This window comes from Rhodococcus sp. MS16 (genome assembly GCF_013277795.1).
GTDB lineage: Bacteria > Actinomycetota > Actinomycetes > Mycobacteriales > Mycobacteriaceae > Rhodococcus_F > Rhodococcus_F globerula.
Genome location: NZ_VBTM01000006.1, coordinates 1 through 57,671, shown reverse-complemented (window position 1 = coordinate 57,671; position 57,671 = coordinate 1). Strand labels below are relative to the sequence as shown.

Below are 57,671 nucleotides of genomic sequence, written 5' to 3'. Positions count from 1 at the left end.
TCGCCGGATTTCGAGACTTTGGCGGTGACCTTCATTTGTTGCCCTTCCTGTCGGTGGTCGTTCGAAGTCGGTGGTTGTCTGAAGCGAAAGCCCGGCGCAGGATTCTGCGCCGGGCTTCGGTGTTCATGGTGCGAGCGACTACTTCGCTGCGCGGTCCGAAGGCTCGAACAAGCGAACGATGTGGGCCGGGTTGATGTAGTAGACCCCGTTGGGGGAGTTGAGCACCAACGTGTCCTCGGAGAAGTCCTTGACGGTGCCGTTGAGCTTTGCGCCGTCGGACATGATGATCCGGATCGTGGCCTTGGAGTTCTTGAATTCAGAGAGTGCAAGCTTCATGTGATGATCCTGTTCAGTGGGGTGTGCTCTCCAACGTTATCGGGTTCCGGCACCCGTGCGAACCAAGTCGAGGTACCTGCTCCGATATGAGTTACACCAGTCACACCCTGCCCGGTTGTGATTCGCGTCAGCGGTGCCGGTAACATTCGGACGCGCCGAGATGTCATGCAACTCGGATGGGGCGGTAGCTCAGTCGGTTAGAGCCGTGGACTCATAATCCATTGGTCGCGGGTTCGAGCCCCGCCCGCCCCACAACTCTCTTCCACGATCGGCGATGGAATCAATACCCGCCGTGAGCGGACTATTCTCGGGCCATGCCGATCACGCCGGACACAAAGAACTGGACCTGGGTGCTCGAACGCCCGTGCACAGAGTGCGGGTTCGACTCGACCACCATCACCTTCGCTGATGTTCCCGATCTGGTTCGCAGGAATGCTGCGGCCTGGGGTGAGGTGCTGCAGCGCGAGGACGTGACGGTACGGCCGAACAGCGAAACCTGGTCGGCGTTGGAGTATTCCGCCCATGTGCGTGACGTGTTCAGGATTTTCAGAGCCCGGTTGGAGCAGATGCTCACATTCGACGATCCGCACTTCGAGAACTGGGACCAAGACGCAACAGCAATTGCCGAGCGCTACAACGAGCAGGATTCGGCGACAGTCGCTTCGGAATTGGCCGACGCTGCTGAAGCCGTCGCGAGCGCATTCGAATCAGTCGCGGAGAGGCAACTGGGGAGGCGTGGACTCCGCAGTGACGGATCGGCGTTCACCGTCGAATCATTGGCCATGTACTTCATTCATGATCCGATCCATCACTTGCACGACGTGTCGGGGTAGTCAGAGCCCACGCACCTCCTCGAGAGTTTTTCGGGCACCGACGGAGTGCAACGAGTCGAGTGTTGTTCGGAAGCTTGCGACAAATCGTCGGTTGTCGACCAGATCTCCGAAAACGGCCCGGTTGCCGATGAAGGCGAGTGGGTCGACCGCCTGCTTCCGAGCAAGGGGCACCAACGTGTCTGCTAATTGATCGACCACAGTGATCGGGTCGCCGTTCTCGTCGACGCCCTCGGCGTAGCGCGCCCAACTGGCCACGATTGCGGTGGACAGATTGATGGGTCCTCCAGTATCGAGTTGCTTGCGGATCACCGGCAAGAGCCACTTGGGAATTCGATCGGACGATTCGGCGCACAGACGCGCAATCGTGTCACGAACCTGTGGGTTCGAGAAGCGTTCGATGAGCGTCTTCTTGTACTGATCTAGGTCGACGCCGGGGACCGGATCCAGGGTCGGCGTTGCTTCGAGGTTCATGTAGTCGAGCAGGAACCCGGACAGGAGTTCGTCCTGGCATGCCTCGTGAACGAGTCGGTATCCGGCGAGATAGCCGAAGTAAGCGATGCCCTGATGGCTGGCATTGAGGAGACGCAGCTTCATGAGTTCGTACGGGCGCACGTCCGGCACCACATTCACGCCGGCATTTTCCAAAGGTGGCCGGCCCACCGTGAACTCGTCCTCGAGGAACCACGCGGTAAACGGTTCCGCCGCGACAGGCCATTGATCGTCGACGCCGAATGCCTGGGCAATCTCGGCGGTCACCTCGGCTGTCGTGACGGGCGTGATCCGGTCGACCATGGAGTTGGGGAACGCACCGTTCTGCTCGATCCACTCTGCAAGTTCCGGATCTTTCAGGGCGGCAAAGGCTCCGAAAGCTGTTCGTGCGACGGCGCCGTTTCCTTCGATGTTGTCGCAGCTCATTATCGTGAAGGGTGCGAGGCCGCGTTCTCGGCGAAGGGCGAGAGCATCGCAGACCAGTCCGAACGTCGTGCGGGGGAGAGCTCCTGGCCGAAGATCATGTACGACATCGGGATTGGATGCGTCGAACTCACCGGTGGTGTGCGAGATGTTGTAACCGCCCTCGGTGATGGTGAGGGACACGATCTTTGTCGACTCCGACGCCATCTTCTCGATGACGGCGCGTGGATCGTCCGGAGCAAACAGGTACTCGACAATTGACCCGATGACTCGGCCTTCGAGCGTTCCGTCAGCATGCTTGAGCGCCAGCGTGTACATACCGTCCTGAGCGCCGAGCGCATCCTTCATCCGCTTGTCCGACGGCATCACTCCGACGCCGCAGATTCCCCAGTCGAAGCCTTCTCCTTGGCGTAGGAGGGTGTCGATGTACATGGCCTGATGCGCGCGGTGAAAGCCGCCGACACCAAAATGCACTATGCCGGTGGTGACTTTGCTCCGGTCGTAGTTCGGCACTTCGAGTGAAGCATCGAAGTCGCGCAAGGTCTTCGTGTTGAGTTCCATGAAAGTTCTAGTCTCCTTCGGCGACGATGACAACGGCCTTGATGCTGCCGGGGACGCGATCGGCTTCCAGCGCCTCGCGCGAGCGTTCGAGTGAAAAGCGGGCTGTGACCATCGAATCCAGGTCGACGCGACCGGACGCGACCAGTGCCGCGGCGATCGGCCACGTGTTGGCGTATCGGAACACGCCGGTGAGGACGAGCTCGCGACCCTGAATGATGGGGACGGGCAGCGGGATTTCGTCTGCGCCCATTCCGACCAACACTATTGTCCCGGCCGGCCGAACAGCATGGATGCCGTCGATCACGGCGGCTGTGGCTCCCGAGGCGTCGATGAACGCGTCGACGCCGAGTGAACGTACATCGCTCTCGCGGGGATCCACCACGGTGGTGGCGCCGAATTTCAGTGCCACCTCGCGTCGGGCGGCGTCGATGTCCGAGACGATGACCTCGGTGGCGCCAAAAGCCTTGGCTACCTGTGTCGTCACGATTCCCACCGGTCCGGCGCCCGCGATGAGTACTCGGGACCCACCGGTGATACCCGCCTTCTGGACGGAAGCGATGCCCACAGAGAGTGGCTCGAACAGCGCTGCGGCTTCATAGGACACGGAATCGGCGATGGGATGTGCGAAGTCTGCGCCAATGGTCACGTAGTCCGTCAACGCACCGTCTATGGGAGGCGTCGCGAAGAACTCCATGTGAGGGCAGAGGTTGTATCGGCCGGATTTCGATTCCGAACTGGTCGGATCGGGCTTCTGTGGCTCGATGGAGACCCGTTGTCCGATGCGACTGGGATCAACGCCGTCCCCGACGGCTGCGATCCGACCTGACGCCTCGTGCCCGAGAACGAGGGGAGCCTCGACGACGTAGGGGCCGATGCGGCCTTCGCGAAAATAGTGGGCGTCCGATCCGCATACGCCAACCGCATGGACGCGGACGAGCACTTCGCCAGGCCTGGGCGACGGTCGCGGTCTTTCCTCCATCTGCATCTTTCCGACTGAAATAAGGACATTTGCCCGAATTGTCGCAGGTAGATCGATGGATTCACCGGAAACTGTTGTGTGGGTCACAACGTAGATGTTAGCTTAATGAGCATAAGAACATCTAGTGAGCATTTGCTCACGATCAAAAGAATCAACCAAAAGAATCAACGAGGAGAACGCGTGAACCAGTCGGCTCAGCCAACGGGACTCAAGACGTCGAAGACGCCGGCGTCCGAGGATGTCCGACTCGCGCTGCGCGCGGCAACGATGTATCACCTCGAAGGGGCTACTCAGGCGGAGATCGCGGCAAAACTCGGTGTCTCGAGGCCGACGGCGGGCCGCTTGCTGGCTCGGGCGCGGTCGCAAGGCTTGGTCAGGGTCGAGATCTTGGTTCCGCCGGAGTTGGAAGGTTCGGTGAACACGGAATTGGAGTCCGAGCTCGAGAAGCGTTTCGGCCTGGCGGAAGTTTTGGTTGTCCCCGAAGCGAATTCGGATTCAGACGATCCCGACTACGATGCGTTGGGCCGTCGCGCTGCTGACGTGCTGGTTCGGCGTCTGCAGCCGTCGAGCGTTCTCGGATTCACGTGGGGGCCGGAAACCGTTGCAGTAGCGGGTTCTTTGCCGGACCGGGCGGCAAAGTGCTCGGCTGTGGTACAACTTGACGGCTCCATGACGGTGACCGACTATCAAACCGGCGTTGACTTCACTATCGGCCGATGTGCACAACAGTTGCAGGCCAATCCGATTCGCCTCAATGCTCCGTTGTACGCCGATCCGGCGACTGTGGAGTCGATGCAAAACGATTCGGTCATATCAAAGGCGCTGCAAGCTGGAACCGATTCCGACATCATGGTTTTCGGTGTTGGCGCCGTATCCACGGCCACCACGTTGTTTGCCGGTAGCTTTGTCGACTCGACCATGCTGGACGAGTTGGAAAGTCGCGGCGCGGTCGGCGAAATCGGGGGCCGTTTCTACACGATCGACGGAACTCCAGTGGAGGGGCCACTACCCGAGCGCACGGTATCCGTATCGCTCGACGCAGTGAAATCCTGTGATCAGACCATTCTGATTTCGGGGGGAACACACAAACGCCAGGCCGTTCTGGGCGCATTGCGCGGAGGTTTGGCACACGTACTCGTCACCGATGTCGAGTGCGCCCAGTGGCTGCTCGAAAGCTAGCTCTCTCACGAGTTCTGCCGGCTGAGCGTGCAACTGACACGTGAGTGTGAAGGAAGGTAATCCGTGAAAACAGGAAGACGAGTGTGGGGCGCTGCTGCTGCGGCTCTCTGCCTCCTGGTGTCGGGATGTGCGGGTGCGGGCGCACTCGGTGGTTCCGGCGAACGAACCGTCACCATTGCGATGGTGTCGAACTCACAGATGCAGGACGCCATCAAATTGGCACCCGCTTTCGAAGCCGAGAACCCGGGGATCGACCTCAAGTTCGTCAGCCTCTCCGAGAATCAGGCGCGCGCCAAGATCACGGCATCGACGGCTACGGGCGGCGGTGAATTCGATGTAGTCATGATCAGCAACTACGAGACGCCGCAATGGGCTGCCAATGGTTGGCTCGTGAATTTGTCCGAGTATGCCAATGCCACACCGGGTTACGACGAAAACGACTTCATTCCGTCGATCAAGACGTCCCTGTCCTACGAGGACAGCATGTACGCCGTTCCGTTCTACGGTGAGTCGTCGTTCCTGATGTATCGCAAAGACTTGTTCGACCAGGCCGGCATCACGGTTCCCGAAGATCCGACGTGGCAGGAAGTTGCCGGTTGGGCAGAGCAGTTCGACAACCCAGACGCCAAGATGTCGGGCATCTGCCTTCGCGGAAAGCCTGGCTGGGGCGAGGTCCTCGCACCACTGAACACCGTGATCAACACCTTCGGAGGTCGCTGGTACGACGAAGACTGGAATGCTCAGCTGACCAGTCCGCAGGTGGAAGACGCCGTTCAGTTCTACGTGGACACCGTCACGGAACATGGTCAACCAGGTCCCGCGACCAGTGGATTCGGTGAGTGCGCAACACAATTCGCGCAGGGCAATACCGCAATGTGGTACGACGCGACGTCGGCGGTGTCGGTTCTCGAAGATCCCGCGTCGTCGAAGGTGTTCGGAAACATCGGCTACGCCAAGGCTCCGAAGGTCGAGAAATCCGATCCAGGATGGCTCTACACGTGGGCGCTCGGGATCCCGGAGTCGGCCCAGAACAAGGACGATGCGTGGAAGTTCATCTCGTGGATGACAAACAAGGATTACATCCAGCGAGTCGGCACGGAGCTCGGCTGGTCGAGGGTGCCGCCGGGAAGTCGTCTTTCGACGTACGAGATTCCGGAGTATCAGGAAGCGTCCAAGGCATTCGGTGAAATCACCCTCGAATCGATCAACAACGCAGATCCGAAAAACCCTACAGTGCAACCGGTTCCGTACACCGGAGTCCAGTTCCTCACCATTCCTGAGTTCCAGGATCTGGGCACTCGCGTCAGCCAGCAGATCAGCGCTGCCATCGCGGGTCAGAAGAGTGTGAAAGAAGCACTCGAACAATCGCAGCAGTATGCCGAGGTGGTCGGCAAGACCTATCAGGAGAACCGATGACTACGGTTGCTGAGCCCAGAACTGCGGTGGACGACGCGCCGCCGGTCCGAATCGACAAGAAGATCTCCCGCGCCGAGGGGTGGCGTCGTCGAGGTCCGTTGTTGCCGGCGTTGATCTTCGCGATCGTCGTCACCCAGATTCCGTTCCTGTTCACGCTGTACTACTCCACGCAGTCGTGGAACCTCGTGCGGCCGGGATCACGGCATTTCAATGGGTTGGACAACTACATCGAGGTGTTCAAGGACAGTCAGTTCCGTGAGGTGGCTGTCAACACGGTCATCATGATCGTGGGAACGGTCATCGTGTCCGTGATCCTCGGACTGGCGCTGGCACTGCTTCTCGACCGGGCGTTCCTCGGCCGCGGGATTGTGCGAACGCTGCTGATCACGCCGTTCCTCATCACCCCGGTCGCCGGCGCATTGCTGTGGAAGACAACGATGTTCGACCCGGTGTTCGGCATCGTGAACTTCGTCCTCCAGCCGTTCGGTGTCGGCCAGGTCGACTGGGTGAGCAAGTTCCCGCTCGCGGCAGTCATGATCAATCTGATCTGGCAGTGGACCCCGTTCATGATGTTGCTGATCCTGGCCGGGCTGCAGTCCATGCCCCGCGACATTCTCGAGGCCGCGCGAGTCGACGGCGCCAAGCCGTTTGCGATGTTCCGCGAATTGACCTTGCCGCATCTGCGCCGATTCATCGAACTCGGCGCCGTGCTCGGTGCGATCTACCTCGTGAACACCTTCGACGCGGTGTACATGATGACGGCGGGAGGGCCAGGAGTCGCCAGCTCGAACCTGCCGTTCTACATCTACCAGCGTGCGTTCCTCGGCTTCGACGTCGGTCAAGCTGCGGCGATGGGCGTCGTGACAGTGATCGCGACCATCATCGTGTCGACACTCGCGCTCCGATTGATCTTCAAGAGCTTCACCGGTAATGAGGAGGCTGCGTGATGACTACCGTAGATACGACAAGCGCGACGACCGACAAGCCCGTAGTGAAGAAAAAGAAAAGCAGCAAGTTCAGTCCCTGGTCGGTAGTGGCGTGGATTGCCGCTCTGGGCTTCTTCTTTCCGGTCTTCTGGATGGTTCTGACGGCGTTCAAGACCGAGGCCGATGCCTACACGGATCCGCCGAAGTTGTTCTTCACCCCGACACTCGAGCAGTTCCGTGCCGTTCTCGATTCGGGTCTGGGTACGACGCTGGCGAACTCGGCATTTGCCACGGGAATGTCCACCATTCTTGTTCTGCTACTGGGTGTTCCAGCGGCGTTTGCGCTCTCGCTTCGCCCGGTGAAGAAGACGCAAGATGTGCTGTTCTTCTTCATCAGTACCAAGATGCTTCCCGTCGTGGCAGCGATCGTGCCGCTGTACGTGATCGTCAACGACATCGGATTGCTCGACAACATCTGGGCTCTGGTCATCCTGTACACGTCGATGAATCTGCCGATTGCGGTGTGGATGATGCGCTCGTTCTTCCTCGAAGTACCCGGCGAGCTCCTCGAAGCAGCCAGCATGGACGGCGCCAGTTTGTGGACCTCGGTTCGCGAGGTGATCTTGCCCCTGATCTCGCCCGGAATCGCTGCCACTGCGCTGATCTGCGTGATCTTCTCGTGGAACGAGTTCTTCTTCGCAGTCAACCTGACAGCTGTTCAAGCGCAGACGATTCCGGTCTTCCTGGTCGGCTTCATCACGGGCGAGGGCCTGTACTGGGCTCGCCTCTCTGCAGCAGCAACCATGGCGGCGTTGCCCGTCATCCTGGCCGGTTGGTTCGCCCAGAACAAGCTGGTGCGCGGCCTGTCCTTCGGCGCCATCAAATGACCCGGCGCAATCCACTAGTTCGCCCCACACTTTCAGGAGTTCGTCATGGCTGAAATCTCTTACCGGAAAGCGTCTTGCATCTACGAAGGTGCCGGAACCCTCGCTGTCGATTCGCTCGACCTCGATATCAAGGACGGTGAGTTCATCGTCCTCGTCGGACCGTCAGGATCAGGAAAGTCAACTGCGCTGCGCATGTTGGCCGGGCTCGAGGACATCGACTCCGGTGCAATCACGATCAACGGCAAGGACATGACCGATGTCCCGTCGAAGGATCGCGACATTGCGATGGTCTTCCAGAACTACGCCCTGTATCCCAACAAGACCGTCGGCGAGAACATGGGTTTCGCGCTGAAGATGCGTGGAGTTCCTTTGGAGGAACGAAAGAAGAAGGTTGCCGAAGCTGCAAAGCTCCTCGATCTGACGGATTACCTGGACCGCAAGCCCGCCAAGCTGTCCGGTGGTCAGCGTCAGCGAGTTGCCATGGGACGTGCCATCGTTCGTGAACCTCAGGTGTTCTGCATGGACGAGCCGCTGTCCAACCTCGACGCAAAGCTGCGGGTCCAGACACGTACGCAAATCGCGGCATTGCAGCGTCGACTCGGAACCACCACCGTGTACGTCACTCACGATCAGGTGGAAGCGATGACGATGGGTGATCGAGTCGCAGTGCTCAAAGGTGGCAAGTTGCAACAGTTTGCGTCACCGACCGAACTCTACGATCGTCCCGCAAACGCGTTTGTCGCTGGTTTCATCGGATCGCCGGGAATGAACTTGGTGACGGCGCCGGTCACGTCCGGCGGCGTTCGATTCGGATCCGTCGACGTTCCCTTGGAGCGAGAGCAGATGACGGCAATTGCTGCCGCCGGACTGGATTCAGTCACCGTCGGAATCAGGCCGGAACAATTCCAGGTGGTTCCCGCGGGAACCGGCATCGCCGCTCAGATCGATCTGGTCGAAGAACTGGGCAACGAGTCGTACATCTACGCCCATGTGCCGGGAACGGATGCCGACCCGATTTCACTCGTCGCACGTACAGGTGGGCGATCTCAACTGCAGTACGGCCAGACGCTCGGGTTCGAGCGGGTAGACGGACCGGTGCACCTCTTCGACCCCACGACGGGTGAGCGCGTGGGTAACTGAGTCCCCATCCGAAATCGTGCCCTGCTCGGCGCTCGAACTCGATCGCGCCGAGCAGGGCATTACCATGATCGCCTCAAAGTTAAGGTCTACCGATGAGTGATACCCGAAATCGATCCGTCGTGGTGTGTGGTGAGGGACTGGTCGATCTGGTGCCGGTGGGGGAGAACTTCTCGCCCAAGCTCGGCGGCGGACCGTTCAACGTCGCACTCGCGTTGGGCAGACTCGGGTCGGCCGTCGGGTTTGTCTCCCGATTGTCGTCCGACGCGTTCGGTGATCGCATGATCGAGTCGCTGACCGCGTCGGGCGTGGACACCAGTGCCGTGGAACGGGGTCCGGAGCCGACCACACTTGCCGTCGTCAATCTGTCCGACGACGGTAGCGCCCGGTACAGCTTCTATCTGGAGGGGACAGCGGATCGGCTTTTCAGTGCGCCGGAACTTCCCGACGCCCGCGCCTTCTCGTTCGGAACCCTCTCGCTGGTCTTGGAACCCGGAGCGTCGGCGTACGAAGCGTTGCTGTTCGAGGCGCATCGACGCGGACGACTGACCATGGTGGACCCCAATATCCGCCCGGCCGTCATCAGCGACCCCGACGCGTACCGTCGACGGTTCCGCACCTGGTTGCCGTCCATCGACATTCTCAAAGTGAGCGACGACGACGCGGCGTGGCTGGGTTCGGTCGACGGACGTGAGTGGCTGGCCGACGGTGTCGGAGCAATCTTGTTGACGCGAGGCGGCGATGGATTGACAGTGTTGACACCGGGATTCGAGGTTTCTGTACCGGCGCCGACGGTTCGAGTCGCCGACACCATCGGAGCGGGGGACACGGTGCACGGCGCTCTGTTGGCTTACTTGGAGCGCCACGACGCACTCGATCCGGCAGCTGTTCGCAGCTTCACGGCACCTCAATGGCAGGCGGCGCTGGAGTTTGCGGCGCGTGCGGCTGCCGTCACGGTGTCACGACCCGGCGCGGACCCGCCGTGGTCGGCAGAGTTGTCCCACTGAGTTGTCCCACTGAGCGGGCCGATACCGAAATACCCGGCACGTGTTTTCCCTGCTTAATTGGACGTCTGACCTGCGGCACGAAAACTTTCGTTAGAACACGTTCCAATTTCCGCTATTTGTGGCTATGGTCACAGTGATAGATGCGGGTGTGCGAATGAAAGGGTGAACTGACGTGAAGACCAAGGGTGCAATCCTGTGGGGCCTGGGCGAGAAATGGTCCGTCGAGGAGATCGAGATCGGCGATCCGGTAGCCGGCGAAGTCCAGATCCGCATGGAAGCGGCCGGAATGTGCCACTCCGATCACCACATCGTCACCGGCGCCACGCCGATGCCGTCGTTCCCCGTGATGGGCGGCCACGAAGGTTCGGGCGTCATCACCAAACTCGGCCCCGAGGTCTCAGGTCTCGAGGTCGGCGACCACGTCGTGCTGTCCTTCATCCCGGCATGTGGAACCTGTCCCGCCTGTTCGGCCGGACATCAGAATCTCTGCGACCTCGGCATGGGACTCCTCAGCGGTCAGGCAATCAGTGACGGCACGTACCGAATTCAGGCTCGCGGCGAGAACGTGATCCCGATGTGCTTGCTGGGAACGTTTGCCCCGTACATGGTGGTGAACCAGTCCTCGGTGGTGAAGATCGACAAGGACATTCCGTTCGAGGTTGCCGCGCTTGTCGGTTGCGGCGTGCCCACCGGTTGGGGATCGGCGACGCACATTGCCGACGTCAAGCCAGGCGAGGACGTTGTCATCATGGGCGTCGGCGGCGTGGGAATCAGCGCGCTGCAGGGTGCCGTTGCATCCGGTGCGCGGTACGTCTTTGCCATCGACCCGGTGCCGTGGAAGCGTGAGCAGGCTCTGAAGTTCGGTGCCACCCACGCGTTCGAGAGTGCCGCTGCGGCAATTCAACCCATCATCGAGGCGACACACGGACGGATGGCGCAGAAGACCATCATCACCGTCGGTGAGATGAAGGGCGAATACGTCGAAGAGGCGATGATCCTTACGGCCAAGGCCGGACGTTGTGTTGTCACTGCGATGGGGCATCTGACGGACATGGACGTCAAGCTCAATCTGTTCCTGATGTCGATGCTGCAGAAGGACCTCCAGGGCAACATCTTCGGCGGCGGCAACGCCCGCCAGGACGTTCCGAACCTGCTCGCGATGTACAAGGCGGGCAAGCTCAACCTCGACGACATGGTCACCCGCACCTACACCCTCGAAGGTGTCAACGACGGCTACCAGGACATGCTGGACGGCAAGAATATCCGCGGCGTGATCCGTTACACCGAAGCGGACTGGTGATCTACAGCTGAATTCGTGGGCCAGTAGTCTGATCGGGTGCACAGTCTTGACGTCATCGATCAGTGGCCCGTCGACAATGCGGCAGCGGTCGTCCTCACGGGAGAACATTCCGGCGGGGGCGGCCGCATTTCTGCGTCGAACGGCGACCAGAACCGCGTGTTCCCATTGGCTTCGGTAACAAAACTCCTGTGCGCCTACGCAATTCTGGTTGCCGTGGAGGAAGGCGCCGTCGAGCTGGATCAACCAGCAGGCCCCGAAGGATCCACGGTGCGGCATCTGCTGGCTCACGCGTCCGGCCTGGCCTTCGGGGAGCGGACCGTCCAAGCTCCCGTGGCGTCGAAGCGGATCTATTCGAGTGCGGGATTCGAGGTGCTTGCCGAATTGGTCGAACACGAAACCTCGATTCCGTTTGCCGACTACCTGGCTGAGGCGGTGTTCGAACCGCTGAAGATGACGAGCGCGGCGCTGGTCGGCCCGGCAGGCCACGGAGCGCAGGCATCGGCGGCCGACCTGGCCGGCTTCGCTGCTGAACTACTAGCCCCGACGCTGATTTCGCCGCAGACGTACAAAATGGCGACCTCGGTGCAATTCCCCGGGCTCAACGGTATTTTGCCGGGATACGGCTCCAAGCGGCCTAATGATTGGGGATTGGGCTTCGAAATACGCGGACAAAAGAATCCGCATTGGACCGGACGCGAGAATTCCGCGTCGACTTTCGGCCATTTCGGTCAGTCCGGAACCTTCCTGTGGGTGGATCCCGATATCGACGCTGCCTGCGTTGTCCTGACCGATCGCGCCTTCGGTGATTGGGCAAAGCCGCTATGGACTGAATTGTCCGATCACGTTATAACGGACATTCGGTAACAATTTTCTCTTGTTCCACTAGCGCAACACGGGTAACACAGGCACACTATTCAATCGAGCCTGCTTCACACATTCGACAGAGGTCGTTGGGGAAGACGTCCCTCGTCGAAGCAGGAGGCTCGAGTGCAACCGAATCACCTCGCGGAACTGACGACTGGTGTGGTCTTCATCCACTCGTCACCCGCAGCGCTGTGCCCGCACGTGGATTGGGCTTTGTCCGCCGCGTTGGGCTGTCCTGCCAAACTGCGGTGGACATCGCAGTTGGCAGACAATGGACTGCTGCGTGCAACAACGGATTGGTCGGGGCCCGTCGGAACCGGTGCCCGACTGGTGGATTCACTACGGGCGTGGCCGAAGCTTCGATTCGAGGTCACCGAGAACCCCAGTGCCGGCGTGGACGGTGAGCGCTACAGCCACGTTCCCAGTCTCGGGCTGTGGCGCGGTTCCACCAGTGCCAACGGAGACGTTGTTGTCGGCGAACTGCGGCTTCGATCCATCATCGACGCGGGCGGCGACATCGTCGGAGAAATCGACCGGGCAATGGGGGCGCCCTGGGACGAAGAGTTGGAACCGTATCGATGCTCCGGCGAGGGCGCTGAAGTGATGTGGTTGCACCGCCGCGTCAGCTGATCCGCAAGCGTGAATGAAAAGGTGAGCCTCGCCGTTATCGGCGGGGCTCACCTTGCGTTCGACGCGTTCTTACAGCGGAATATTCTTGTGCTGCCCACGCACATTCGGAGCGGCGGCAAGGGCGGCCGTGACGATACTGCGAGTTTTCGCGGGATCGATTTCCCGATCCACCACACCCATCTCGACGGCCCGGTCGACGCCGCCTGCGATGGCTTCGTGTTCAGCGGCCAACCGGTCGTGGAGGGCTTCGCGTTCGTCGTCGGGAGCGGCGGCGAGGGCGCGCTTGTGCAGGATTCCGACCGCGGCCTTGGCGCCCATGACGGCGACCTCGGAATTCGGCCACGCAAATACAGCCGTGGCACCGAGGGCCCGTGAATTCATGGCAATGTAGGCGCCGCCGTAGATCTTTCGGGTGACAACGGTGACGCGGGGGACGCTGGCTTCGGCAAAGGCATGCAACAGCTTTGCGCCGCGGCGGACGACGCCTTCCCATTCCATCGACACGCCGGGGAGATATCCGGGGACGTCGACGACTACGACGAGTGGCACACCGAAGGCATTGCAGAGGCGAACGAATCGCGCGGCCTTCTCGGCGCTCTCGGAGTTGAGGCAGCCGCCGAGTCGCAGCGGATTGTTGGCAATGACACCAACAGTGCGACCGGCCATCCGGCCGAATCCTGTGACGATGCTGCGCGCGTAGTTACCTTGCAGCTCTTCGAAACTCGATTCACCTTCGACGTTGTCGAGCAGTTCGTGAACGATCGGACGCACGTCGTACGCGCGCTTCGCCGACGCCGGCATCATCGCCCGCAAATCGGAATCGCCGAGTTCGGCGGCGCGCTGATCGAACGTGCCTTGGTCGCAGAGCATGGAGACGAGTCGACGGGCCCGATGCAGGGCGTCGGACTCGTCATGCGCGGCGATGTGTGCGACGCCTGACTTCTTGCTGTGGGTGTCCGGTCCGCCGAGCGAGACCATGTCGACCTGTTCGCCGGTCACACTGCGTACGACGTCGGGTCCGGTGACGAACACTCGACCTTCGGGCGCCATGATGACGACGTCGGTCAAAGCCGGTCCGTACGCCGCGCCGCCTGCGGCAAATCCGAGGACAACCGAAATCTGTGGGATAAGGCCTGATGCGCGGACCATTGCCTCGAAGACAAGTCCGACAGCGTGCAGAGCTTCGACGCCTTCAGCGAGGCGAGCGCCACCGGAATGCCAGAGCCCCACGATGGGGGTCTGCTCGTCGATGGCGGTGTTGATGGCGTCGACCAGATGCTTGCATCCGTCGAGGCCCATGGCGCCACCCATGACGGTGGCGTCGGAACAGTAGGCGATGGTGCGGACGCCGTCGATTTTTCCGGATGCGGCGAGCACACCTGACTTGTCGCGCGGGTGAAGCGGAACCGTGGTTCCCGGATCGAACAGATTCTCCAGGCGCGCAAGGGGATCACGCGGATCTGTCGACGATTCGGACTTAGTCACGGGGGCCAGGATGGTCATCGCGTCCTCCTTCAATACGTGCCTTCGGCAGAAATGCCGATCGGTGTGCCCGCGGGTGATGTTGTCATTTCCGTTCCAACATCACCCGCGGACAAGGTCAACGACTGGCTATGCCCGGCCGAAAGCGAGCGCAACATTGTGCCCACCGAAACCGAACGAGTTGTTCAGTGCGAAATCGAAACTGCCGGTTCGGGCTTCGCCCTTGACGACGTCGAGATCGATCTCTGGATCCTGGTTGTCGAGATTGAGCGTCGGCGGAATGATCCCGTCGCGCACAGCCAGAACCGTCAGAACGGACTCGAGGGCGCCGACAGCGCCGATCGAGTGTCCCAGTGCGGATTTCGGTCCGTACACCGCCGCGTGGTTGCCCACGGCGGAGTTGATTGCCGTTGCCTCTGCGATGTCGCCGATCGGCGTCGCGGTGGCGTGAGCATTGATGTGCTTGATGTCGGCCTTCGAGAGACCGGCCATCTCGATTGCCCGCGTCATGGCTCGAGCCGCGCCCAGACCCTCGGGATGCGGTGCCACGATGTGGTAACCGTCGGATGTGATTCCCGCGCCCAACAAACGTGCGTGAATCGTGGCGCCACGCGCCTTTGCATGCTCCTCGGTTTCGAGGATCATCAGCGCGCCGGCTTCACCGAACACAAATCCGTCGCGGTCCTTGTCGAACGGACGCGAAGCCGCGGTCGGATTGTCGTTATTGGTGCTCATCGCACGCATCATGGCAAAACTTGCGATGGGAACGGCGTCGATGAAGCTCTCGACTCCGCCGGCCACCACCATGTCCACGTCACCCATGACCAGCATGCGGTGCGCGTGGGCGATCGCTTCGGAACCCGACGAACATGCGGAGACGGGAGTGATGACGCCACCACGGGCGCCGAGCTCGAGTCCCACCGTTGCCGCCGGCCCGTTCGGCATGACCATCTGCACCGAGAACGGAGACACCTTGCGGTATCCACCTCCGCGAAGCTTGTCGACTGCGTCGATCAGCGTGTCGCCGCCGCCGAGTCCGGTGCCGATGACAACCGCGAGGCGGTCCTGATCGACCTCGGGACTGCCGGCATTGCTCCACACAGTCCGGCCGAGGGTCAGCGCGAGTCGTTCGACCCAGCTCATCCGTCGGATTTCAACTCTCGACAGACCCTCGTCCGGTGAAACTTTGAGGTGCCCGCCGATGCGAATCGGAAGGTCGAATTCGTCGATGAACGGGTCGTCGAGGACTCCGATGCCGCTTTCGCCGGCGAGCAAAGCCTTCCACGTGCCATCCACATCACCAGCCACCGACGTCGTCGTCGCGAGGCTCGTGACAACGATGTCGGGAAATTTCCCCCTGCGGGTAGAAGCGGAAGTCACGGTCGGCTCACTCTGCGTTCTTGGCTTCGGCGCCTTCGGCTTCGAGCTTCTGGATGTACGCGACGATGTCGCCGACGGTGCGCAGGCCGGCCAGATCCTCGTCCGGAACCTTGACGCCGTACTTGTCTTCCGTCTGAACTGCGATCTCGACCATGGACAGGGAGTCGATATCGAGGTCGTCGACGAACGACTTGTCAGCGGTGACCTCGGAAGGCTCGATTCCGGTGACCTCCTCGACGATCTGGCCGAGTTCCGCGATGATTTCTTCCTGAGTGTGGGCCACTGGTGTGGCTCCCTTCTTGATCGATTGAGGTGGTGAACCAAGTCCAGCTTCTGGGCAGCTGAACTCAGGGTGAAGCGCCCGGGCTAGGTCAGTCCGGACAGAGCGGAGATATCCTCCGGGTTCTTGAGGGCCACCGTCGGAGTGCCACGCATTTCGCGCTTGGCAATACCGACGAGGGTTCCGGCCGGCGGGAGTTCGACGATCGCGGTGACTTCTGCGGTCCGCAACGAAGCGGAGCAGAGGTCCCAACGAACGGGTCGAGTTACCTGCGCGGCAAGTTTTGTGAGGGCGTCGGCACCAGAGGAGACCGGTGCGCCGTCCGAGTTGGACAGCAGCGTGCGCGTGGGATCAGACGGGGTGATCTTGGCGGCAGCAGCTGCAACGGCGTCCTGGGCCGGAGCCATGAATCGGGTGTGGAAGGCACCGGCGACGGGAAGTGCCCGCACGCGAGCCTTCTCGGGTGCGCTGGCCGCAAGCTCTTCGAGGGCGCTGAGTAAACCGGCTGCAACAATCTGACCCGCAGCATTTCGGTTAGCGGCTTCGAGTCCGAGTTCCTCGATGCGGGCCAGTACCTCGGCTTCGTCACCGCCGAGGACCGCGGACATGCCGGTGGGCTCGAGTGCGCATGCCTTGGCCATCTCCGCGCCGCGCAGTGCTGCGAGTGCGACAGCTTCGTCAGCAGTGATGACGCCCGCGATTGCCGCCGCGGCGAGTTCGCCCACCGAGTGACCGGCGGCAATGACGCCAGTTCCGAGGAGGCCCTGCGATTCGATTTCCTCGTAGGCAAGCAGTGCTGCTGCGACGACCAGGGGCTGAGTCACGGACGTGTCCGTGATTTCTTCCGCGGTCGCGGTGGTTCCGAGACGGACGAGGTCGAGACCTGCGGCTTTCGACCACATTTCCAGGCGGTCTTGCGCTCCGGGCAATGCCAGCCATGGGCTGAGCATGCCGGGTGTCTGAGAGCCCTGTCCCGGGGCAAGCAAGGAAATCACTTATTAAGAGAACACTGGCAGCAGTGAAGTTCGAGATGTCGGTGGCGATGAACTCTGGTGGTGTGTTTTGTAGGTTTCCCACAAATTCCCACGTCGCGTTTCCTCATCGGAATTGGACGCGAAAGGGTTACAAGGCAATTTGTCACACTGTGAACGGTGTGACGGGAGTGAACGTTGTGTCCGATTTGTTATCGATTTCGCTTAATCGGCCCACGGTAGCGGCTATACGCAGGACGTACGCGTCCCGTGGATTGGTTGGATCCCGACCGGTCACTTCGGTAATTCGTTTCAGGCGGTATCGCACCGTATTTGGATGAACAAACAGCTGACGTGCACAAGTCTCAACCGCACCTCCACAGTCGAGATAAGTGTCCAAAGTGTCGGTCAAGACGGAGCCACTTTCCGCCAACGGAGTAACGAGATGATCCTGGAGAGCGTCGACGGCAGCTTGATCGCCGAGTAGTGCGCGTTCCGGCAGTAGCTCCGTCGCAAACACCGGGCGCGGCGCTCCCCGCCATCCCACGACCGCTTTAATTCCGGCAAAAGCCTCAGACGCACTGAAATGCGCGGCGCTCAGACTTGGGGTCGTCGGGCCGATCACCACCGGGCCGCCGGCGAAGCTCCGCAGAAGATCCTGCATGAACTCGCTCTGCGCGGACTTGCTGGTCACGTCGCCGCTGACAACCATCACCAGGCGGCTGCCCTGAACGACTGCGAGTACCGCTCGGCCGTGGGCCGCAGCAGTGGCGTGGACGGTTCCTGCGACCGAGACCCGTTCATCGGGCGGCGGTGATCCGACGATGACCGTTGCCGGAGCAGTTGCATCCCAATTCAACGTGGCAGCGCGCGAGAGCATGTCGGAGCCGGTATCGCCGCGGACCACGGCGTCGACCACCAGTGCTTCCAGTCGGCTGTCCAATGCGCCACGCGATTCAGCGGCGCTGGCGTACACCGATGCAGCAGCAAATCCGAGTTCACGTCCGTACCGAAGAACGGCCTCGGTCAACGCGATGAGCTGCTGATCGTTGCGAGCCAACGCCGGCAACCACTTCTCGAAGAACTCCATGGCAACGCGAACCATGTCGACCGTCTGCCGCAGCGTCAGTCGCCGCGCCAACTCCTGAGGAATGACCGGAAAGGACTCGTATCCGAAGCTGATCTCCGAATCCAACTGCCTGAGCCATTCGAGGAAATTCACCACTGACGTCTGCACCAACAGTTGAACGTCTGCGCGGTGGGACGCGTCCAGGGTGTCGAAGAACGGGAGTTGCTCCTCCATGACCGTCACGGCTTCGGTCGCCAGCCGTCCGGAGAACTGTTTGACCCGCCGCAGCAAAGCCTCGGGCAGTGGATCGCGAACCTGACGCCGCCGCGACAGCGACGCCTGCAACCCGGAAGTCGACGACCGGATGCGTCGTACTCCTACCGGAGGTACCCCGGATGCAGGCACATCAGAATCAGGATCAGGCATGACAAAAACCTACGCCCATCGCTGCGGATGTCGTGATGACACCCGCAGCAATGGGCGGAAGTGGTTATCGGTAGCGGTGGAAACTATGCGCTACCGGTGTCCCCGGTCTGCTCGGGAGCAGCATTCACATCGTCGATGCGGTACCGACCAGCTGCCTCGACGGCCTTGCTTCGGTCGATCGAACCTTCCTTGGCCAGACCGTTGAGCACGGCCACGGCGATCGACTCGGCATCGACGTTGAAGTAACGACGAGCGGCAGTGCGGGTATCGGAGAATCCGAAACCGTCGGTGCCCAGCGTGATGTAGTCGCCCGGAACCCACTGGCGGATCTGATCCGGGACGGCGCGCATCCAGTCCGATGCCGCCACAACGGGACCCTGCGCCGACGCCAACGCGTTGGTGACGAAGGGAACCGGAGCGTCGACGCCCGGGTTGAGCAGAGCCTGACGCTCGCACTCGACACCCTCGCGGCGCAGTTCGCCCCACGACGTGACGGACCAGATGTCAGCCGAGACACCCCAGTCGTCTGCGAGCATCTGCTGAGCCCGCAGACCTTCCGGCATGGCAACACCGGAAACGAGGATCTGAGCCTTCGGGCCCTGCGCATCGGATGCCTTGTAGAGGTAGATGCCCTTGAGCAGTCCCTCGATGTCCAGGTCGGCAGGCTCGGCAGGCTGCACGTACGGCTCGTTGTAGATGGTGAGGTAGTAGAAGATGTTCTCGCCGCCGAAGCCGGCAACACCCTCGGTACCGCCGTACATACGACGCAGGCCGTCCTTGACGATGTGCGCCAACTCGTACGAGAACGCCGCGTCGTAGGTGACCGCGGCCGGGTTGGTGGATGCCAGGAGCAGCGAATGTCCGTCGGCGTGCTGCAAGCCCTCACCGGTCAGCGTCGTGCGACCGGCAGTTGCGCCGAGAACAAATCCGCGGGCCATCTGGTCGGCTGCTGCCCACAGGCCGTCGCCGGTGCGCTGGAAACCGAACATCGAGTAGAAGATGTACAGCGGAATCATCGGTTCGCCATGCGTCGCGTACGACGTGCCGACCGCGGTGAACGACGCCGTCGAGCCGGCTTCGTTGATGCCCTCGTGCAGGATCTGGCCGACCGGGCTCTCCTTGTAGGCGAGCATGAGTTCGGCGTCGACGGACGTGTAGAGCTGTCCGTTGCGGTTGTAGATCTTCAGCGACGGGAACCACGAGTCCATACCGAAGGTGCGGGCCTCGTCCGGGATGATCGGCACGATGCGCTTGCCGATCTCCTTGTCGCGCAGCAGTTCCTTGAGGATGCGGACGATGGCCATGGTCGTGGCCACTTCCTGCTTGCCCGAACCCTTGCGGATGACGTCGTACGTCTTGTCCTCGGGAAGCTTCAGCGGTGCTGCGTCCGTGTTGCGGGACGGCAGGAAACCGCCGAGTGCCTTTCGGCGATCGAGCATGTACTGGATCTCGGGAGCGTCGTTGCCTGGGTGGTAGTACGGAGGCAGGTACGGATCCTTCTCGAGCTCGGCATCCGAGATCGGGATGTGCTGCATGTCGCGGAAGGCCTTCAGATCGTCCAGCGTCAGCTTCTTCATCTGGTGCGTCGCGTTGCGGCCCTCGAAATGCTTGCCGAGCGTGTAGCCCTTGATGGTGTGCGCGAGGATGACCGTCGGCTGGCCCTTGTGAGCCATCGCGGCGGCGTACGCGGCGTGAACCTTGCGGTAGTCGTGGCCACCACGCTTGAGGTTCCAGATTTCCGGATCGGTGAGGTCCTTGACCAGTTCCTTGGTACGCGGGTCGCGGCCGAAGAAGTGATCACGCACGAACGCGCCGTCGTTGGCCTTGTAGGTCTGGAAGTCGCCGTCCGGAGTCACGTTCATCAGGTTGACGAGCGCGCCGTCCTTGTCGGCGTGCAGCAGTGAATCCCACTCGCGGCCCCATACGACCTTGATGACGTTCCAGCCTGCGCCGCGGAAGAACGACTCCAACTCCTGGATGATCTTGCCGTTGCCGCGAACCGGGCCGTCGAGGCGCTGCAGGTTGCAGTTGACGACAAACGTCAGATTGTCGAGGCCTTCGGTCGCCGCGACGTGTGCAAGACCGCGCGACTCCGGCTCGTCCATTTCGCCGTCGCCGAGGAATGCCCACACATGCTGATCGGTGGTGTCCTTGATGCCGCGATCGTTGAGGTAGTGGTTGTACCGCGCCTGGTAGATGGCGTTCATCGGGCCGAGGCCCATCGATACCGTCGGGAACTCCCAGAAGTCGGGGAGCAGGCGGGGGTGCGGGTACGACGGGAGTCCGCCGCCCTTGTCGGCGTGGCTCTGCTCCTGACGGAAGCCGTCCATCTGCTCAGCCGGGATGCGGCCTTCGAGGAACGCTCGCGCGTAGATGCCGGGGGAGGCGTGGCCCTGGATGAAGATGTGGTCACCGCCGCCCGGATGATCCTTGCCGCGGAAGAAGTGGTTGAAGCCCACCTCGTACAACGCGGCGGAGGACGCGTAGGTGGAGATGTGGCCACCGACGCCGACGCCGGGGCGCTGCGCGCGGTGCACCATGATGGCTGCGTTCCAGCGGATCCAAGCGCGGTAACGGCGTTCGACTTCTTCGTCGCCCGGGAACCACGGTTCGTTCTCGGTCGGGATCGTGTTGACGTAATCGGTGGACGTCAGGGCGGGCAGTGCGACGTGCTTCTCGCCGGCGCGTTCGAGCATGCGCAGCATCAGGTAGCGGGCGCGGGTCGGGCCTGATCGATCCAGAAGTCCGTCGAACGACTCGAGCCATTCAGTGGTTTCGTCCGGGTCGATGTCCGGCAGGTACGACGCGACGCCTTCGCGAATGACGCGAACACGGCCGTCCGCTCCAGGGGGTGCGCTTGGGGATGGTGAACCTGGCACTCCCGTGCCCCCGGACTCGGCGTTCGGCTCGGACGAGGGACCCTGGATCAGGTCAGACAACGTGTGCTCCTCAGAGGGGTTAGGGACGCGTGGTTGGGCGTCCTTACGTAGGTGACCGGGACCTTGTTAGGTCCGATCCACTTCCATGATGAATATGGCGCGTACCTCATCTTTCACCATCCCGGTCGGCCTGGCACACTGTGGCCCCGGTTACCGTCGGGTAGCGTTCTCGAGTTCGACGTTCGGCTGCAAGAGTTGCCGGTGGCAACGCGATGTGAGGGGGGATTCGTCGGTGATGAAGGCGGGACCGGTCAGGGGATCGGGAAAAAGCGTGGACCGGTATCGACGTCGTGGATTAGTTGTCGCGATCGGCGCGTTGACGGTGGGTTCTGTGGTGATCGTGGGGTGTTCGGGTGCCGTCGAGGGATCACCGACTCCGAACAGGGTGCAGGCTGCTGCCTATCAGGCCGAGGTGACGGCGTCGATTGCAGCATCGTCGTCGAAAGCTGCAGCCGACGCGGTCGAGATCGCGTTCCAGACCTGTGAAGAGCTGATACGCCGATCGAAGGACGATGTGGCCGTCTTCAACGCCTACATCGACGCCAACAACAACGACGAGTCCGACGTGACGAGCAAAGCGCAGGCAGCTGCGTCCTCGGCAGACGAATTCGCAGGGTGGCTCGACACCGCGACCGCGGACGTTCCCGCCGCGCTGTCCGGACTGTTCGGAGACCTGGCCGACAACCTCCGGTCGATCGCCGGCGTCGTCAAGCGCGACCATTCGCCGGACGAAATCAATTCGATCACCGATACAACCAATTCAATTCGGGATTCGATCCGCACCGAATGCGGAGCGCTGTGACCTGCAGATTTTCGAAGGCGTAGGGTTCCGGGCGTGTCTGCGGACACAAATCCGGAAAAGTTTTCGGCGTGGTCGGCTTGCGCTAACGCCTTCGACCATGTTCGCTTTCCCTAATCGAACGTTAAACGGTCGGTGCGCGGGGACTCCGTGCACCATCAACAAAAGGAGGACCCCACCGTGGTCGCCGCGGCGGATGCCCAGAACTACGCTCAGAAACTCGGGATTACTGCCGATATGGTGGTGCAGGAACTGGGCTGGGATGAGGATACCGACGACGGCATTCGTGCCGCGGTTGAGGAAACCATCGGCGGGGAAATGCTCGACGAGGATTCGGACGAAGTCATTGATGTCGTGCTGCTGTGGTGGCGCGATGAAGACGGAGACCTTGTCGACGCGCTGATGGATGCCATCGGTCCTCTCGCAGACGAAGGTTTTGTCTGGGTTCTCACACCTAAGACAGGGCGCGACGGACACGTCGAGCCCAGCGAGATCGCTGAATCTGCCCCTACAGCAGGACTGACTCAGACGTCTGCTGCGAACCTCGGTGACTGGTCGGCAAGCCGACTCGTTCAGCCGAAGGCTCGCCCAGCAGGCAAGCGCTGATCAAGCCCGCATCGAGCAACAGTGCATCGGATGACGCAAGTGCGACGTCCGATGCACTGTCGTATTTCCGAAACTTTTCCTATCGTCAGTGAAGGATGAAATCCATGCCTCTCGAAGTTGGTGCTCAGGCACCGGAATTCACGTTGAAGGATCAGAACAACCAGGAAGTCTCGCTCGCAGACTTCCGCGGTAAGAAGAACGTTCTGCTCGTCTTCTACCCGTTGGCTTTCACCGGAACTTGCCAGGGCGAACTCTGCAAGGTCCGCGACGAGCTTCCGACGTTCGAAAACGACGACACGGCAATCCTGGCCATCTCCGTCGGCGCTTCGCCGACACACAAGATCTGGTCCGCCGAGCAGGGCTACACCTTCCCGTTGCTTTCCGATTTCTGGCCGCACGGTGAGGTTGCGCAGAAGTACGGCGTGTTCAACGACAAGCTGGGCTTCGCTAACCGTGGAACCTTTGTCATCGACAAGGATGGAATCATCCGTTTTGCCGAGATGAATGGCCCCGGAGAGGCCCGTGACCACGCGCTTTGGGCAAATGCGATTGCCGCGCTAGAGTCTTAGAGCACTCCCGGTGAGGTTCTCGCCGGGAGTTCGGGCGTGTAGCTCAGTGGTAGAGCTCTGGTTTTACACACCAGCGGTCGGGGGTTCGAAACCCTCCGCGCCCACCGAATGACAAAACCCTGATCTGCGCTCCGGTGTGGTCAGGGTTTTTGTTTTTCTAGTCTCCGGTCTCCGGGTTAATCTGGCTGAGGAACCCCTTGACGCAGCGGGCCCGCCCACAGATGATCGAACTCTTGCACGTCGAACTCTGGAGCATCGGTGCCAACGCACGCCCAACATGTAGCTGTACTGATCATCGGAGCTGGGCCGACTGGTATTGCCGCCGCGACGTTGCTCGCCCAACGTGGTGTCGAGACCATGGTCGTCGAACGCCACCGCGGCATCTACCCGCTTCCTCGTGCGGTGCACCTCGACGACGAGGTCCACCGGATACTCCAAAAGCTGGGTGTAGCTGACGAATTCGCCGCAATCAGCAAAACCGCCAGAGGGATGCGGTTGGTGGACGGCAGTTTGGAAACCCTGCTGGAGTTACGCCGTGAGGGCGTCGGAGAACACGGCTGGCCCCAGGCGAATATGTTCGATCAGCCTGACCTCGAGAACCTGCTCAGGCACAATCTTGCGGGCTTTCCCGCAGCCACCGTAGTCGCCGGGGTGGAGGCGACAGTGACTCGCAGCGTGGATTCCGTTGTCGAAGTTGAACTGGTGGAACAGGATTCCGGAGCGAGGCGCACAGTCACTGCTGACTTTGTGCTCGGATGCGACGGCGCGAACAGTCGGACCCGCGAGTTCCTCGGCACGAAGATGCGTGATCTCCATTTCGAAGAACTCTGGTTGGTTGTCGATGTGCGGTGCGGCGTCTCCCTCGACGTGTGGGATGGCGTCTACCAAGTGTGCGACCCGTCGCGCCCGTCGACGTTCATGCAGATCGGCCCAGACCGCTACCGGTGGGAGTTCCGGATCAATCCCGGGGAGAGCGTCGACGAACTCGCGTCAGAGGATTCTTTACGCGCATTACTGGCGCCGTGGTTCCGCGAGGTGCCCTGGGAGGCAGCGGAAGTGCTGCGTCATACCGGATACACATTCCGTGCCGTTGTGGCCGACGTGTGGGGGCGCGACGGCGTCTTCCTGCTCGGCGATGCCGCGCACTTGACGCCACCCTTCATCGGGCAAGGCATGGGTGCAGGGTTGCGTGACGCGGCCAATCTGGCGTGGAAGCTGGCGGCGGTGGTGGACGGCACTGCTGAACGGTCGATCCTCGACAGCTATCAGGAGGAACGGAAACCGCATGTGACGCAGATTGTTCGAGCTGCTGTGGCGATCGGCTGGGTGATGGCCGGCGGAAAGGGCTTCATCTCGCAGGCGCGTCAATCCATCCTGACAGCGGTGTGCCGAGTGCCGGGGTTCAGTGGACCGGCGATGAAGTCGATTTCTCCGAGGCTGCGGGCAGGGCTGTTGGCGAGGCGCCCCGTGTTGGCGAGAAACCCTGTCGGATTGATGTTTCCACAACAACATGCCGGCGACGACGATCGTCTTGGCACTGGTTTTGCTCTGGTGTATCGCGGTGAGATGGACACCCATCTCAGGGTTCTCGCGTCGGCGCTCGGAGCTGTGGAAGTGCTCGTCGGTAGTGACGAAACCGGTCGCGCGGTGTCGTCGTGGATGGATCGACACCGCGCCCGCGCAGTTCTCGTGCGCCCGGATCGGGTGGTGGCGGATTATGCAAAACTCGGGAACGGGCCTGCGCGCGAATCCACGTGGGCGCGTGCGCTGGTCGGTTCCCGAGTCGCGGCGAACTACTTGGACAGGATGATCGAGAACTGAATCTGGCCGGCGTCCTCGACGATGATGTTGGCGAACATGGTGGGCTTGTCGATCTTGTAATCGGTCCACGTGACATCGATGGCGCCGGCGGCTTCGATTCCGGCAGCCGACCTACGGATATCGAAATCAGTTGTCACCGGACGGGTTTCGCCCTTGAGAGTGAGCTCGCCGGTGATCGGGATGGTGGTGATGGTGCCGTCGGCTGGGACTGTGCTCAGGTCAACGGGTTCGGTGATGGTGAACGTCGCCTTGGGGAACTTGCTGGCGTTCATCACGGAGTTGCTGAACTGGAAGTCGCGTCGGCCGTCGTCGGTTGCGATGGTGGCAACGGCGACCTCGACGGTTCCCTCGGTCAGCTTCTCGGATTCGACGGTCGCGGTGCCGCTGACTTTCTCGGTCTGTCCGCGGACGAAGACCCGTTGTCCCTGGAGCGTTTCCCACACTTCGTAGCCGGCCTTCGATCCGGGCCCGACGGTCCACGTACCGTCGATTTCTGCCGACGCGTCGGCGGGAGCGGCGTCGTCGCTCAGTCCGAGCGCGTCCGGCTGATCACCGTGAATGAAATTTGCGTACACCCAGGGTCCGGCAAGTACGACTGCCAGCACTACGGCCACCGCGGAGCCGATCACCCACCACCATCGTTTGTTCATGAGGGCGAAGATTAGTGCAATTGTGAACCAGATGGGGGAGTTACGTTTTCGGACGCCCCCGCAATGGTTGCCGCGATGGTTGCGCTGGCTGATAGCTCGGAGAGGTCTCGTTGCAATTCCTGAGCGCGCGTGCGGAACGCTTTGTCGTCGAGGACACGTCGGACGGCCGTGGCGATGGAACGCGCACGTGGGGTGCCGCGTCGCAAGTTGATGCCGGTACCGGAGATTTCGACCCGGCGGCAGATTTCGGCTTTGTCCTCGGTGGTTCCGGCAACTACCAAGGGGACGCCGTGTGCGAGGGCGTAGTGCACGCCGCCCCAGCCTCCGTTGGTGACCATGACATCGACTTTGGGAAGAAGTTGATCGTAGGGGAGGAACTCCGCGACGCGGAGGTTCTCGGCGGTGGCCGACACGTCGGAGATCGGGCGGCCCCCCGTTGTGGCGACCACAAGTACGTCCTGATCGGCCAGGCCGCGAATTGTGGGTTCCATCAATCGATTCAGGTCACCGTTGTCGAGGGTCCCTTGTGTGACGAGCACCACTGGTCGGTCTCCGTCGAGGTCGTTCCACCAGGTGGGTGGCGTGAAATCGCTGCTCGATGTCGAGAGGATCGGGCCGCTGAACGTCAATCGGTGGTCGCGATCGCTGCGCGGATACTCGAACGATTCGGTGGTCAGCACAAATGTTTCATCGGCGAGTATGGGCCAGTTCAGAACAAAATCCGGGATCGCATTGCCGGTCAGTTGTTGGTGTTGGCGGTCGGCGGACGACTGTGCGGCGCGCAGAATTCCGTACTCGAAAGCGCTGTTGAGCGCCTGGTTGCGGATGCGTCCGGCGCGGGTCGACGACGGTGGAAACCCCGGTCCGAACGGTGCGGTATCGATGCTCGTGCACATGAGAGGTGATGTGCAGATCGCGAATACACGCGGTCGGGAAGCGGGTGATCCGCTCAGCAGCGGGATCAATCCCATGAACAAATTCTCGGCGGCGACGGCATCGACGGATGTGGATTCGATGATGCGCTCAACTGCCCTGTACTGCGCGGACATCGATGCGACAAAGATTCTCTCGAGGTCGAATCGGGAACGAAGTGGTCCGGGCCGACGTGACCGTCCTGGGAACGCGGCTTCCATGTTGTGCTCGTCGAAATCGCATTCGGGGGGAAGGGGGATGTGTGTGATTCCCGCTGAGTCGGCGCGCCGCGCGAACTTGTCGCCGGTCAGTATCGATACGGAGTGACCCGTTTCGATCAGAGCTTTTCCGACAGCGAGCATCGGAACAACGTGGCCTGTCAGCGGTGCGCTGCAGAGCAGTATCGAACTCACCGGTCTCCTTGTTTCTGTGTATCGGTCTCGGATGCATTGTGAGACTGGACAGTCCGCCAAACGACGTAGGTCCCCGTTTTGTTCTCCGATGTGATTTCATCTGAATTCTGCACACTGTAGAAGCTTCAACCAAGTTCCTCGGAGGCTCGACATGACTACCGCCTACATCAACAAGATCTCGACGGTTGTGCCAGAGCATGACATACACGATGCCTTCGTGGAGTTCGCAGACAATTCCTTCACTCTTCGGCGCAAGCAGTTGCTGTTCCGCCGTATGGCCGATCGGGCGCAGATTTCGCACCGATACTCCGGAATCAGCTCGGTTGACGACTTTTACAGCGGCGACCCCAACGGAATCAACACCGAAACGCGCATGATCGAGTTCGAACGCACCGCACCGGCACTGGCCGTGCGCGCCGTGAACGGTCTGAATCTCGGTGACCGTGCCTCCGAGGTCACCCACCTGATCGTCATCACGTGTACCGGATTCTATTCTCCCGGAATCGACTTCGAGATCATCAAACAGTGTGGGATCAGCCCGTCCGTCGAGCGCACGCAGATCGGGTTCATGGGCTGCTTCGCCGGCATCAACGGACTCAAGCTGGCGCATCACATCGTTCGTTCGGAGCCCAATGCGCGGGTCCTCGTGGTCAGCACGGAACTCTGCTCGCTGCATCTGCAGAAGTCCGAGGATCTCGAGACGATGCTCTCGTTCCTCGTGTTCGGCGACGGTTGTGCCGCCGTCCTGATCTCCGCCGAGTCCGAAGGGCTGGCGATGAATTCCTTCCAGGCAGTGATGGTTCCCGATTCCGCGGAACTGATCACGTGGAGAATCGGTGAGCTCGGCTTCGACATGGTGTTGTCCGGCAAGGTTCCCGGGACCCTGTCGCGCGCTTTGGACGATGAAAGCATGAAGCTGATTCTTGCCGGTGCGGACAAGAGTGACATCGGCTTGTGGGCTGTGCACCCCGGCGGTCGGTCCGTACTCGATGCCGTCGAAACGTCTTTGGAGTTGGTGCCGACCGATCTGGCCGCATCACGAAAGATCCTCAACGACTACGGAAACATGTCCTCGGCCACCGTGCTCTTCGTGCTGGCAGAGATGATGGAGCAGAACAAGAACGGCGAGCACAGTGGAAAGGCCGGTTGTGCGATGGCTTTCGGTCCGGGACTGACCGCGGAAACCATGCGGTTCCAGGCCGTCTGAACCTGACGGCAGCGGGCGCGGGTAGAACTGTTCTGTGCTCAACGCGTCCAAGAACCGTCACCCTGTCACTGCTCGCGCCGCCGGCCTGCTCCTCGGCTTTGCTGCCGACCGCTACTTTGCCGACCCCGCAAGGTTTCATCCCGTCGCCGGTTTCGGTACGAGTGCGATTGCTCTGCAGCGGGTTTCCTACTCCGACAGCAAGGTTGCGGGCACCGTGCACGTAACGGTGTTGTTGACCGGAGTGGGGGCACTCGGACTGGTCTCCGAAAGCGTTGCTCGACGCGGCGGGTGGCTCGCACACGCCGGTGTTATGGCCGCGGCCACGTGGGCGGTGCTCGGCGGGACGTCGCTCGCGCGGACCGGACACGACATGGCGGTGCGGCTCGAGGAATCCAGGCGAAGTGGGGACCTCACCGATGCACGCGACCTACTTCCGTCGCTGTGCGGTCGCGATCCGTCGGTCCTGGACGAGGAAGGCCTCACCCGAGCGGCCCTGGAATCGGTGGCCGAGAATACGTCCGACGCGACCGTGGGCGCGCTGCTGTGGGGTGCCGTGCTCGGTATCCCGGGCTTGTTCGTCTACCGCGCCGCAAACACATTGGACGCGATGATCGGCTACCGCTCCGAGAAGTACCGCAACTTCGGATGGGCCGCAGCCAGGTTCGACGATCTGGTCAATCTTGTGCCCGCCCGATTGACCGGTGTGATCACCGCCGCATCGGCACCGTTGGTCGGCGGTTCGCCGCGCGAGTCTCTATCCGCGTGGCGTCGTGACGCGTCGGCGCATCCGAGTCCCAATGCGGGCGTGGCCGAGGCCAGCGCTGCGGGAGCATTGGGTATCTCGCTCGGAGGACGCACGCAGTACTCCTACGGCGTCGAAATGCGTCCGGTGCTCGGAAACGGACCAGCCCCGACGCCGACGGATTTGCGCCGGGCGTCGAGGCTGTCCTCGATAGTTCAGATCGGAGCCGCGATAACGTCAGCGGCTGTTGCCGTAGCGGTCGGCAAGTTTGACTTCCTTGGCCGTTCGCGGAACTGATTCGGGCTCCGGCTTTTTGCGACGCCCGATAGTGCGTGCCGGGGTCGGAGTCGGCGCTGGAGTCGAGTCGTCGCCAGCTGTATCGGCAGACTCTTCCTTCTCCTTGCGTCGCTCCCGCCATTCCGCACGGATGAAGTACGCCAGTCCGAGTGGTGCCATGATGCCGAATGCGAGCCACTGGAATCCGTACGAGAGATACGGGCCGGCGTCGAGTTGGGGGAGCGCAATGGTGCCGAGTCCGCCGGGCTGGTCGGGCTCGAGCTGGATGTACGCGTTGACAAGATCGGTGCCGATGAACTCGCCGATCGGGCCCGCGTCGATGGAGTAGACCTGCTTAGCGCCGTCTTCGAACATCGGAACTCGGCCGGGGGCCGTGCCCTCCGACAAGCGAACCCGGCCGTTCAAGGTGACGGGATCGGTGGGCGGCGCGGCAATCGGAGGCGCTTCCGCACCCGTGATCGGCCGCACGAAGCCGCGATTGACGAGGATGGTTCGGCCGTCGTCGAGGGCGAACGGAGTCAAGACCTCGTAGGCCGGTGCACCCTCGACGGACTGAAGGCGGACGAGGATGTCGGCATCGGGGAGATAGGACCCGGCGGCTGTGATGTTTCGCCACTCGTCGGCCGGCGCGATGGTGCCGTCGGCGATGACATTGCCGATGGGCACTGTCTCCGCGTTGATGGAATTGGAGATCAGATCGTTGCGGTACTCGGTGGACGTGTTCTTTCCGAGCTGCCATGGCGCCAGCACGGTGAAGCACATGTAGGCGAAGATGCCGACCACAGCTGCCAGTACCAACCAACCGGGCCGCAACAAGAATTTGAGTCTCCGCACGACTACTACGGTATCCGTTCTTCCGAACTGAGTGAATTCAGCTCCGCGTCCTACAGTCGTTCGCGGATCCAGACCAGGATGTCCGGAATTGCCGCTTCGATCTGATCCTGGACCAGTTCGAAATCGGAGAAGTCACCGTAGTAGGGGTCCGGCACCGAGTCCCCGTCGGCATCGGGGTCGAAGGAACGCAGCAGCCGACGTCGTTCCGTCGGAACGCCAAGGTGAGCGAGCTCACGATCGTGGCCGGTGTCGAGGGGTACGACGAGGTCCGCCGACAGGTGGTCGTCGTTGACCTGAGCTGCGCTGTGGCCGGTCGGGTAGTTGGCCGCGAGGAGAATCTTGTTGGTTCGTGAGTCGGCTTCCTCGCCGCTGTGCCAGCCGTCGATACCGGCGCTGGTCACCCGAACCTGATCGTCGAGACCTTCGCGTTGCAGATGGCCGAGCAGGATTTTCTCTGCCATCGGCGACCGGCAGATATTGCCGGTGCAGACAAACGTCACGTGCAGTACTGACTTAGTGCCGGCCATCGAGTAGTCCTCCCAGTTCGGTGGTCGACGCAACCGAGTGACGGGCGCCGTCCGCTTCGGATGCGTGACCGTAACCCCATTCGACGAACAGCGCGGGAATTCCGAACTTGGCTGCTCCCAGAACGTCGTGATCGCGATCGCCCACCATGATCACATCCGCGGTGCCGCCGTCGGTTGCGCTCACCGGGGTCAGCCCGAGTTCGGTCAACGAATGCGCGATGACATCCGGCTTGGCCCGCCGGGAACCGTCGTCGCTGGCGCCGCCGATGAACTCGAAATAGTGGGCGAGGCCGAAGTGCTCGAGGATACGAATCGCAAACCGTTCCGACTTCGACGTCGCGACCGCCAAGCGGGTGCCGTGCGCGCTGGCCCGGGCGAGTACATCGTCCATACCGTCGAAGACCGAGTTTTCACTCCAGCCGACGGCGTCGTAGCGCTCGATGTACGCGCCGATCGCCGCCTCGACCTCGTCGGCGGGCATATCCATTGAGCGGAACGTGTCGATCATGGGCGGGCCGATGACTGCGGCGAGCATCTCTTCGGTGGGTTCGGGCCGGCCGACGGTAGCCAGCGCATGACGGAACCCGCGGTGGATTCCGGGGGCCGAATCGGTGATGGTTCCGTCGAGGTCGAAGAGGACAACGGGAAAACTATCGAGGGGAAGTGAGCTCAAAGAAGGTCATTATCCCGCACGTGGGGAGCCCTGTCCGCGCCCGTAGTCTCGTCACCGTGAGTATCGCAGCGGACAACCTGGACAGTTTGCGTCACCACGGGGACGTCGACGCGCAGCCGGGCCTTCTCGATTTTGCCGTCAACGTTCAAGGCGACGGGCCACCGGAGTGGCTGCGGGAGCGCCTGGCGCGCGAGCTGTCGAGCCTCGGTGCGTACCCGTCTGCGGCCGCGGAACTGCGGGCCAGGGAAACCGTCGCTGCGCGCCATGGCCGACGGCCCGACGAAGTGCTGTTGCTCTCCGGTGGAGCCGAGGGATTTGCGATGCTGCCCCGGCTCGGCTCGACATCGGCTGCGTTGATCCATCCCTCGTTCACGGAACCGGAATTGGCTCTGCGGGAAGCCGGTGTACCCGTGACGCAGGTGATCCTGGAACCGCCGTATCTGTTGCGTGACGCAGCCGTCCCCGAATCGGCAGATCTGGTGGTTCTGGGTAACCCCACCAATCCGACGTCGGTGTTGCATCCGAAAGACGATGTGCTTGCACTGCGTCGGCCGGGCCGAATTCTGGTCGTGGACGAGGCCTTCGGCGATGCGGTGCCTGGTGAAAACGAGAGTGTCGCTGATCAGTCTCTGCCGGACGTGCTGGTGCTGCGCAGTCTGACAAAGACATGGGCGCTGGCTGGTTTGCGATGCGGCTACGCGCTCGGAGCACCCGATGTGCTGACGCGGCTCACCGAAGGCCGGGCACATTGGCCACTCGGAAGTTTGCAGATCGAAGCGATCAGGGCCTGTTGTGAACCATCGGCGGTGGCGCAGTCGCAGGAGAAGGCAACTGCGATCGCCCGTGATCGCGAGTCGTTGTGCCGCGAGCTTCGCGCCCTCAGCTTTTCGGCCAACGGTATCTCGGTCCACGAGCCTGCGTCGGCACCCTTTGTTCTGCTCGAACTTGCCGATGGCGAAGCGATGCGTCTGCATTTGCGCGAGCGCGGCATCGCTGTTCGACGGTGCGATACGTTCCCCGGACTCGGCCCGAATCATCTGCGGTTGGCAGTCCGCCCGCCGCATCAGGTGTCGATCCTGATCGACGCGATGAAGGAGATCTTGTGAGCACAACCCTCGCCGACGTCATAGCTGTACTCGAGGCCGCGTACCCACCGGAATTGGCCGAGTCGTGGGATTCTGTCGGATTGGTGTGCGGTGACCCGGCCGATTCGGTGAGCCGCGTCGTTTTTGCCGTGGATCCCACCGAATCCGTGGTCGACGACGCAATTGCCTCCGGCGCGGACCTGCTGGTTGTGCACCATCCGTTGTTGCTGCGCGGAGTGGACACCGTCGGCGCGCACACGCCGAAGGGTGCCCTGGTACACAAGCTGATCAAAGCGGGGTGTGCCTTGTTCTCGGCGCACACCAACGCCGATTCAGCCGACCCCGGTGTCTCCGACGCTCTGGCGGACGCTTTGGGTCTGACAGTGCTGCGCCCGATCGAGCCGAAGCCTTCACAGCCCCTGGACAAGTGGGTGGTCATGGTGCCGATCGACCACACCGACGCAGTGCAGGGCGCACTGTTCGAGGCAGGAGCCGGCCGCATCGGCGACTACAGCGAGTGCAGCTGGACGGTCACGGGCACCGGGCAATTCCTTCCCGGCGACAAGGCAACTCCCGCAATCGGAAGCGTCGGCGCGCTCGAGCAGGTCTCGGAAGATCGGATCGAGGTCATCGCGCCGCGCACCAAACGCACGGCGGTACTCGACGCTCTGCGCACCGCACACCCCTACGAAGAACCGGCCTTCGACGTGTTCGAGCTGGCCACCTTCCCGAGTTCTCGGGGCCTCGGCCGCATCGGTGAGCTTCCGCACGCCGAAACGCTGCGTGAGTTCACGGCGCGAGTCGCAGGAGCACTGCCGTCGACGGAATGGGGCGTTCGCGCGGCCGGCGACCCCGACGCGATGGTGCGTACCGTCGCGGTCTGCGGCGGTTCCGGCGATTCGTATCTCGGTGTGGTGTCCGCGCTGGGCGTCGACGCGTACGTGACGTCCGACCTGCGGCATCACCCGGCGGACGAGCATCTGCGGGCCGGTGGACCGGCGCTCGTCGACGTTGCACATTGGGCCAGTGAATATCCGTGGTGTGCCCAGGCGAAGTCGGTGGTCGACGCCGCATTCGGGTCCGTTCCCGAGTGGCACAGTCGAGTCAGCACCATCCGCACCGATCCGTGGTGCCTGAGTGCGTCGTAGGTGGCCACCGATCAAGGTACGGTTGCACGAACATTTCAACAGCAGACCCGTCACCGGACATACAGCAGGAGTTACACAGCGTGAACGTCCAACCACAGGTGCAAGCCAAGCTTCTCGACCTCGCCGGCGTGGATGCGGAGCTCACCCGGATCGCACATCGACGCGGTGCGCTTCCCGAGCAGCAGGAAGTGGACCGTCTCGAGGCTGAGCGCATCAGCCGCAAGGACGCGTCCGTCGGCGTCGAAATCCAGATCGACGACATCGATCGCGATATCCGCAAGCTCGAAGGTGAGATCGACGCTGTCCGTCAGCGCGAAGACAAAGACCGCACTCTCTTGCAGAGCGGCAACGTAGCAGCCAAGCAGCTCACCGAACTCGAACACGAACTCGGCAGCCTTGTGCGTAGGCAGGGGCTTCTCGAAGACGAGTTGCTCGAGGTCATGGAACAGCGTGAGGCGCTGCAGGCAGATTACGATCACGCCGGCGCGCAGCTGTCGCAGGCAGAAGAGGAACTGATCGACGCCAAGCGTCGTCGCGACGACGCTATGGCCGATCTGAACAAGGCGCAGGAGCGCTGCGTCGCGGACCGTGAGCGTCTGGTCGGCGAGTTCCCCGCCGATTTCCTGGCGGTCTACGAAAAGCAGCGCACCCTCGGGGGACCGGGCGCAGCCTTGCTTCAGGCTCGCCGCTGTGGTGCCTGCCGGATCGAAATCGACCGCGGTGAGATCTCGCGCATTGCCGGCACGGCATCCGACGTTGTTGTCCGTTGCCCCGAGTGCGGCGCAATCATGGTGCGTACCAAGGAGTCCGGTCTGTGAGTTTGTCACGAGTCATCGTCGAGGCCGACGGTGGATCGCGGGGAAACCCAGGTCCGGCGGGGTACGGCGCTGTCGTGTTCGACAGCTCTCGCACGGTGCTGGCCGAACGCAAGGAAAGCATCGGCACCGCCACCAACAATGTTGCGGAGTATCGCGGGCTCATTGCGGGATTGACCGCTGCCGGTGAACTCGGCGCCTCCGATGTTGATGTCCGGATGGATTCCAAACTGGTTGTCGAGCAGATGTCCGGTCGCTGGAAGGTCAAGCACCCGGACATGATTCCGCTCCAGCGCGAGGCCGCAGAGGTGGCGGCGCAGTTCGCGAGCGTGACGTACACCTGGATTCCCCGCGCGGAGAATTCGCATGCGGATCGGCTGGCAAACGAGGCGATGGACGCGGCAGCCGGAATGGAAACTGCCGGCCTTGACTCTGCAGGTATCGAGACCGCAAGCGAACCCGTCCCGGTGTCCACGCCGAGAACTGCGCCCGCCGAGACCTCGTCCGAACCGCAGATCGCCGGTTCGCCTGGGTGGACGGCCAGCGTGGGCAAGCCGACGCGGATGTTGTTGCTGCGTCACGGTCAGACAGCGATGTCGGTCGATCGCCGTTATTCGGGCCGGGGTAATCCGATCCTCACGGCACTGGGGCGCGCTCAAGCCGCCGGCGCAGCAGCACGATTCGGCAGTCGCGGTGGCATCGACGCCATTGTCTCCTCCCCGCTCGGCCGCACGCGCGAGACAGCTGAGGAGTCGGCGCGGGTTCTCGGCCTGCCGGTGATCGAGCACAAAGGTCTGATCGAAACCGATTTCGGCGACTGGGACGGGCTCACGTTTCGTGAAGCGGCGCAGCGTGATCCGGAACTGCACACGGCATGGTTGTCCGACACGTCCGTGAAGCCGCCCGGCGGTGAGAGCTTCGACGAGGTTCGGGAGCGCGTTATTGCCGCGCGTGACGATCTGATCGCAACGTACAGCGGGTCGACACTGCTCGTCGTCTCTCATGTGACACCGATCAAGACCCTGGTGCAATTGGCGCTCGACGCTGGTCCGTCGTTGCTGTACCGCCTGCACCTGGATTTGGCGTCGCTGAGCATCGCCGAGTTCTACCCTGACGGTGGAGCATCGGTGCGACTCGTGAACGACACGTCGCACCTGCGCTGACTACAGAACTAACCAGAGCGCGCTGACTGCCCCGAGAAGGGTCAGTGGCGTCGTAGCCAGACCGAGCAGCGTGAAGGTTGCCAGCGTGGGCGCAGCGTCCACGCTGGTGGCCACTCGCCGCCACAGCATTGTTGCGAGTGAGCCGACGTAGGTCAGATTAGGGCCGAGGTTCACCCCGATCAGCATGGCCAGTACCAGGCCGGTCGGGGCCGAGGGGCCAAGGGCCGCGATCATCAGCAAGGTGGCCGGCAGGTTGTTCACGAGGTTCGACGCGATCGCCGCGACCGCTGCCACCACGAGCAGCGAGACATAGCCGGTATCCGACGGCAGTATCCGCGCAACAGCGTCCCCGACGGGACCGTGTGCGACGCCTGCCACCACAACGCCGAGCACCAGCACAAATGCGCAGAACCACAGATCGGCCGCGTACACGATGCGCTTCAGGTCGGTTCTGCGGCGACGGAGAGCGATCGCAGACAGCACTGCCGCGCCGGCGACGGCCACCCACGCCGGTTCGATGCCGACGAATCCCGAAGCGGCAAAGCCGAACAGCGTTGCGCCGATGATCGACAACGGCAGCACGGGTGCGGGGGAGTGACGGATTTCCGGAACCGGCCCGTCGGTTGTGTTTGCGCGCAGCTCCGATCGGAAGAACCGTCGAAAGATCACGTACTCGATCACGATCGTCACGATCCACGGCAGCGCCATCAGGGCGGTGAAGTGCAGGAAGGTCAGTCCGGTTGCCGAAAACGCAATGAGATTGGTCAGATTGGAGACGGGCAGCAGGGTAGACGCCGAATTCGAGAGGTGCGCAGCGGCATACGAGTTCGGTTGTGGGCTGGCGTTGATGGATCGGGCGGCAACGATCACAGCCGGGGTGAGCAGCACAACCGTTGCATCGAGGCTCAGTACCGCGGTTGTCAGGGCCGCTGCGCCGAAGACGTAGGTGAGCAGGCGGCGCGGATCTCGGCGCGAGCCTTGCCGCAGCACCTGACTCACCCAGTGAAAGACACCGAGAGCGTCGGCGGCATGAGCGAGAATCAGCACCGCAACCAAGAACACGACGGTCGGTGCCATTGCTGTCACTTCATCGCGGGCTTCACCGACAGTGACCGCGCCGGCGAGAACCACGGCAATCGCGGCGGGGCCGGCTACCACGATCTCGGGCAGCCCGCGTGGGCGAACGATCGCGAACACGAGCACAACGCCGACCAGAATGATCGGAAGCAGACTCACTTCAGAAGTTTGTGGAGCGTGTTCAGATTGCGGGTGGTGGTGTACGCCTTGAATTTCGGTTTGCCGGTGTTCTTGCCGAAGGCGCTCTTGACGGTCATGCCTTTCTCGACCTCCCAGTACAAAACGCCGTCACCCGGTGCTACCTGTTCGACTGCGGGGTCGAGCCCCGCGGCCGATTCGGCGAGTTCTGCGAGCACTGACGGCTCCGACGCGATCATCGCGTATGCGTGCCACCCTTCGCGGTCGGGATCGAAGGGATATCCGTCGACGATGGCTTTCAATTCTGCGGTGTCGAGCACGAACACCCAGGCTTCGTACCCGAATTCGCGGTTGAGGGCGGTTTCGATGGCTTTCTTCAGCGCGGGCACATCGGCACTGGTGCTGTCGAAGAGGACATTGCCTGACGCCAGGACCGTTTTCACACTCTCGAATCCGAGTTCTGTGAAGACGCGCGCAAGATCCACCATCTTGATGTTGATACCGCCGACATTGATGCCGCGTAGCAGGGCCACGTACCGAGTCATACAGCGACCATAGTTCGGGTCACCGACAGCCACCCGGTAACCTACTGGGGCGGACGAGTTGGCCGGGCGGCCGCGGATCAGGGAACCAGCGCGTAGTGCGCACAGGCCCCGAGTCGAGGAAAGTCCGGACTCCACAGAGCAGGGCGGTTGTTAACGGCAACCCGAGGCAACTCGCGGGACAGTGCCACAGAAAACAGACCGCCTGCCTTTCGGGGCAGGTAAGGGTGAAACGGTGCGGTAAGAGCGCACCAGCACCCCGGGTGACCGGGGTGGCTAGGTAAACCCCGCCCGGAGCAAGGTTGAAGGTCGCATCGCGTGCGGTGCGGCTGCGCAAGTGTTCGAGGGCTGCTCGCCCGAGCTTGCGGGTGAACCGCGTGAGGCACCCGGCGACGGTGTGTCCAGATGGATGGTCGCCACTCGTCACTTCGGTGTCGAGGACAGGATCCGGCTTATACGCCAACTCGTTCGCCCTGACTTTTTCAAGGCTTCGCAAGCGCATACAACCCCCGCCGGCATGGCCGACGGGGGTTGTATGTCGTAGTTCGTGTGGCGGTTATCAGATGGGCTTGATGACCAACAGGGTCGCCCAGTAGGTTGCCGCGTCATGGCCCATGAGCGGGAGAAGGTAATCGTAAAGAATTGCGGACATTGCGCGCTCCAATTTCTGTTCGTAGCTTGTCGAGGGCGATCAAGCAGAACTCACCGTTCGATTGTCCGGTTTTCACCTGCCAGGCCAAGTCGAAAGAATAGCAGTCTCACAGCGATCTACAAGCCTGACTCCCACTGAAATGCCACACTGTATTCATGACTGATGAAGATCGACTCTGGTACTTCGATGTGTCCGATGGTTCTGTCTCCCAAGGCAAGGGTCCCTCATCTTTGACGAGAATGGGGCCGTACCCTGATCGGGAGTCGGCAGAGCATGCACTGCAGATCGCCGCGGAACGCAACAAAGCCGCTGATCGGGCCGACGACGACTGGAACAACTGAGTTCGGTTTATGCGCCGAATCGAAGGTGGAGGACGCGTGCCCTTAGGTCGAATAACGGTGCAGGGAATCGACTTCGGGACGATTCGGGCTGAGTTTTCGTTGCCCGACGCGTTCGGCAGTGCGGCGATGGTCGAGGCCGAGAATGCCCGAGATCGCCATGCGGACGGCCGACTGGACGCTACGCACATCGAGTTCGTCACCATCGATCCGCCCGGATCGATGGATCTCGATCAGGCAGTCCATCTCGAAAAGTCAGCAGACGGCTTTGTTGTCCACTACGCCATCGCGGACGTTGCCGCGGTGGTGGTTCCGGGCGCCGCGCTCGACATCGAAACCCGGGGGCGGGGCCAAACCTTTTATCTCCCGGACGGTTCCGTACCCCTGCATCCGCGTGTGTTGTCGGAAGATTCGGCCAGCCTCCTGCCGGACGTGGTTCGTCCGGCAGCGCTCTGGCGAATCGAACTCGACGTCAACGCCGAGCCGACGTCGTGGTCCGTAACCCGAGCCCTCGTGAAATCCGTGGCGCGTCTGGACTATTCGACGGTTCAGGCCGACGCTGATGCCGGTACCTTGCACCCGTCGATCGCGGCGCTACCGGAATTCGGCCGTCTCCGCGGTGACTCGGCGGTAGCCCGCGGTGCCATCGAGTTGAAGTTGCCGGAGCAGTCCGTGGTGCGGGAAGAGGCCGGACCGGATCAATCCGGTCGGTGGCGAATTGTGTTGGAACCGCGGACGGAAGCCGACGACTGGAATGCCGAAGTGTCTCTGTTGACCGGGATGTGCGCCGGCCGGATGATGATCGACGCAGGTGTCGGATTGTTGCGGACGTTGCCGCCGGCCGAGCAATCGGCAGTGGACACGTTGCGGAGAACTGCGGTTGCGCTGGGTATTACGTGGCCGCCGGGCAAGACGGTGGGGCAGATTCTTGCCGGACTCGACGCGCAGGAGCCGTCCACGATGGCCTTGATGTCGGTAGCGCCGTCTTTGCTGCGCGGCGCCGACTATGCGGCGTTCGACGGCCAATTGCCCGATCTGACAGTGCATGCGGGCATCGGCGCGCCCTACGCTCACGTGACTGCTCCGCTGCGCCGGCTGTCCGATCGATTCAGTACCGAGATATGTCTGGCGATCAGTGCTGGTACGCCCGTACCGGATTGGGTGCGGACCGCGTTGCCTGAATTGCCGCCGATCATGAGCGGATCGGATTCCGTCGCGAACAAGGTGGATCGCGCATGCATCGATCTGACCGAGGTGACGTTGCTCGAGGGCCGCGTCGGCGAGGTATTCGATGCTGTGGTGATGCGATCCAAGGACGGCAAGCGCGCTGCCGAGGTGTTCATACCGTCGGTGACCGTGATCGCCAAGTGCGTCGGCACTCCCGACGACGGTGAGCGGGTGAAGGTGCGACTCACCGCCGTCGACACAGCTAAGCGGACTGTGGAGTTCAGCTTCCCGGCATAGAGCCGAGTTACCGGTAGGAGTCTGTTGCCTCGAGCAAGTGATGGGTGATGCCGGGTTCCATCGCGGAATGGCCGGCGTCGTCGACGATGACGAGCTTCGACTCCGGCCAGGCATTATGGAGGTCCCAGGCGCTGGTGGCGGGGCAGACGACGTCGTAGCGGCCTTGCACGATTGTTCCGGGAATGCCGTGCAGGGCCGAACTCTTGGTCAGCAGTTGAGCTTCGTCGATGAAGCCGGCATTGACGAAGTAGTGGTTCTCGATCCGCGCGAAAGCCAGGGCAAAGCGTACTTCGGAGTTCTCCTCGACCTTCTCCGGTTTCGGGATCAGGAAGCTTGTCGAACCCTCCCATGCGGACCAGGCGACAGCGGCGCGCTCTGCCACATCCGCGTCGTCGGAATGCAGGAGGCGGTGGTAGACCGCAACCAGATCATCGCCGCGCTCGTTCTCGGGTACCGGTTCGAGGAACTTGGCCCAGCGTTCGGGGAACATATGACCCGCTCCGCCGTTGTAGTACCAATCGATTTCACTTCGGCGCAGGAGGAATATCCCGCGCAGCACGAGTTCGGTGACCCGAGTCGGGAAGGTTTCGGCATAGGCGAGTGCGAGAGTCGAACCCCACGACCCGCCGAACACCATCCACTTCTCGATTCCGAGATGCTCACGCAGGGCTTCGATGTCGTGCAGCAGTTTGTCGGTGGTGTTGACCGACAGATCGGCGCCGTCGGCGACGTGCGGCGTCGACCGACCGCATCCGCGCTGGTCGAGAAGGATGATCCGGTATGCGTCGGGATCGAAGAACTGCCGCAGCGACGGGTGTGTCCCACCGCCGGGGCCGCCGTGCAGGAATACGACGGGTTTGCCGTCGGGGTTTCCGCTGATCTCCCAGTACATGCGTTGGCCGTCGCCGACGTCGAGAAAGCCCGACGTGTGTGGCTCGATCGGGGGATAGAGTTCGCGGAGTTCACCGGTTTCGGTCATCAGAAACCGACCATGCCCGAAGCGAGGTCGGGGATCTCCAGCGCGTACAACGCGCCATCCCGGATTTCCGGGCACGTGGCCGCCATCGCCGTGTCGACGCGATCACGATGCGCCGCAAGGTCGATCAGATTGATGCCGTTCTGGCTCGCCCAGGATCCGACCAGGAGGTTGAGCGCGCCCTTGCCGAGCGTCGGGGTGACTGTTCGCCAATTCTGCAGTTCGGCTTCCATGTCCGAGCACAGCTGCTGCACCTGCGCTTCGGTGAACGTGCCCGCCGCGGCAGCGGTCGTGGTTGCCGCGGCCGATGTGGTCGGTGTTGCCGAGCTGGGCGCGGGAGAGGTTGTGGTCCCTCCCGCGCATCCGCTCAGAACCGTCACGAGAGCAGCCGAACCAACAACGGCAGCTGTGAAATGACGACGGTTACCGATCATGAACGCACCCCTGAATTTCTTTTCGAGAGACAGGCGGCGTTCGCCGGTCTCGGATCAGAAACTGTGCTCGACGGCCGGGAAGGCGCCTGTGCGAACTTCTGATGCATAGGCTGCGGCCGCGGAGCGCAGTTCGTCACCGACGTTACCGAAACGCTTGACGAACTTGGCTGTCTTACCGCTCGTGTAGCCGGCCATGTCCTGCCAGACGAGGACCTGGGCGTCGCATTCGTTGCCCGCCCCGATGCCGACGGTGGGGATGGTCAATTTGCGTGTGACCTGGCCCGCGATGTCAGCCGGAACCATTTCCATGACCACCGAGAAAGCGCCGGCTTCCTGCACGGCAATGGCGTCCGCCACAAGTTGGTCGCCACCGTCGCCGCGGCCTTGGACGCGGAATCCGCCGAGCGAGTTGACGCTCTGCGGGGTGAAGCCGACGTGCGCCATGACGGGAATACCGGCAGCAGTGATAGCGGCAATCTGCTTGGTCATCCGCTCGCCGCCCTCGAGCTTCACGGCGTGGGCGAGGCCCTCTTTCATGAAGCGGGTGGCAGTTGCCAGAGCCTGTTCGGCGGAGGCTTCATAGGTGCCGAACGGGAGGTCGGCAACAACCAGTGCGTGGGGTGCGCCGCGAACTACACCGCGAACCAGCGGGAGAAGTTCGTCGACGGTGATCGGCACCGTCGTGTCGTAGCCGTATACGACATTGGCGGCGGAATCACCGACGAGGAGAACCGGAATGCCGGCTTCTTCGAAGATTCGGGCCGTCGAGTAGTCGTAGGCCGTGAGCATCGACCAACGTTCGCCGTTCTGCTTCATCTCGGCGAGGTGATGGACGCGGGTCTTGCGCATAGGAGCAGCCGGGGTAGCAGCTGCAGAACCGTACAGAGGAGTCTCGGACATCGTTGTCCCTTTCGTGCCTCGAGGCCTTAGGCGTTGATTGCCGTCGGGTCCCCGGGTGTGGGTGATGACACGATCAGTCTGCCACCGGAAACCGTCGGTGCGAATAGCAAAACCTGGTGCGATGGGTCACATCGGCGAGCGGCCATCCGAAGTAGCGAATGGCTGGTAACCGCTATTTCCTGGCACCATCGACTGTATGTCGAAGTTAGTTCGCCTCTCCGGTGTGTGTGCCGCAAGCGTCGCTGCTCTCCTGTTAGTTGCCGGTTGCACTGTTGCCGACGGCGACAATCCCTCCACCGATTCTTCAGGGTCCGGAACCTCTGCGGCACCCGCTTCGGTTCCGGCAGGGTTGGAGAAGTTCTACGAGCAGACCCTCGACTGGGGTTCGTGCGAACGATTTGCCACGCCAGGTGATTCGCCGCTCAGTAGTTCGGTCGACTGCGCCGCGGTGACGGTTCCCGTCGACTATGCGAATCCGACCGGAGACACGGCGCAGGTTGTCATCTCGCGAGCGGCAGCGACGGGGGATCGAATCGGATCGCTGCTGATCAACCCAGGTGGACCGGGTGCATCGGGGCTGGCGATGGCAACCCAGGGCTCCAGGACACAGCTCGCCGAGCGCTTCGACCGGATCGGGTTCGATCCGCGGGGCGTGGGTGCGTCGACGCCTCAGGTGCGCTGCCTGACGCCGGCGGAGTTCGATGCCGAGCGCGCGGATGTCGATATCGACATGACGCCCGAAGGGATTGCCGACGCGGAGCAGGACAGCAAGGACTATGCCGCCGCGTGCGTGGCGAACACCGGAACCGACTTCCTCGCCCACGTCGGCACGTATGAAGTCGTGCGCGATATGGACGTGATCCGCGGTGCGCTCGGTGATTCCGAGTTGAACTTCCTCGGGTTCTCGTACGGGACGCGAATCGGTTCGACCTACGCCGAAACCTTCCCGCAGAACGTTCGGGCGATGGTGCTCGACGGCGCGTTGGATCCGAATCAGGATGTCGTCGACGAAGTTGTACTGCAAGGAGAGGGCTTCCAGGTCGCGTTCGACGCCTTTGTCGCCGACTGCGCGTCGCAGCGGGACTGCCCGCTCGGAAGTGATCCGGCGCAGGCGCGCGAGCGCTTGCAGGCGTTGCTGGAACCCCTGATCGACAACCCTGCCGACACCACGGATCCGCGCGGACTCAGCTACGGGGACGCGATCACCGGTGTGCAGCAGGCGCTGTATTCACAGCAGTTGTGGACCACGTTGCGGATGGGGCTGTCCGGCCTGGCGGACGGCCGGGGTGATGCGCTGTTGAGTTTGGCCGACCAGTACGAGGGGCGAAACGACGACGGCACGTATTCCAATATCAACGATGCGTTCAATGCCATCCGGTGCGTCGACGATCCGGCTACAACCGATCGGGCAGAAGCCGGTGAGGCCGACACGCGGTATCGCGAGGCCGCACCGTTCCTCGACGACGGCCGGGGCACCGGTCAGGCGCCGCTGGATCTGTGTGCGTTCTGGCCGGTTCCGGCGACGGGCAGTCCGCATGAGCTCGATCCGCAGGCTCTGGCCGACGCCGGCCTCCCGACGCTGGTCGTCGTGTCGACGACGCAGGATCCGGCTACTCCCTATCAGGCCGGCGTGGATCTCGCGAAGCAACTCGGGGCCGCGCTCATCACGTTCGAGGGAACACAGCACACCGTTGTTCTGGACGGCGAACCGTGCGTCGACGACGCGGTCGTCAACTACCTCGTCTATCTGAAGGTCCCGGAGGACGGCCTGACATGTTAGCGCCTGTAGGCCCGCATGCAGGGGCTATGTGAGAGTGACGCATCACTCGGGTAACTCGTGCCGCTGATGTAACACAGATTTAACGTGGCTTGCTTACTCTCGCGTGCATGGATCGCCAAAAAGAATTCGTGCTTCGTACCCTGGAAGAGCGCGACATTCGGTTCGTCCGCTTGTGGTTCACCGACGTTCTCGGTTACCTCAAATCGGTGGCGATCGCCCCCGCGGAACTCGAAGGTGCCTTCGAAGAGGGAATCGGTTTCGACGGTTCCGCCATCGAGGGATTCGCCCGAGTGTCCGAAGCGGACACCGTTGCCCGCCCTGATGCGTCGACTTTCCAGATCCTGCCGTGGGCGCACAAGGACGGCGCGCAGCATTCGGCTCGCATGTTCTGCGACATCACCAACCCGGACGGTTCGCCCTCGTGGGCTGACCCAAGGCACGTGCTGCGTCGTCAGCTGAGCAAGGCCAGCGACCTGGGCTTCAGTTGCTACGTGCATCCTGAGATCGAGTTCTTCCTCCTCGAGAACGGTCCGTTGGACGGCACTCCGCCGATCCCGGCCGATTCCGGTGGCTACTTCGATCAGGCCGTGCACGATTCGGCTCCCAACTTCCGTCGTCACGCGATCGACGCTCTCGAGTCCATGGGGATCTCGGTCGAGTTCAGTCATCACGAGGCCGCTCCCGGGCAGCAGGAGATCGATCTCCGCTACGCCGACGCGTTGTCAATGGCCGACAACGTGATGACGTTCCGGTACGTCGTCAAAGAGGTTGCGATCGGCGAAGGCGTGCGGGCGAGCTTCATGCCCAAGCCGTTCAGCGATCAGGCCGGTTCTGCGATGCACACGCACATGAGCTTGTTCGAAGGTGACACGAACGCGTTCCACAACCCGGACGATCCGATGCAGCTCTCGGAGACCGGCAAGGCATTCATCGCCGGCATTCTCGAGCACGCCAACGAGATCAGTGCCGTCACGAACCAGTGGGTCAACTCCTACAAGCGCCTGGTCCACGGCGGCGAGGCTCCGACGGCAGCGTCGTGGGGACCGTCCAACCGCTCGGCGCTGATCCGCGTGCCGATGTACACGCCGAACAAAGCGTCGTCGCGTCGTGTCGAGATCCGCAGCCCAGATTCGGCATGCAACCCGTACCTGACGTTTGCGGTGCTGCTCGCGGCCGGTCTGCGCGGCATCGAGAAGGGCTATACCCTGCCTCCCGAGGCCGAGGACGACGTGTGGTCGTTGACCTCCGCCGAGCGTCGCGCCATGGGGTACAAGGAATTGCCGAGCAACCTCGACGGTGCTCTGCGCGAGATGGAGAAGTCGGAGTTGGTTGCCGAGGCTCTCGGCGAGCACGTTTTCGACTTCTTCCTGCGGAACAAGCGGCGTGAATGGGAGGAATACCGCAGCCACGTGACGCCGTTCGAGCTCAAGACCTACCTCGGCCTGTGATGGTCAAGCCGCCGTCCGCACGATCCGTGGTACCCGGGCCGGGCCGGCTCGGGTTGGTCGAGAACACCGCAGCCGACGAGCTTCGCCAACTCGGCTGGGTGGACTCGGAGAGCATCGAACTCCTGTGGTCACTCTCGCGTTCCGCCAACGCCGATCTTGCGTTGCGCACATTGGTGCGCATCAAGGATTCGCTGGGCGACGGATGGAGTGACCTCGACGACGCGCTGCGTAAGGACAAGAGCCTGCGCGGACGGCTGCTCGGGCTGATCGGAGCGTCGGCGGCATTCGGTGATCACATCGTTGCCGATCCGTCCGCGTGGCGCATTCTCGACGGCGCATCGCTGCCTACCAAGGCCGCCGCCACCACGGCGCTGCTCGGGGCCGTCGGCGCAACGTTGGACGAGGGCGCAACCCGAGGCTCGCAGACGTACCGTGCTGCGATGACCGGTCCGGACGCAGTTGTTGCGCTGCGGAAGTCGTACAAGGATCAGCTGATGTTGCTGGCCGCGTGCGATTTGGCGGCCACCGTCGAAAACGAACCCGTGGTTCCGTATCAGACCATCGGGCATCAGCTCTCGGATCTGGCCGACGCGGCACTGACTGCGGCTCTGTCGGTAGCGATCGCCACCGTGTGCCCCGAAGGCACGTGCCCCATCCGCCTTGCGGTTATCGCGATGGGCAAATGTGGTGCGCGCGAACTGAACTACGTGTCCGACGTCGACGTCGTGTTTGTTGCCGAACCGGCCGACGCCACTGCCTCTCGCGTAGCGGGCGAGTTGATGAGGATCGGCACGTCCGCGTTCTTCGAAGTGGACGCTGCACTCCGCCCCGAGGGTAAGCGCGGCGAACTGGTGCGCTCACTCGATTCCCACATCGCGTACTACAAGCGGTGGGCCAAGACGTGGGAGTTCCAGGCTCTTCTGAAGGCCCGTCCGATGACGGGGGACATGGAACTCGGGCGTCAGTACGCCGAGGCCATGAGCCCGATGGTCTGGACGGCGTCCGAACGTGAGGACTTCGTTCCCGAAGTGCAGGCCATGCGCCGACGCGTCGAGGAAATGGTTCCGCCCGAGATGCGTGAGCGCGAGCTCAAACTCGGTCGCGGAAGTTTGCGAGACGTCGAATTTGCCGTCCAGCTCCTGCAATTGGTGCACGGCCGCGCCGATGACACTCTGCACGTGCAGAGCACAGTCGATGCGCTGACAGCGCTGGCCGCCGGTGGCTACGTCGGTCGAGACGACGCCGCGAACCTCACGGCGTCCTATGAATTCCTGCGTCTCCTCGAGCATCGTCTGCAGTTGCAGAAGCTCAAGCGCACCCACACGTTGCCGCCGCCGGACGACGACGAGGCGTTGCGCTGGCTGGCCCGCGCCGCGCACATGCGTCCCGACGGCCGCCTCGACGCGCTCGGGGTGTTGCGCGCCGAGATCAAACGGAACTCCCATCGAATCCGCCGGTTGCACGCCAAGCTGTTCTACCGTCCGCTGCTCGAGTCCGTGGCGCGGATGGACAAGGAATCGTTGGCTCTCGGGCCGGAAGCTGCCGTTCGCCAGTTGGCGGCGTTGGGATACACCGCCCCCGAGAATGCGCTCGGTCACCTCACGGCCTTGACTGCGGGAGCGTCCCGCAAGGGGCGGATCCAGGCGCTGCTCTTGCCGACGCTACTCGAATGTCTTGCCGACACACCGGATCCCGACGCCGGACTGTTGGCGTACCGACGCTTGTCCGACGCACTGGTCGATCAGACCTGGTTCCTTCGGTTGCTTCGCGACGAGGCTGCCGTCGCCGAACGTCTGATGACGGTGCTTGGCTCTTCCGCGTACTTGCCGGATCTGCTGATCAAGGCACCAGACGTCATTCGCCTGTATGCGGATTCGCCGAGTGGCCCGCGTCTGATCGAACCGGTACCCGAGGACGTCTCGCGCGGTATTCTCACCGCCTCAGCGCGGCACAGTGACCCCAATCGCGCTGTCGCAGCGGCACGTTCGTTGCGTCGCCACGAGTTGGCGCGCATCGCGTCGGCCGACATTCTGGGAATGCTCGACGTTCCGGCGGTGTGCAAGGCGCTGTCGTCGGTGTGGGCCGCGGTACTCAACGCGTCGCTGTCCGCCGTGATCAAGGCCAGTGTTGCCGAACTGGGAACGCCCGCCCCTGCGGCGTTCTCCGTGATCGGCATGGGCCGACTCGGCGGCGGCGAACTGGGATACGGCTCCGACGCCGACGTTCTGTTCGTGTGCGAGCCCGTCGAGGGCGTCGACGAGACCGTTGCGGTCAAGTGGGCCAACAGCATTGCGGACAAGGTGCGCAAGCTTCTCGGTGCACCGAGCACGGATCCGCCGCTCGAGGTGGATACGGGACTGCGCCCCGAGGGACGCAACGGCCCGATGGTCCGCACCCTCGAATCGTACGACGCCTACTACGCAAAATGGGCGCAGGCGTGGGAGATTCAGGCACTGCTTCGCGCCCACCCGGTAGCCGGTGATCCCGATCTGGGACTGCGGTTCCTGCATATGATCGACAAGACCCGTTATCCAGAGGGCGGCGTCAGCGAAACGGCGGTTCGCGAGATTCGCCGAATCAAGGCTCGCGTCGATTCCGAACGTCTTCCTCGTGGAGCCGATCCCGCTACGCACACCAAACTGGGTCGCGGCGGACTGGCCGATATCGAGTGGACCGTGCAGCTGATCCAGCTGCGTCACGCCGACAAGATTGCGTCGTTGCACAATACGTCGACGCTGGAAACGCTGGACGCGATCGGTGCAGCCGAGTTGCTCAGTGAATCCGACGTGGAGTTGCTGCGCGATGCGTGGATCACGGCGACCAAGGCCCGCAATTGCCTTGTGCTGGTTCGCGGAAAGCCGACCGATCAACTGCCAGGACCGGGACGCGTCCTGTCCGCCGTGGCGCAGGTTGCGGGATACGGAGATGACTCGGGGGAGTTCCTCGACAACTATCTCCGCATCACGCGACGGGCAAAAGCTGTGGTGGAACGGGTGTTCGGCGGAGAGTAACGCCGACTTCAGTCTTCTCGGACGGATGCCGAGGCCGCAAACTTGCGGACCTCGGCGTCTCCCCACACATGTGCGGGAACTCCGCCGCCCAGGAGTTCACGGGCAAGGGCAGGCGACTGTGCGATCGGAACGTCGCTACCCGCGATGATCATGTTTCCGTAGCGCCTGCCCTTGAGCATTGCGGGATCGGCGATGATGGCCAGGTGCTCGAACTGCGCACCGATAGTTGCGGCTTCGGCGCGCGCGCCCTGCAGGTCCGGGGTGTCGCCGCAGTTGACGAGGTAAATCCCGCCCGGCGCAAGGACGCGTCGTACGTGTGTGGTGAACTGCGCCGTGGTCAGTGGAACCGGAGTTGTGCTGCCCGCAAAGACATCTCGGATGATGATGTCCCGCGTCGAATCGGTGAGAGTTTCCGTGACCGCGCGCGCTTCGCCGACGCGGATGCGGAGCAGTGGTGCACGCGGCAGATCGAACCAGTCGCGAACCAATTCGGCTAATGCGCCGTCGATTTCGACAACAACCTGACGGGCGTCGGAGTACGTCGCGCAGATGTACCGAGCCATCGAACAGGCGCCGCCGCCGAGGTGCAGGACGCGCAGACGCTCTTTCGGATCGCGTTCCGAATCGACCAGGTGGGCGATCCAGCGCATGTACTCGAAGTCCAAGGTCTTCGGGTCGGCCAGATCGATGTGTGAGCTGGGAACACCGTTGATCTGCAGAATCCACCCCGTGTCCGAGTACTGATCACGAACAAGTTCACACGTGCCGGTGTCGATAGGGAAGACGCCGGGAACAGGTCCGTCGTCTCGGCGGTCGGGGGTGGTGCTGCGAGTCTTGGTCTTGCGCGTTCCTTTGGCCACTGCACCCACTCTAGGCGCTTGTGTTCTAGTGGCAGGTTCCGAGTTGCGTGCCCTGCTCGGTGCCGTATCGGTGACCGTGACCCGCGGGGACGTCGAGGGAGGCGAGCATGTCGACGCTGGTCTGAAGGAAACTGACCACCGGAATCCACTGCGGCATCGGGGCGTCCTGGACCGCGCGGCTCAGGTCTGGTGGCGTCGTCGCGAGGGCCGGCGACCACCACACCACAGGATCGGAGGTGTTGGCCAGAACGGTTGTCCCGTCCACTCGGGTAGCGCCGGCGGGCGGTCCGGCCCAGAGGACGGCGCACAACTGCGTCGGAAGGGCCTCGGCCAGGGCAGCGCTGCCGCCCACGGCGCCAAGACTCTGGCCGTAGAGATAGAGGTCGGGGCGTTCGGTGGCGGGAAGTTCCGCGATGCGGGTGGCGACCGCGGTCAGCATTGCCTGCGCCGATTCCTCGGCATCGGAGCGTTGGAACAGAAATGCAGCCCAACTCGGTGCAGCGGAGTACTGCTGACCGACGATCGCGACGTCACTGCCGAATCGCTGCTCGATACCGTCGACGGCCCGAGTGTCGATCCACCCCGAACCGGTGGGGACGGCCACAACGACGGCGCTACGAGCAAATCCGCCGACGCGGTCGAGTTCGGCCACCGCGTGGTCGGCCCGCGATCCTGCGTCCGGTCCGGAGTCGAGATCGGCATAGACACGCACCGAATCGGTTCCGGCGGCAAGGAACTTCTGCCCTTCCACTGACTGCGCCGACGCGGTGGCGATGCTGCCGAAGGTCAGCTGAAGTCCGAAGGCGCAGATCGCTGCTATGCCGATGGTGCGGGCAAAACCCAGGCGGTGCAGTACTTTCCGAATGCCGGATGCCACTGTGGTCAGGATCAGTACGGTCAGTGCAGCGATGCAGATGACTTCGATCCAGTGGCGAATTCCGACCGGCGGCGCCCCCATTGCAACGCGGAGTGAGTTCTGCCAGCCGTTGGCAGACGTAGCGAACAGCGCAACAACGGCGGTGGCAACGATCGCAGTTCGGGTGCGCCAGGATCGAGTGTCGAACCGTTCCGATGGTGTCCGCAGCGGCAGTGCGTGCCATGCAGTCGTCAGTGCCCAGGCAACAAAGATTCCCACCGCCATGAGCACACCGCTGAAGAGTCCTTGCAGTACGGCGGTTCTCGGCAACAGGCCGGGTGCCAGAGACACTGCGGCCATCGAGCTCGTGGCTACCGTTGCCGAGATGCGGGGGAGCGGGACCGCTGCGATCCGGGAGAGCACTGACGGTTGGACGGTATCGAGAACGCTCATGTTGCAACGGCTTTCTGCGAGTAGGTGCTGGCTGCGGGAGGTCGCCGTGGCCGAAGGAAGGTGAGTCCCAGTGCGGAGAGGCCGAGCACACCAGCGGCGGCGTATCCGAACCCGGATTCCTGAACCGGCGTCAGGTAGTTCTGACGCCACGAATTCCCGTTCACGGCAGTGGTTGCGATGTCGGCCATGGCAAAGCAGTAGGACCGCGACGCCGGGGATTTCCTCGTGTCACAGGCATCGTGCATTCGCTGGTCGAGTTGGCCGTCGAGTGCTTGCCGTGCCCATGGGCCGAGCTCGTCGCCGTGGAACTGTGCGTAGCGGAGCAGGTCGTAGCCAAGATCGTGGGCCTTGCAGGCGGAGTCGAACTCGTCGGGAAGGGGAACGGGGGACGAGCAGGCACCGTTCGGATTGGCGAGGTGACCGGCGACGATGACGGGTTCGTAGCCTGAGAACGCGGCAAAGTCGCGCGGCACGCTTGGTGCGGCATCAGAGCTGGTGACCGCTGCAACGGCCTGTGCGGCAAGGTGATTCTCCGGCGCTGCCGCTTGCACGTCGCGAGGCGCGGCACTGATGGTGACCGTCGCCGCTGCGACAACACTCAGTGCTGCCCAGGTTGCGCTACGCTGTGTCGCCCAGATAGCGCTGCGCTGGGGCAGCGTCGTTGCTCGTGTGATTCGCATGCAGTTGACGCTATGAACGGCGGGTGCACCTGAGCATCGCTCCGCAGAGTGGTTTGTCTGTGCTCTGGGGTGAGAGGAACCCTGGACCACTGATACTGCGGAGTTAGGGGTTTCTCACTCCGCAGTATGACGACTTTCGAGGGTTCGCTTTCTAGGCTGGACAGGTGATGAAGGCAGGAAAGATGAAAGTGGCGCAGGCGAGTGTGACCCGCGCGTCGCGGCGGTTGACCGGTGATCAGTTCGCGAACGTAGCTGTAGTTGTCGTGACGTTGATTCTCTTTACGGTCGCCTGGCCGACGTTGCACCTGACGCATGCGGTGTCACCGCCGATTCAGCCGTTCGTGGCTGCGTTGGCCGCGTTTCCCTTTGTCCTGATCCGAATCAATCCCGCTCTGGGATGGGCTGTTTCCGCGATCTCGGCGTTGGTGATTCCACACGTATTCGATCTCGTGCCCGGGTACGAATATCCCTGGCAGGTCGTTCACATCATGGTGATCATGGCTCTGCTTGCCGCGGTCAGTCTCACTGCTGCGGTACCGGTGGTGGGGGTTGCGTGGATCTCGACGGTCCTGTTGTTCTTTGCCGAGACGCCGGGCCAGGACGGTGCCGGGTGGGCGGTGGGTCTGACCGCGCTGGTGGTTTTTTGCTTCCTGATTCGGTGGCTTGTTCTTTCACGTCGTGCGTTGGCGAAGCAGGAAGAGGTAAATGAAGTCGAACGTGCCCGCCGAACCGTGTTGGAAGAGAAGGCCAGGATAGCCCGCGAGCTGCACGACATTGTCGCCCACCACATGTCGATGGTGGTGGTGCAGGCGCAGAGTGCGCCGTACCGACTCGGCGACGTGACGCCCGAGATCCGCGCCGAGTTCGATTCGATCGGTGACACGGGGCGCGCTGCGCTCAACGAGATTCGCGGGTTGCTGGGTGTACTGCGCAGCGACGCCGAAGCCACCCAGGTCGCGCCGCAACCGGGAGCGCTGCAACTCGACGAGCTACTGGCAGGCAGCGCCCGCGCGGGAATTCCGTTGGTATGGAACGTGGATGGTGATCGAACACGCGTGTCGGCGTCCACCGGTCTTGTCGTGTATCGCATCGTGCAGGAATCGATCACCAATGCCGTCCGGCATGCACCGGGTAGCCCCATCGAGGTGTCCGTCGAGTTCGGCCAAGCGTCCACGCAGGTTCGGGTGGTGAACGGACCGCCGGCGGGTGGCGGTGTCCCGACTTCCAGTGTCGCCAAGTCTTCGGATACCGCCGGTGGCAATGGAATCCGCGGGATGGTCGAGCGTGCGTCCGCCGTCGGCGGAATGGTTGACACGCAACTGCTGGCGGGCGGCGGGTTCGAGGTCCGCGCTATATTGCCGACGGTCGCCGCCTAGGCTGTCGGAGTGCCCATCACAGTATTCATCGCCGACGATCAGGCAATGGTCAGACAGGGATTCGGAGCCCTGCTCGCCGCGCAACCCGATATCAGCGTCATCGGAGATGCCCCCGACGGCAGGGTTGCGGTTGCCGAAGTAGCGCGCCTGCGCCCCGACGTCGTGTTGATGGACGTGCGGATGCCGGAGATGAACGGCCTCGATGCAGCGCGCCAGATTCTGGCAACGGGTGGGGAGCCACCGGTTCGGGTCCTCATGCTCACGACTTTCGACATCGATGACTACGTCTACGAGGCTCTGCGGATCGGGGCGAGTGGTTTCATGCTCAAGGACGCCCCCGCCGAGGAACTGATTCGGGCGGTGCGCGTCGTCGCCGAAGGACATGCATTGCTGGCTCCGACCGTGACACGGCGGTTGATCGAGGAAGTGACGAGTAGGAGAACACCCACCCGGGTTCGTTCCAGCGCTCTCGACATGTTGACCCCACGCGAGCGTGAAGTGCTGGAACTGATCGCACGAGGGCTGTCGAACATCGAAATTGCCGAGCACCTGTTTGTCGCGGAACAGACGGTGAAGACACACGTCGGCAAGGTTCTCTCGAAACTGGACCTGCGAGATCGAGCACAAGCGGTTGTCGTTGCATACGAAAGTGGACTTGTCACACCGGGATGATTGCCGGGCTTGATCTGAAAAGTGACAATCCTGCGCCACCGCGCCTGCTGGGGGAAGATGGACAGCAGATCCTGCAATCACCCAACTGTTGAGAGGTGCTTTTTACAATGCGAATCGGAGTCCTCACAGGTGGCGGCGATTGCCCAGGGTTGAACGCGGTTATCCGTGCGGTGGTTCGCACGTCGGACGGGCGGTACGGCAGTACCGTCGTCGGCTTCCGCGACGGCTGGCGTGGTCTGCTCGAAGATCGCAAGGTTCCCCTCGCGGCCGACGACCGCATCAATCGCATCCTCACGCGCGGCGGAACCATTCTGGGAACCGCACGCGTCAACCCCGACAAACTGCGGGCCGGACTCGATCAGATCAAACAAACTCTCGACGACAACGGAATCGACGTCCTGATCCCGATCGGCGGTGAAGGCACACTCACCGCGGCCAGTTGGCTCGCGGAGAGCGGTGTTCCGGTGATCGGAGTGCCCAAGACAATCGACAACGACATCGACTGCACCGACGTCACATTCGGTTTCGACACAGCGCTGGCCGTTGCCACCGACGCGATCGACCGCCTCCACACCACAGCGGAATCGCACCAGCGCGTCATGCTGGTCGAGGTCATGGGTCGACATGCCGGCTGGATCGCACTGCAGGCCGGATTGGCGTCCGGTGCTCATCTGACGTTGGTTCCGGAGCAGCCGTTCGACGTCGACGAAGTGTGCGCCATGGTCAAGAAGCGTTTCCAGCGTGGTGATTCTCACTTCATCTGCGTTGTCGCCGAAGGCGCGATGCCCGATCCCGCTTCCATGACTTTGCGTGAAGGCGGCATCGACGAGTTCGGACACAAGATCTTCACCGGCGTCGCTCAGCAGTTGGGCAACGAAATCGAGCGCCGCATCGGCAAGGAAGTCCGGACGACGGTTCTCGGCCATATCCAGCGTGGTGGCACCCCGACGCCGCACGACCGGATCCTCGCCACCCGCTTCGGCGTCCACGCCACCGACGCAGCTCATCGTGGTGATTTCGGCCAGATGGTGGCCCTGCACGGTACGTCCATCGACCTGGTTCCTCTCGCCGAGGCAACCCGCAAGCTCAAGACCGTGCCCAAGGAGCGTTACGAGGAGGCAGCCGCATTCTTCGGCTGAGCGTCCGGCGCATAAACTAGTAGCCATGACTGCTGTCGATGCGCCCGACATCCTCGATTACGACGAAGTGCTGACCAAGTACGAGCCTGTGATGGGTATGGAGGTGCACGTAGAACTCGGCACCGCTACCAAGATGTTCTGCCCGTGCCCCACCGAGTTCGGTGCCGAACCCAATACCCAGGTATGCCCGGTCTGTCTGGGCCTGCCAGGTTCATTGCCAGTGGTGAACGCTGCTGCTGTCGAATCCGCGATCCGGATCGGTCTTGCGCTCAACTGCTCCATCACACCGTGGGGTCGATTCGCGCGCAAGAACTACTTCTACCCGGATCAGCCCAAGAACTACCAGATCTCCCAGTACGACGAGCCGATCGCAACCGAGGGCTACCTCGACGTGGTCCTCGACGACGGCACTACGTGGCGCGTCGAGATCGAGCGCGCCCACATGGAAGAGGACACCGGTAAGTCCCTTCACGTGGGTGGCGCTACCGGTCGTATCCACGGTGCCAGCCATTCGCTGCTCGACTACAACCGTGCGGGTGTTCCCTTGGTGGAGATCGTCACCAAGACCATCCACGGTGCCGGTGAGCGCGCCCCCGAGGTCGCTCGCGCGTACGTCACGGCGCTTCGTGATCTGCTGAAGTCCCTCGACGTCTCCGACGTCCGCATGGACCAGGGTTCGATGCGCTGCGACGCCAACATCTCGCTGATGCCGATCGGTTCCACCGAACTGGGTACCCGCACCGAGACCAAGAACGTCAACTCCCTCAAGAGCGTCGAGGTCGCAGTTCGCTACGAGATGCGTCGTCAGGCGGCAGTGCTCGACGCCGGTATCGAGGTCATCCAGGAGACGCGTCACTTCCAGGAAGCCGACGGCACCACCTCCGCTGGTCGACGTAAGGAAACTGCGGAAGACTACCGCTACTTCCCGGAACCCGACCTCGAGCCCGTTGCCCCCAGCGCCGAGTGGGTCGAAGAACTGCGCGCCACTTTGCCCGAGCTGCCCTGGATCCGCCGTGCGCGGATCCAGAAGGACTGGGGAATCTCCGACGAGGTCATGCGTGACCTCGTCAATGCCGGTGCCATCGACCTGGTCATCGCCACCACCGAAGCCGGTGCTTCGCCAGAAGCCGCCCGATCCTGGTGGTTGTCGTACCTGTCACAGCAGGCCAACACTCGCGGAGTTGAACTCGGCGCACTGCCGATCACGCCGTCCCAGGTCGCGCAGGTTGTTGCTCTCATCGACAGCGGCAAGCTCAACAACAAGGTCGCCCGTCAGGTCGTGGACCATGTCCTCGACGGTGAGGGTGATCCCGAGCAGGTTCTGGCGGCACATCCCGAATTGGTTGTCGAGCGTGACGAGACCAAGCTCAAGGCTGCTGTCGACGAGGCGCTCGCTGCCAACCCCGATATCGCAGACAAGATCCGCAGCGGCAAGGTGCAGGCCGCCGGAAAGATTGTCGGCGACGTCATGAAGGCCACCCGCGGCCAGGCTGACGCCGCACGGGTGAAGGAACTTGTTCTGGAGGCGTGCAGTTAGTCTGTCGCACACTCGAGTGCCGAGCGCTGATGCCCAGCCGAATCGAATTCGGCTGGGCATCAGTGGTTTACCGCTGTCGATCTACAAGCCAGGGACCACAACCGCGCGGCCGCTGAGCGTTCCGGCGGCCAAGCGTCGATACGCTTCCGCTCCGTTGTCGAGACTGAAGGTCTCGACCGCGATGTCGAAAATGCCGGCGTGCGCGAGGTCGATCAATTCGGTCAACTCGTTGCGGGCGCCCCAGTACGGAACTGTCACCGAAGCCTCGTAAGGACTTTGGAAGAATCCAACTTTGGCGTGCGCCTGGCCGTCGCCGATCCCGACGATCGTGACGTCCGATCCGACGCCGGCAACCGCCATCGCGGTGTCGATGGTGGGCTGATAGCCGACGAAGTCGAGAACCAGTGCGGCGCCCTGACTTCCGGTGATCTTGCGGACGTTCTCGGCCGCGTTCTTGTCGGACAGGACAACTTCGTGAGCGCCCACCTTGGTTGCCAGTTCGAGCTTGTCCGCGCTCACGTCCAGTGCGATAACCGTAGCCGCCGAGAGGTGGCGGAGGAGTTGAATGGCAACGTGGCCGAGGCCGCCGGTTCCGATGACAACGGCGTACGAGCCTCCGCGAAGTTTTGGCAGAGACCGTTTGATCGCGTGATACGGCGTCAAGCCTGCGTCGGTCAACGGCACTGTCTTGACCGGGTCGAGGTCACCGATCGGGACAAGGTGGCGAGGAGAGTCGACGATCATGAACTCGGCCAGCGCGCCGGGGGCGCCCAGTCCGGGAGGGTGAATGCCGAGTTCCTCTGCGCGAGAACAGTAGTTTTCGAGTCCCTGTGAGCAGTGCCAGCAATTTCCGCAGCCCCACGGGCCGTAGACCACGACGTTGGTTCCGATGTCGAGATCTTCGACGCCGTCGCCAACCGCTGCGACACGGCCGGCACCTTCGTGGCCGAGAGTGAGCGGCAGGCCGTAACTGTACTGCTCTTCCGGCAGGCTCATGATGAAGTCGTCCGAGTGGCAGACGCCGGCTGCGGTCACTTCCAGGAGCACTTCACCTGGACCGGGTTCGGGTTTGGGAATCTCCGTGAGTTCGGGTTCAGCGCCGATTCTCGTGTACTGGATTGCCTTCATTCCGACTCCTTTGTCCCGACTGCGTTGTCGTGGTTGGTCAACGGGTCCTGGCAGCGTGGTGATTAGTCCCGCTAACAAAAGGGTACGCGTCAGCGCATGTTCGGTCACGGGATCGGTGAGTCTGTTCAGAATGGCGGTGGGTCGTTGCCGTAGTCGACGGTTTCTCGGGGCATGGGCTTGCGGGGTGTTGAAATCGGGAAGGTTTGGCGGCGTTTCCGTTCGGCATGTTGTGCCGCCCGGTGTTGAATCTTGACGCGACGGTGTTTTCGTTCGCTTCGGATGCGGGCAGCTTTGTTCTCCAGTCGAGTTCGTCGCGGTTTGCCGCCTTCCGGTGGCGGTGGTTCCTGCATCCCAGCTAGCAGTCCGGCAGCTCTGGTCCGGTAGCAATGCCCGGTCTGCGAGGTGAGAGTGATGCTGCGATCCGGATTCGGGGCG

53 protein-coding genes, 2 tRNA genes, 1 other RNA gene and 1 pseudogene (1 of these 57 running past the window's edge) are annotated in these 57,671 nt (G+C 62.5%); 32 read left to right on the top strand and 25 right to left on the bottom strand.

Annotated elements, in window-relative coordinates; translation table 11 throughout:
* Both FEZ60_RS18065 and FEZ60_RS32555 read right to left on the bottom strand, forming a co-directional pair.
* Positions 1 to 35, bottom strand: partial view of a transcriptional regulator gene (locus FEZ60_RS18065; RefSeq protein ID WP_172936676.1) — the 5' end (the start) only. It extends 178 nt beyond the left edge of the window; only the first 35 of its 213 coding nucleotides appear in the window; the start codon lies at positions 33 to 35; its stop codon lies beyond the left edge, outside the window.
* Between the two features lie 103 nt (positions 36 to 138).
* Positions 139 to 336 (bottom strand): hypothetical protein, encoded by a 198-nt coding sequence (locus tag FEZ60_RS32555; protein ID WP_230590060.1) that lies wholly within the window; start codon positions 334 to 336, stop codon positions 139 to 141.
* A 178-nt stretch (positions 337 to 514) separates the two neighbouring features.
* Here FEZ60_RS32555 and FEZ60_RS18055 point away from each other — a divergent pair.
* A tRNA-Ile gene (locus FEZ60_RS18055) sits at positions 515 to 588 on the top strand.
* 62 nt (positions 589 to 650) lie between these two features.
* Entirely contained in the window at positions 651 to 1,169 is a 519-nt protein-coding gene (locus FEZ60_RS18050; RefSeq protein WP_172936675.1) for a DinB family protein, read from the top strand.
* Here the strand turns inward: FEZ60_RS18050 and FEZ60_RS18045 are convergent, their stop codons facing one another.
* The gene (locus tag FEZ60_RS18045) at positions 1,170 to 2,642 is read right to left on the bottom strand and encodes a mannitol dehydrogenase family protein (protein ID WP_116103061.1); all 1,473 of its coding nucleotides are present in this window, start codon (positions 2,640 to 2,642) and stop codon (positions 1,170 to 1,172) included.
* A gap of 7 nt (positions 2,643 to 2,649) precedes the next feature.
* Positions 2,650 to 3,660: an NAD(P)-dependent alcohol dehydrogenase gene (locus FEZ60_RS18040; protein ID WP_045067896.1), complete on the bottom strand. Its 1,011-nt coding sequence runs from the start codon at positions 3,658 to 3,660 to the stop codon at positions 2,650 to 2,652.
* Positions 3,661 to 3,801: 141 nt separating this feature from the next.
* On the opposite strand from FEZ60_RS18040, the gene FEZ60_RS18035 reads away from it, so the two are divergent.
* The 9 genes from FEZ60_RS18035 to FEZ60_RS17995 all read left to right on the top strand — a co-directional run bounded on the left by FEZ60_RS18035 (position 3,802) and on the right by FEZ60_RS17995 (position 12,967).
* Entirely contained in the window at positions 3,802 to 4,800 is a 999-nt protein-coding gene (locus FEZ60_RS18035; RefSeq protein WP_033233071.1) for a sugar-binding transcriptional regulator, read from the top strand.
* 81 nt (positions 4,801 to 4,881) lie between these two features.
* Positions 4,882 to 6,216 (top strand): sugar ABC transporter substrate-binding protein, encoded by a 1,335-nt coding sequence (locus FEZ60_RS18030; protein WP_116103063.1) that lies wholly within the window; start codon positions 4,882 to 4,884, stop codon positions 6,214 to 6,216.
* Positions 6,213 to 7,163: a sugar ABC transporter permease gene (locus FEZ60_RS18025; RefSeq protein WP_033233075.1), complete on the top strand. Its 951-nt coding sequence runs from the start codon at positions 6,213 to 6,215 to the stop codon at positions 7,161 to 7,163. The genes FEZ60_RS18030 and FEZ60_RS18025 overlap by 4 nt, the downstream gene beginning before the upstream one ends.
* Entirely contained in the window at positions 7,163 to 8,029 is an 867-nt protein-coding gene (locus tag FEZ60_RS18020) for a carbohydrate ABC transporter permease (RefSeq protein WP_045067029.1), read from the top strand. The genes FEZ60_RS18025 and FEZ60_RS18020 overlap by 1 nt, the downstream gene beginning before the upstream one ends.
* 45 nt (positions 8,030 to 8,074) lie before the next feature.
* Positions 8,075 to 9,169 carry a sn-glycerol-3-phosphate ABC transporter ATP-binding protein UgpC gene (ugpC, locus tag FEZ60_RS18015; protein WP_045067030.1) on the top strand — a complete coding sequence of 365 codons (1,095 nt, stop codon included), beginning with the start codon at positions 8,075 to 8,077 and terminating at the stop codon, positions 9,167 to 9,169.
* 92 nt (positions 9,170 to 9,261) lie between these two features.
* On the top strand, positions 9,262 to 10,173 hold the full coding sequence (locus FEZ60_RS18010) for a carbohydrate kinase (protein WP_116103064.1): 912 nt from the start codon (positions 9,262 to 9,264) through the stop codon (positions 10,171 to 10,173).
* 172 nt (positions 10,174 to 10,345) lie between these two features.
* Positions 10,346 to 11,473 carry an NDMA-dependent alcohol dehydrogenase gene (locus FEZ60_RS18005; RefSeq protein ID WP_033233085.1) on the top strand — a complete coding sequence of 376 codons (1,128 nt, stop codon included), beginning with the start codon at positions 10,346 to 10,348 and terminating at the stop codon, positions 11,471 to 11,473.
* A gap of 36 nt (positions 11,474 to 11,509) precedes the next feature.
* The gene (locus FEZ60_RS18000) at positions 11,510 to 12,337 is read left to right on the top strand and encodes a serine hydrolase (protein ID WP_172936674.1); all 828 of its coding nucleotides are present in this window, start codon (positions 11,510 to 11,512) and stop codon (positions 12,335 to 12,337) included.
* A gap of 123 nt (positions 12,338 to 12,460) precedes the next feature.
* The gene (locus tag FEZ60_RS17995) at positions 12,461 to 12,967 is read left to right on the top strand and encodes a DUF3145 domain-containing protein (protein WP_033233089.1); all 507 of its coding nucleotides are present in this window, start codon (positions 12,461 to 12,463) and stop codon (positions 12,965 to 12,967) included.
* A 69-nt stretch (positions 12,968 to 13,036) separates the two neighbouring features.
* Here the strand turns inward: FEZ60_RS17995 and FEZ60_RS17990 are convergent, their stop codons facing one another.
* The 6 genes from FEZ60_RS17990 to aceE form a co-directional block, all read right to left on the bottom strand.
* Entirely contained in the window at positions 13,037 to 14,470 is a 1,434-nt protein-coding gene (locus tag FEZ60_RS17990; RefSeq protein ID WP_033233092.1) for a carboxyl transferase domain-containing protein, read from the bottom strand.
* Positions 14,471 to 14,578: 108 nt separating this feature from the next.
* The gene (locus FEZ60_RS17985) at positions 14,579 to 15,829 is read right to left on the bottom strand and encodes a KasA/KasB family beta-ketoacyl-ACP synthase (RefSeq protein ID WP_033233094.1); all 1,251 of its coding nucleotides are present in this window, start codon (positions 15,827 to 15,829) and stop codon (positions 14,579 to 14,581) included.
* A gap of 7 nt (positions 15,830 to 15,836) precedes the next feature.
* On the bottom strand, positions 15,837 to 16,112 hold the full coding sequence (acpM, locus tag FEZ60_RS17980) for a meromycolate extension acyl carrier protein AcpM (protein ID WP_033233096.1): 276 nt from the start codon (positions 16,110 to 16,112) through the stop codon (positions 15,837 to 15,839).
* Positions 16,113 to 16,195: 83 nt separating this feature from the next.
* Positions 16,196 to 17,104, bottom strand: a complete 909-nt coding sequence (locus FEZ60_RS17975; protein WP_033233098.1) for an ACP S-malonyltransferase — start codon at positions 17,102 to 17,104, stop codon at positions 16,196 to 16,198.
* 142 nt (positions 17,105 to 17,246) lie between these two features.
* On the bottom strand, positions 17,247 to 18,575 hold the full coding sequence (locus tag FEZ60_RS17970) for a helix-turn-helix domain-containing protein (protein ID WP_084702724.1): 1,329 nt from the start codon (positions 18,573 to 18,575) through the stop codon (positions 17,247 to 17,249).
* Positions 18,576 to 18,658: 83 nt separating this feature from the next.
* Positions 18,659 to 21,514: a pyruvate dehydrogenase (acetyl-transferring), homodimeric type gene (aceE, locus tag FEZ60_RS17965; protein ID WP_172936673.1), complete on the bottom strand. Its 2,856-nt coding sequence runs from the start codon at positions 21,512 to 21,514 to the stop codon at positions 18,659 to 18,661.
* Between the two features lie 271 nt (positions 21,515 to 21,785).
* Between aceE and FEZ60_RS32550 the strand changes: the two genes are divergently transcribed.
* The 5 genes from FEZ60_RS32550 to FEZ60_RS17940 all read left to right on the top strand — a co-directional run bounded on the left by FEZ60_RS32550 (position 21,786) and on the right by FEZ60_RS17940 (position 25,309).
* Positions 21,786 to 22,316: a hypothetical protein gene (locus FEZ60_RS32550; RefSeq protein WP_242484692.1), complete on the top strand. Its 531-nt coding sequence runs from the start codon at positions 21,786 to 21,788 to the stop codon at positions 22,314 to 22,316.
* A 177-nt stretch (positions 22,317 to 22,493) separates the two neighbouring features.
* Positions 22,494 to 22,919 (top strand): DUF3052 domain-containing protein, encoded by a 426-nt coding sequence (locus tag FEZ60_RS17955; protein WP_033233108.1) that lies wholly within the window; start codon positions 22,494 to 22,496, stop codon positions 22,917 to 22,919.
* A 104-nt stretch (positions 22,920 to 23,023) separates the two neighbouring features.
* Entirely contained in the window at positions 23,024 to 23,488 is a 465-nt protein-coding gene (locus tag FEZ60_RS17950; RefSeq protein ID WP_033233192.1) for a peroxiredoxin, read from the top strand.
* A gap of 32 nt (positions 23,489 to 23,520) precedes the next feature.
* A tRNA-Val gene (locus FEZ60_RS17945) sits at positions 23,521 to 23,592 on the top strand.
* 154 nt (positions 23,593 to 23,746) lie between these two features.
* Positions 23,747 to 25,309, top strand: a complete 1,563-nt coding sequence (locus tag FEZ60_RS17940; protein ID WP_141486106.1) for a bifunctional 3-(3-hydroxy-phenyl)propionate/3-hydroxycinnamic acid hydroxylase — start codon at positions 23,747 to 23,749, stop codon at positions 25,307 to 25,309.
* On the opposite strand, the gene FEZ60_RS17935 is transcribed toward FEZ60_RS17940, so the two are convergent.
* Positions 25,282 to 25,959, bottom strand: a complete 678-nt coding sequence (locus FEZ60_RS17935; protein WP_045067125.1) for a YceI family protein — start codon at positions 25,957 to 25,959, stop codon at positions 25,282 to 25,284. The genes FEZ60_RS17940 and FEZ60_RS17935 overlap by 28 nt on opposite strands.
* Before the next feature lie 11 nt (positions 25,960 to 25,970).
* Complete coding sequence (locus FEZ60_RS17930; protein WP_141486105.1) at positions 25,971 to 27,284, bottom strand: glycosyltransferase; 1,314 nt, start codon at positions 27,282 to 27,284, stop codon at positions 25,971 to 25,973.
* Positions 27,285 to 27,435: 151 nt separating this feature from the next.
* Here FEZ60_RS17930 and FEZ60_RS17925 point away from each other — a divergent pair, with 151 nt between their 5' ends.
* The gene (locus tag FEZ60_RS17925) at positions 27,436 to 28,491 is read left to right on the top strand and encodes a type III polyketide synthase (protein ID WP_172936672.1); all 1,056 of its coding nucleotides are present in this window, start codon (positions 27,436 to 27,438) and stop codon (positions 28,489 to 28,491) included.
* A 34-nt stretch (positions 28,492 to 28,525) separates the two neighbouring features.
* Positions 28,526 to 29,530, top strand: a complete 1,005-nt coding sequence (locus FEZ60_RS17920) for a cobalamin biosynthesis protein (RefSeq protein ID WP_141486104.1) — start codon at positions 28,526 to 28,528, stop codon at positions 29,528 to 29,530.
* On the opposite strand, the gene FEZ60_RS17915 is transcribed toward FEZ60_RS17920, so the two are convergent.
* From FEZ60_RS17915 to FEZ60_RS17905, 3 genes are read right to left on the bottom strand one after another with little or no spacing between them, the layout of a single operon-like run.
* Entirely contained in the window at positions 29,471 to 30,364 is an 894-nt protein-coding gene (locus tag FEZ60_RS17915) for an SURF1 family protein (RefSeq protein WP_141486103.1), read from the bottom strand. The two genes, FEZ60_RS17920 and FEZ60_RS17915, sit on opposite strands and share 60 nt — an antisense overlap.
* Before the next feature lie 50 nt (positions 30,365 to 30,414).
* A complete protein-coding gene (locus FEZ60_RS17910) occupies positions 30,415 to 30,891 on the bottom strand; it encodes a low molecular weight protein-tyrosine-phosphatase (protein ID WP_045067133.1) in 477 nt (158 codons plus the stop codon).
* A complete protein-coding gene (locus FEZ60_RS17905) occupies positions 30,878 to 31,564 on the bottom strand; it encodes an HAD-IA family hydrolase (protein ID WP_033233120.1) in 687 nt (228 codons plus the stop codon). The genes FEZ60_RS17910 and FEZ60_RS17905 overlap by 14 nt, the downstream gene beginning before the upstream one ends.
* Before the next feature lie 56 nt (positions 31,565 to 31,620).
* Between FEZ60_RS17905 and cobC the strand changes: the two genes are divergently transcribed.
* The 4 genes from cobC to FEZ60_RS17885 all read left to right on the top strand — a co-directional run bounded on the left by cobC (position 31,621) and on the right by FEZ60_RS17885 (position 35,775).
* Positions 31,621 to 32,670, top strand: coding sequence for an Rv2231c family pyridoxal phosphate-dependent protein CobC (gene cobC, locus FEZ60_RS17900; RefSeq protein WP_172936671.1), 1,050 nt, complete (start codon positions 31,621 to 31,623; stop codon positions 32,668 to 32,670).
* On the top strand, positions 32,667 to 33,797 hold the full coding sequence (locus FEZ60_RS17895; protein ID WP_141486101.1) for a Nif3-like dinuclear metal center hexameric protein: 1,131 nt from the start codon (positions 32,667 to 32,669) through the stop codon (positions 33,795 to 33,797). Before cobC ends, FEZ60_RS17895 begins: the two co-directional genes overlap by 4 nt.
* 80 nt (positions 33,798 to 33,877) lie before the next feature.
* Positions 33,878 to 34,615, top strand: coding sequence for a C4-type zinc ribbon domain-containing protein (locus FEZ60_RS17890; RefSeq protein WP_095885946.1), 738 nt, complete (start codon positions 33,878 to 33,880; stop codon positions 34,613 to 34,615).
* Positions 34,612 to 35,775, top strand: coding sequence for a bifunctional RNase H/acid phosphatase (locus FEZ60_RS17885; RefSeq protein ID WP_141486100.1), 1,164 nt, complete (start codon positions 34,612 to 34,614; stop codon positions 35,773 to 35,775). Before FEZ60_RS17890 ends, FEZ60_RS17885 begins: the two co-directional genes overlap by 4 nt.
* Here FEZ60_RS17885 and FEZ60_RS17880 read toward each other — a convergent pair whose 3' ends face one another.
* Positions 35,776 to 37,011 carry an SLC13 family permease gene (locus FEZ60_RS17880; RefSeq protein WP_172936670.1) on the bottom strand — a complete coding sequence of 412 codons (1,236 nt, stop codon included), beginning with the start codon at positions 37,009 to 37,011 and terminating at the stop codon, positions 35,776 to 35,778. It lies immediately after the preceding gene.
* Positions 37,008 to 37,535, bottom strand: a complete 528-nt coding sequence (locus tag FEZ60_RS17875; protein ID WP_172936669.1) for a DUF1697 domain-containing protein — start codon at positions 37,533 to 37,535, stop codon at positions 37,008 to 37,010. Before FEZ60_RS17875 ends, FEZ60_RS17880 begins: the two co-directional genes overlap by 4 nt.
* 54 nt (positions 37,536 to 37,589) lie before the next feature.
* Here FEZ60_RS17875 and rnpB point away from each other — a divergent pair.
* From rnpB to FEZ60_RS17860, 3 genes are all read left to right on the top strand, one after another.
* Positions 37,590 to 38,003: RNase P RNA component class A (gene rnpB, locus FEZ60_RS17870), an RNA gene on the top strand.
* 336 nt (positions 38,004 to 38,339) lie between these two features.
* Entirely contained in the window at positions 38,340 to 38,525 is a 186-nt protein-coding gene (locus FEZ60_RS17865) for a hypothetical protein (RefSeq protein ID WP_033233133.1), read from the top strand.
* A 36-nt stretch (positions 38,526 to 38,561) separates the two neighbouring features.
* Positions 38,562 to 39,986 carry an RNB domain-containing ribonuclease gene (locus tag FEZ60_RS17860; RefSeq protein WP_346343381.1) on the top strand — a complete coding sequence of 475 codons (1,425 nt, stop codon included), beginning with the start codon at positions 38,562 to 38,564 and terminating at the stop codon, positions 39,984 to 39,986.
* Positions 39,987 to 39,993: 7 nt separating this feature from the next.
* On the opposite strand, the gene pip is transcribed toward FEZ60_RS17860, so the two are convergent.
* The 3 genes from pip to panB are packed head-to-tail and all read right to left on the bottom strand — an operon-like array spanning position 39,994 to position 42,296.
* Positions 39,994 to 40,965, bottom strand: coding sequence for a prolyl aminopeptidase (gene pip, locus FEZ60_RS17855; RefSeq protein WP_045067144.1), 972 nt, complete (start codon positions 40,963 to 40,965; stop codon positions 39,994 to 39,996).
* On the bottom strand, positions 40,965 to 41,396 hold the full coding sequence (locus FEZ60_RS17850; RefSeq protein ID WP_033233135.1) for a lipoprotein: 432 nt from the start codon (positions 41,394 to 41,396) through the stop codon (positions 40,965 to 40,967). The genes pip and FEZ60_RS17850 overlap by 1 nt, the downstream gene beginning before the upstream one ends.
* Positions 41,397 to 41,450: 54 nt before the next feature.
* Entirely contained in the window at positions 41,451 to 42,296 is an 846-nt protein-coding gene (gene panB / locus FEZ60_RS17845; protein WP_172936668.1) for a 3-methyl-2-oxobutanoate hydroxymethyltransferase, read from the bottom strand.
* A 196-nt stretch (positions 42,297 to 42,492) separates the two neighbouring features.
* On the opposite strand from panB, the gene FEZ60_RS17840 reads away from it, so the two are divergent.
* The 3 genes from FEZ60_RS17840 (at position 42,493) to FEZ60_RS17830 (ending at position 48,535) form a co-directional block, all read left to right on the top strand.
* Positions 42,493 to 44,076, top strand: coding sequence for an alpha/beta hydrolase (locus tag FEZ60_RS17840; protein WP_172936667.1), 1,584 nt, complete (start codon positions 42,493 to 42,495; stop codon positions 44,074 to 44,076).
* A 107-nt stretch (positions 44,077 to 44,183) separates the two neighbouring features.
* Positions 44,184 to 45,524: a glutamine synthetase family protein gene (locus FEZ60_RS17835; RefSeq protein ID WP_033233146.1), complete on the top strand. Its 1,341-nt coding sequence runs from the start codon at positions 44,184 to 44,186 to the stop codon at positions 45,522 to 45,524.
* On the top strand, positions 45,524 to 48,535 hold the full coding sequence (locus FEZ60_RS17830) for a bifunctional [glutamine synthetase] adenylyltransferase/[glutamine synthetase]-adenylyl-L-tyrosine phosphorylase (protein ID WP_095885950.1): 3,012 nt from the start codon (positions 45,524 to 45,526) through the stop codon (positions 48,533 to 48,535). The genes FEZ60_RS17835 and FEZ60_RS17830 overlap by 1 nt, the downstream gene beginning before the upstream one ends.
* Before the next feature lie 8 nt (positions 48,536 to 48,543).
* Here the strand turns inward: FEZ60_RS17830 and FEZ60_RS17825 are convergent, their stop codons facing one another.
* The 3 genes from FEZ60_RS17825 to FEZ60_RS17815 are packed head-to-tail and all read right to left on the bottom strand — an operon-like array spanning position 48,544 to position 51,384.
* Entirely contained in the window at positions 48,544 to 49,395 is an 852-nt protein-coding gene (locus tag FEZ60_RS17825; protein WP_346343380.1) for a fused MFS/spermidine synthase, read from the bottom strand.
* Between the two features lie 25 nt (positions 49,396 to 49,420).
* Entirely contained in the window at positions 49,421 to 50,704 is a 1,284-nt protein-coding gene (locus tag FEZ60_RS17820) for an alpha/beta-hydrolase family protein (RefSeq protein WP_172936665.1), read from the bottom strand.
* Entirely contained in the window at positions 50,701 to 51,384 is a 684-nt protein-coding gene (locus tag FEZ60_RS17815) for a hypothetical protein (protein ID WP_242484691.1), read from the bottom strand. The genes FEZ60_RS17820 and FEZ60_RS17815 overlap by 4 nt, the downstream gene beginning before the upstream one ends.
* 182 nt (positions 51,385 to 51,566) lie before the next feature.
* On the opposite strand from FEZ60_RS17815, the gene FEZ60_RS17810 reads away from it, so the two are divergent.
* The 4 genes from FEZ60_RS17810 (at position 51,567) to gatB (ending at position 56,108) form a co-directional block, all read left to right on the top strand.
* Positions 51,567 to 52,760 carry a histidine kinase gene (locus FEZ60_RS17810; protein WP_080711663.1) on the top strand — a complete coding sequence of 398 codons (1,194 nt, stop codon included), beginning with the start codon at positions 51,567 to 51,569 and terminating at the stop codon, positions 52,758 to 52,760.
* A 9-nt stretch (positions 52,761 to 52,769) separates the two neighbouring features.
* Positions 52,770 to 53,432: a response regulator transcription factor gene (locus tag FEZ60_RS17805; protein WP_033233151.1), complete on the top strand. Its 663-nt coding sequence runs from the start codon at positions 52,770 to 52,772 to the stop codon at positions 53,430 to 53,432.
* Between the two features lie 107 nt (positions 53,433 to 53,539).
* On the top strand, positions 53,540 to 54,571 hold the full coding sequence (locus FEZ60_RS17800; protein WP_033233152.1) for an ATP-dependent 6-phosphofructokinase: 1,032 nt from the start codon (positions 53,540 to 53,542) through the stop codon (positions 54,569 to 54,571).
* A 25-nt stretch (positions 54,572 to 54,596) separates the two neighbouring features.
* Positions 54,597 to 56,108 (top strand): Asp-tRNA(Asn)/Glu-tRNA(Gln) amidotransferase subunit GatB, encoded by a 1,512-nt coding sequence (gatB, locus tag FEZ60_RS17795; protein WP_092808609.1) that lies wholly within the window; start codon positions 54,597 to 54,599, stop codon positions 56,106 to 56,108.
* Positions 56,109 to 56,189: 81 nt separating this feature from the next.
* Here gatB and FEZ60_RS17790 read toward each other — a convergent pair whose 3' ends face one another.
* Positions 56,190 to 57,236 carry an NAD(P)-dependent alcohol dehydrogenase gene (locus FEZ60_RS17790; RefSeq protein WP_172936664.1) on the bottom strand — a complete coding sequence of 349 codons (1,047 nt, stop codon included), beginning with the start codon at positions 57,234 to 57,236 and terminating at the stop codon, positions 56,190 to 56,192.
* Between the two features lie 125 nt (positions 57,237 to 57,361).
* A pseudogene (locus FEZ60_RS32290) lies at positions 57,362 to 57,671 on the bottom strand (HNH endonuclease); the annotation flags it as partial.

Excerpts from the sequence above, each read along its gene's own strand:
- gatB (WP_092808609.1), top strand. The coding sequence starts at position 54,597 with ATGACTGCTGTCGATGCGCCCGACATCCTCGATTACGACGAAGTGCTG.
- ugpC (WP_045067030.1), top strand. The coding sequence starts at position 8,075 with ATGGCTGAAATCTCTTACCGGAAAGCGTCTTGCATCTACGAAGGTGCC.
- FEZ60_RS17910 (WP_045067133.1), bottom strand. The coding sequence starts at position 30,891 with ATGGCCGGCACTAAGTCAGTACTGCACGTGACGTTTGTCTGCACCGGC.
- FEZ60_RS17800 (WP_033233152.1), top strand. The coding sequence starts at position 53,540 with ATGCGAATCGGAGTCCTCACAGGTGGCGGCGATTGCCCAGGGTTGAAC.
- FEZ60_RS17925 (WP_172936672.1), top strand. The coding sequence starts at position 27,436 with ATGACTACCGCCTACATCAACAAGATCTCGACGGTTGTGCCAGAGCAT.
- FEZ60_RS32555 (WP_230590060.1), bottom strand. The coding sequence starts at position 336 with ATGAAGCTTGCACTCTCTGAATTCAAGAACTCCAAGGCCACGATCCGG.
- FEZ60_RS17815 (WP_242484691.1), bottom strand. The coding sequence starts at position 51,384 with ATGCGAATCACACGAGCAACGACGCTGCCCCAGCGCAGCGCTATCTGG.
- FEZ60_RS17950 (WP_033233192.1), top strand. The coding sequence starts at position 23,024 with ATGCCTCTCGAAGTTGGTGCTCAGGCACCGGAATTCACGTTGAAGGAT.
- FEZ60_RS17840 (WP_172936667.1), top strand. The coding sequence starts at position 42,493 with ATGTCGAAGTTAGTTCGCCTCTCCGGTGTGTGTGCCGCAAGCGTCGCT.
- FEZ60_RS18010 (WP_116103064.1), top strand. The coding sequence starts at position 9,262 with ATGAGTGATACCCGAAATCGATCCGTCGTGGTGTGTGGTGAGGGACTG.
- FEZ60_RS17835 (WP_033233146.1), top strand. The coding sequence starts at position 44,184 with ATGGATCGCCAAAAAGAATTCGTGCTTCGTACCCTGGAAGAGCGCGAC.
- FEZ60_RS17820 (WP_172936665.1), bottom strand. The coding sequence starts at position 50,704 with ATGAGCGTTCTCGATACCGTCCAACCGTCAGTGCTCTCCCGGATCGCA.
- FEZ60_RS17970 (WP_084702724.1), bottom strand. The coding sequence starts at position 18,575 with ATGCCTGATCCTGATTCTGATGTGCCTGCATCCGGGGTACCTCCGGTA.
- FEZ60_RS17875 (WP_172936669.1), bottom strand. The coding sequence starts at position 37,535 with ATGACTCGGTACGTGGCCCTGCTACGCGGCATCAATGTCGGCGGTATC.
- FEZ60_RS17790 (WP_172936664.1), bottom strand. The coding sequence starts at position 57,236 with ATGAAGGCAATCCAGTACACGAGAATCGGCGCTGAACCCGAACTCACG.
- pip (WP_045067144.1), bottom strand. The coding sequence starts at position 40,965 with ATGACCGAAACCGGTGAACTCCGCGAACTCTATCCCCCGATCGAGCCA.
- FEZ60_RS18025 (WP_033233075.1), top strand. The coding sequence starts at position 6,213 with ATGACTACGGTTGCTGAGCCCAGAACTGCGGTGGACGACGCGCCGCCG.
- FEZ60_RS18020 (WP_045067029.1), top strand. The coding sequence starts at position 7,163 with ATGACTACCGTAGATACGACAAGCGCGACGACCGACAAGCCCGTAGTG.
- FEZ60_RS18045 (WP_116103061.1), bottom strand. The coding sequence starts at position 2,642 with ATGGAACTCAACACGAAGACCTTGCGCGACTTCGATGCTTCACTCGAA.
- FEZ60_RS17935 (WP_045067125.1), bottom strand. The coding sequence starts at position 25,959 with ATGAACAAACGATGGTGGTGGGTGATCGGCTCCGCGGTGGCCGTAGTG.
- FEZ60_RS17990 (WP_033233092.1), bottom strand. The coding sequence starts at position 14,470 with ATGACCATCCTGGCCCCCGTGACTAAGTCCGAATCGTCGACAGATCCG.
- panB (WP_172936668.1), bottom strand. The coding sequence starts at position 42,296 with ATGTCCGAGACTCCTCTGTACGGTTCTGCAGCTGCTACCCCGGCTGCT.
- FEZ60_RS17830 (WP_095885950.1), top strand. The coding sequence starts at position 45,524 with ATGGTCAAGCCGCCGTCCGCACGATCCGTGGTACCCGGGCCGGGCCGG.
- FEZ60_RS17865 (WP_033233133.1), top strand. The coding sequence starts at position 38,340 with ATGACTGATGAAGATCGACTCTGGTACTTCGATGTGTCCGATGGTTCT.
- FEZ60_RS17810 (WP_080711663.1), top strand. The coding sequence starts at position 51,567 with ATGAAAGTGGCGCAGGCGAGTGTGACCCGCGCGTCGCGGCGGTTGACC.
- FEZ60_RS17850 (WP_033233135.1), bottom strand. The coding sequence starts at position 41,396 with ATGATCGGTAACCGTCGTCATTTCACAGCTGCCGTTGTTGGTTCGGCT.
- FEZ60_RS18050 (WP_172936675.1), top strand. The coding sequence starts at position 651 with ATGCCGATCACGCCGGACACAAAGAACTGGACCTGGGTGCTCGAACGC.